The sequence below is a fragment of the Microbacterium sp. B35-04 genome, from assembly GCF_010634885.1.
Lineage (GTDB): Bacteria > Actinomycetota > Actinomycetes > Actinomycetales > Microbacteriaceae > Microbacterium.
Genome location: NZ_MWLP01000001.1, coordinates 1 through 57,671, shown reverse-complemented (window position 1 = coordinate 57,671; position 57,671 = coordinate 1). Strand labels below are relative to the sequence as shown.

Annotated in this window: 51 protein-coding genes, 1 tRNA gene and 1 pseudogene (1 of these 53 running past the window's edge); 41 read left to right on the top strand and 12 right to left on the bottom strand. The window is 70.4% G+C overall.

The window, feature by feature from the left end; all coding sequences use genetic code 11:
• From B1729_RS00265 to B1729_RS00255, 3 genes are all read left to right on the top strand, one after another.
• Positions 1–1,457, top strand: partial view of an alkyl sulfatase dimerization domain-containing protein gene (locus B1729_RS00265; protein WP_163630047.1) — the 3' portion only. The gene continues 415 nt to the left of window position 1, outside the view; only the last 1,457 of its 1,872 coding nucleotides appear in the window; the start codon falls outside the window, past its left edge; its stop codon occupies positions 1,455–1,457.
• Between the two features lie 151 nt (positions 1,458–1,608).
• On the top strand, positions 1,609–2,079 hold the full coding sequence (locus B1729_RS00260) for a hypothetical protein (protein WP_163630045.1): 471 nt from the start codon (positions 1,609–1,611) through the stop codon (positions 2,077–2,079).
• A gap of 5 nt (positions 2,080–2,084) precedes the next feature.
• Positions 2,085–3,065, top strand: a complete 981-nt coding sequence (locus tag B1729_RS00255; protein WP_163630087.1) for a cation diffusion facilitator family transporter — start codon at positions 2,085–2,087, stop codon at positions 3,063–3,065.
• 38 nt (positions 3,066–3,103) lie between these two features.
• On the opposite strand, the gene B1729_RS00250 is transcribed toward B1729_RS00255, so the two are convergent.
• Complete coding sequence (locus tag B1729_RS00250) at positions 3,104–3,367, bottom strand: hypothetical protein (RefSeq protein ID WP_204318823.1); 264 nt, start codon at positions 3,365–3,367, stop codon at positions 3,104–3,106.
• A gap of 88 nt (positions 3,368–3,455) precedes the next feature.
• Complete coding sequence (locus B1729_RS00245; protein ID WP_163616449.1) at positions 3,456–3,794, bottom strand: ATP-dependent DNA ligase; 339 nt, start codon at positions 3,792–3,794, stop codon at positions 3,456–3,458.
• Positions 3,795–4,046: 252 nt separating this feature from the next.
• On the opposite strand from B1729_RS00245, the gene B1729_RS00240 reads away from it, so the two are divergent.
• Positions 4,047–4,119: transfer RNA gene (locus B1729_RS00240), tRNA-Arg, on the top strand.
• Positions 4,120–4,183: 64 nt separating this feature from the next.
• Here B1729_RS00240 and B1729_RS00235 read toward each other — a convergent pair.
• Positions 4,184–5,065 carry an SGNH/GDSL hydrolase family protein gene (locus B1729_RS00235; RefSeq protein WP_239539263.1) on the bottom strand — a complete coding sequence of 294 codons (882 nt, stop codon included), beginning with the start codon at positions 5,063–5,065 and terminating at the stop codon, positions 4,184–4,186.
• A gap of 160 nt (positions 5,066–5,225) precedes the next feature.
• Between B1729_RS00235 and B1729_RS00230 the strand changes: the two genes are divergently transcribed.
• The 14 genes from B1729_RS00230 to B1729_RS00165 all read left to right on the top strand — a co-directional run bounded on the left by B1729_RS00230 (position 5,226) and on the right by B1729_RS00165 (position 23,181).
• Positions 5,226–6,089 carry a transglutaminase family protein gene (locus tag B1729_RS00230; RefSeq protein ID WP_163630041.1) on the top strand — a complete coding sequence of 288 codons (864 nt, stop codon included), beginning with the start codon at positions 5,226–5,228 and terminating at the stop codon, positions 6,087–6,089.
• Positions 6,090–6,148: 59 nt separating this feature from the next.
• Complete coding sequence (locus B1729_RS00225; RefSeq protein ID WP_163616455.1) at positions 6,149–6,475, top strand: metalloregulator ArsR/SmtB family transcription factor; 327 nt, start codon at positions 6,149–6,151, stop codon at positions 6,473–6,475.
• Positions 6,472–7,392 (top strand): SRPBCC family protein, encoded by a 921-nt coding sequence (locus B1729_RS00220; RefSeq protein WP_163630039.1) that lies wholly within the window; start codon positions 6,472–6,474, stop codon positions 7,390–7,392. Before B1729_RS00225 ends, B1729_RS00220 begins: the two co-directional genes overlap by 4 nt.
• A gap of 52 nt (positions 7,393–7,444) precedes the next feature.
• The gene (argS, locus tag B1729_RS00215) at positions 7,445–9,112 is read left to right on the top strand and encodes an arginine--tRNA ligase (RefSeq protein ID WP_163630037.1); all 1,668 of its coding nucleotides are present in this window, start codon (positions 7,445–7,447) and stop codon (positions 9,110–9,112) included.
• A 2-nt stretch (positions 9,113–9,114) separates the two neighbouring features.
• Positions 9,115–9,933: a DUF2993 domain-containing protein gene (locus B1729_RS00210; RefSeq protein WP_163630035.1), complete on the top strand. Its 819-nt coding sequence runs from the start codon at positions 9,115–9,117 to the stop codon at positions 9,931–9,933.
• 215 nt (positions 9,934–10,148) lie between these two features.
• On the top strand, positions 10,149–11,618 hold the full coding sequence (gene lysA, locus B1729_RS00205) for a diaminopimelate decarboxylase (protein WP_163616462.1): 1,470 nt from the start codon (positions 10,149–10,151) through the stop codon (positions 11,616–11,618).
• Positions 11,615–12,952, top strand: a complete 1,338-nt coding sequence (locus B1729_RS00200; protein ID WP_163630033.1) for a homoserine dehydrogenase — start codon at positions 11,615–11,617, stop codon at positions 12,950–12,952. The genes lysA and B1729_RS00200 overlap by 4 nt, the downstream gene beginning before the upstream one ends.
• A gap of 36 nt (positions 12,953–12,988) precedes the next feature.
• Entirely contained in the window at positions 12,989–14,098 is a 1,110-nt protein-coding gene (gene thrC, locus B1729_RS00195) for a threonine synthase (protein ID WP_163630031.1), read from the top strand.
• Positions 14,095–15,060: a homoserine kinase gene (thrB, locus tag B1729_RS00190; protein WP_163616491.1), complete on the top strand. Its 966-nt coding sequence runs from the start codon at positions 14,095–14,097 to the stop codon at positions 15,058–15,060. Before thrC ends, thrB begins: the two co-directional genes overlap by 4 nt.
• A 202-nt stretch (positions 15,061–15,262) precedes the next feature.
• On the top strand, positions 15,263–17,431 hold the full coding sequence (gene rho, locus B1729_RS00185) for a transcription termination factor Rho (protein ID WP_163630029.1): 2,169 nt from the start codon (positions 15,263–15,265) through the stop codon (positions 17,429–17,431).
• A 21-nt stretch (positions 17,432–17,452) separates the two neighbouring features.
• On the top strand, positions 17,453–18,532 hold the full coding sequence (gene prfA, locus B1729_RS00180) for a peptide chain release factor 1 (protein WP_163616526.1): 1,080 nt from the start codon (positions 17,453–17,455) through the stop codon (positions 18,530–18,532).
• A gap of 211 nt (positions 18,533–18,743) precedes the next feature.
• Positions 18,744–19,703 (top strand): hypothetical protein, encoded by a 960-nt coding sequence (locus B1729_RS00175; RefSeq protein ID WP_163630027.1) that lies wholly within the window; start codon positions 18,744–18,746, stop codon positions 19,701–19,703.
• 212 nt (positions 19,704–19,915) lie between these two features.
• Complete coding sequence (locus B1729_RS00170) at positions 19,916–20,314, top strand: phage holin family protein (protein ID WP_163616497.1); 399 nt, start codon at positions 19,916–19,918, stop codon at positions 20,312–20,314.
• Between the two features lie 74 nt (positions 20,315–20,388).
• On the top strand, positions 20,389–23,181 hold the full coding sequence (locus B1729_RS00165) for a helix-turn-helix transcriptional regulator (protein ID WP_163630025.1): 2,793 nt from the start codon (positions 20,389–20,391) through the stop codon (positions 23,179–23,181).
• Between the two features lie 83 nt (positions 23,182–23,264).
• Here the strand turns inward: B1729_RS00165 and epsC are convergent, their stop codons facing one another.
• From epsC to cysK (B1729_RS00150), 3 genes are all read right to left on the bottom strand, one after another.
• Positions 23,265–23,849, bottom strand: coding sequence for a serine O-acetyltransferase EpsC (gene epsC / locus B1729_RS00160; RefSeq protein WP_163616501.1), 585 nt, complete (start codon positions 23,847–23,849; stop codon positions 23,265–23,267).
• Positions 23,846–24,799, bottom strand: a complete 954-nt coding sequence (gene cysK / locus B1729_RS00155; RefSeq protein ID WP_163616502.1) for a cysteine synthase A — start codon at positions 24,797–24,799, stop codon at positions 23,846–23,848. The genes epsC and cysK (B1729_RS00155) overlap by 4 nt, the downstream gene beginning before the upstream one ends.
• Positions 24,800–24,890: 91 nt before the next feature.
• Positions 24,891–25,829: a cysteine synthase A gene (gene cysK, locus B1729_RS00150; RefSeq protein ID WP_163630023.1), complete on the bottom strand. Its 939-nt coding sequence runs from the start codon at positions 25,827–25,829 to the stop codon at positions 24,891–24,893.
• A 189-nt stretch (positions 25,830–26,018) separates the two neighbouring features.
• On the opposite strand from cysK (B1729_RS00150), the gene prmC reads away from it, so the two are divergent.
• From prmC to yaaA, 13 genes and pseudogenes are all read left to right on the top strand, one after another.
• Positions 26,019–26,891, top strand: coding sequence for a peptide chain release factor N(5)-glutamine methyltransferase (gene prmC, locus B1729_RS00145; protein ID WP_163630020.1), 873 nt, complete (start codon positions 26,019–26,021; stop codon positions 26,889–26,891).
• 53 nt (positions 26,892–26,944) lie between these two features.
• Positions 26,945–27,616, top strand: a pseudogene (locus B1729_RS00140) (L-threonylcarbamoyladenylate synthase); the annotation flags it as partial.
• A 287-nt stretch (positions 27,617–27,903) separates the two neighbouring features.
• A complete protein-coding gene (locus B1729_RS00135) occupies positions 27,904–29,106 on the top strand; it encodes an MraY family glycosyltransferase (RefSeq protein WP_163616509.1) in 1,203 nt (400 codons plus the stop codon).
• The gene (locus B1729_RS00130) at positions 29,103–29,591 is read left to right on the top strand and encodes a hypothetical protein (RefSeq protein WP_163630016.1); all 489 of its coding nucleotides are present in this window, start codon (positions 29,103–29,105) and stop codon (positions 29,589–29,591) included. The genes B1729_RS00135 and B1729_RS00130 overlap by 4 nt, the downstream gene beginning before the upstream one ends.
• Before the next feature lie 168 nt (positions 29,592–29,759).
• Positions 29,760–30,554, top strand: a complete 795-nt coding sequence (gene atpB, locus B1729_RS00125) for a F0F1 ATP synthase subunit A (protein ID WP_204259984.1) — start codon at positions 29,760–29,762, stop codon at positions 30,552–30,554.
• 46 nt (positions 30,555–30,600) lie between these two features.
• Positions 30,601–30,837 carry an ATP synthase F0 subunit C gene (atpE, locus tag B1729_RS00120; RefSeq protein WP_159845304.1) on the top strand — a complete coding sequence of 79 codons (237 nt, stop codon included), beginning with the start codon at positions 30,601–30,603 and terminating at the stop codon, positions 30,835–30,837.
• A 28-nt stretch (positions 30,838–30,865) separates the two neighbouring features.
• Positions 30,866–31,423: a F0F1 ATP synthase subunit B gene (locus B1729_RS00115; RefSeq protein ID WP_163616513.1), complete on the top strand. Its 558-nt coding sequence runs from the start codon at positions 30,866–30,868 to the stop codon at positions 31,421–31,423.
• Entirely contained in the window at positions 31,423–32,214 is a 792-nt protein-coding gene (locus B1729_RS00110) for a F0F1 ATP synthase subunit delta (RefSeq protein WP_163616515.1), read from the top strand. Before B1729_RS00115 ends, B1729_RS00110 begins: the two co-directional genes overlap by 1 nt.
• A gap of 78 nt (positions 32,215–32,292) precedes the next feature.
• Complete coding sequence (atpA, locus tag B1729_RS00105) at positions 32,293–33,930, top strand: F0F1 ATP synthase subunit alpha (RefSeq protein WP_163616516.1); 1,638 nt, start codon at positions 32,293–32,295, stop codon at positions 33,928–33,930.
• Between the two features lie 20 nt (positions 33,931–33,950).
• Positions 33,951–34,847, top strand: a complete 897-nt coding sequence (locus B1729_RS00100) for a F0F1 ATP synthase subunit gamma (RefSeq protein ID WP_163616518.1) — start codon at positions 33,951–33,953, stop codon at positions 34,845–34,847.
• 68 nt (positions 34,848–34,915) lie between these two features.
• On the top strand, positions 34,916–36,364 hold the full coding sequence (gene atpD / locus B1729_RS00095; RefSeq protein ID WP_163616520.1) for a F0F1 ATP synthase subunit beta: 1,449 nt from the start codon (positions 34,916–34,918) through the stop codon (positions 36,362–36,364).
• A gap of 1 nt (position 36,365) precedes the next feature.
• Positions 36,366–36,626, top strand: coding sequence for a F0F1 ATP synthase subunit epsilon (locus B1729_RS00090; RefSeq protein ID WP_163616522.1), 261 nt, complete (start codon positions 36,366–36,368; stop codon positions 36,624–36,626).
• Between the two features lie 100 nt (positions 36,627–36,726).
• Positions 36,727–37,476, top strand: coding sequence for a peroxide stress protein YaaA (gene yaaA, locus B1729_RS00085; RefSeq protein WP_163616524.1), 750 nt, complete (start codon positions 36,727–36,729; stop codon positions 37,474–37,476).
• A 46-nt stretch (positions 37,477–37,522) separates the two neighbouring features.
• On the opposite strand, the gene B1729_RS00080 is transcribed toward yaaA, so the two are convergent.
• Positions 37,523–37,975 carry a DUF4282 domain-containing protein gene (locus tag B1729_RS00080; RefSeq protein ID WP_163630014.1) on the bottom strand — a complete coding sequence of 151 codons (453 nt, stop codon included), beginning with the start codon at positions 37,973–37,975 and terminating at the stop codon, positions 37,523–37,525.
• 183 nt (positions 37,976–38,158) lie between these two features.
• Here B1729_RS00080 and B1729_RS00075 point away from each other — a divergent pair, with 183 nt between their 5' ends.
• The 7 genes from B1729_RS00075 (at position 38,159) to B1729_RS00045 (ending at position 49,438) form a co-directional block, all read left to right on the top strand.
• Positions 38,159–38,944: a DUF5684 domain-containing protein gene (locus tag B1729_RS00075; protein ID WP_239526064.1), complete on the top strand. Its 786-nt coding sequence runs from the start codon at positions 38,159–38,161 to the stop codon at positions 38,942–38,944.
• A 147-nt stretch (positions 38,945–39,091) separates the two neighbouring features.
• Complete coding sequence (locus B1729_RS00070) at positions 39,092–40,072, top strand: aldo/keto reductase (protein WP_163630012.1); 981 nt, start codon at positions 39,092–39,094, stop codon at positions 40,070–40,072.
• Between the two features lie 139 nt (positions 40,073–40,211).
• Complete coding sequence (locus B1729_RS00065) at positions 40,212–41,942, top strand: ABC transporter ATP-binding protein (RefSeq protein ID WP_163630010.1); 1,731 nt, start codon at positions 40,212–40,214, stop codon at positions 41,940–41,942.
• Positions 41,939–44,014 (top strand): ABC transporter ATP-binding protein, encoded by a 2,076-nt coding sequence (locus tag B1729_RS00060; RefSeq protein WP_163630008.1) that lies wholly within the window; start codon positions 41,939–41,941, stop codon positions 44,012–44,014. The genes B1729_RS00065 and B1729_RS00060 overlap by 4 nt, the downstream gene beginning before the upstream one ends.
• Before the next feature lie 63 nt (positions 44,015–44,077).
• The gene (locus B1729_RS00055; RefSeq protein ID WP_163630006.1) at positions 44,078–44,905 is read left to right on the top strand and encodes a protein phosphatase 2C domain-containing protein; all 828 of its coding nucleotides are present in this window, start codon (positions 44,078–44,080) and stop codon (positions 44,903–44,905) included.
• 66 nt (positions 44,906–44,971) lie between these two features.
• Complete coding sequence (locus tag B1729_RS00050) at positions 44,972–47,863, top strand: FtsK/SpoIIIE domain-containing protein (RefSeq protein ID WP_163630004.1); 2,892 nt, start codon at positions 44,972–44,974, stop codon at positions 47,861–47,863.
• Positions 47,864–47,872: 9 nt separating this feature from the next.
• Complete coding sequence (locus tag B1729_RS00045; RefSeq protein WP_163618922.1) at positions 47,873–49,438, top strand: APC family permease; 1,566 nt, start codon at positions 47,873–47,875, stop codon at positions 49,436–49,438.
• 74 nt (positions 49,439–49,512) lie between these two features.
• Here B1729_RS00045 and B1729_RS00040 read toward each other — a convergent pair whose 3' ends face one another.
• The 3 genes from B1729_RS00040 to B1729_RS00030 form a co-directional block, all read right to left on the bottom strand.
• Positions 49,513–49,893 (bottom strand): DUF5655 domain-containing protein, encoded by a 381-nt coding sequence (locus tag B1729_RS00040; RefSeq protein WP_163618920.1) that lies wholly within the window; start codon positions 49,891–49,893, stop codon positions 49,513–49,515.
• 136 nt (positions 49,894–50,029) lie between these two features.
• A complete protein-coding gene (gene ald / locus B1729_RS00035; RefSeq protein ID WP_163618918.1) occupies positions 50,030–51,145 on the bottom strand; it encodes an alanine dehydrogenase in 1,116 nt (371 codons plus the stop codon).
• 56 nt (positions 51,146–51,201) lie between these two features.
• Complete coding sequence (locus tag B1729_RS00030; protein ID WP_163618916.1) at positions 51,202–52,191, bottom strand: asparaginase; 990 nt, start codon at positions 52,189–52,191, stop codon at positions 51,202–51,204.
• 52 nt (positions 52,192–52,243) lie between these two features.
• Here B1729_RS00030 and B1729_RS00025 point away from each other — a divergent pair, with 52 nt between their 5' ends.
• A complete protein-coding gene (locus B1729_RS00025) occupies positions 52,244–52,720 on the top strand; it encodes an OsmC family protein (protein ID WP_163618914.1) in 477 nt (158 codons plus the stop codon).
• Positions 52,721–52,768: 48 nt separating this feature from the next.
• Here the strand turns inward: B1729_RS00025 and B1729_RS00020 are convergent, their stop codons facing one another.
• A complete protein-coding gene (locus tag B1729_RS00020) occupies positions 52,769–53,470 on the bottom strand; it encodes a lysophospholipid acyltransferase family protein (RefSeq protein WP_163630083.1) in 702 nt (233 codons plus the stop codon).
• A 200-nt stretch (positions 53,471–53,670) separates the two neighbouring features.
• Between B1729_RS00020 and B1729_RS00015 the strand changes: the two genes are divergently transcribed.
• Together B1729_RS00015 and dxr are read left to right on the top strand one after the other, a co-directional pair.
• Positions 53,671–54,642, top strand: coding sequence for an FKBP-type peptidyl-prolyl cis-trans isomerase (locus tag B1729_RS00015; protein ID WP_163630002.1), 972 nt, complete (start codon positions 53,671–53,673; stop codon positions 54,640–54,642).
• Between the two features lie 51 nt (positions 54,643–54,693).
• The gene (dxr, locus tag B1729_RS00010) at positions 54,694–55,779 is read left to right on the top strand and encodes a 1-deoxy-D-xylulose-5-phosphate reductoisomerase (protein ID WP_163630000.1); all 1,086 of its coding nucleotides are present in this window, start codon (positions 54,694–54,696) and stop codon (positions 55,777–55,779) included.
• Positions 55,780–55,909: 130 nt separating this feature from the next.
• Here the strand turns inward: dxr and B1729_RS00005 are convergent, their stop codons facing one another.
• Complete coding sequence (locus B1729_RS00005; RefSeq protein WP_163618908.1) at positions 55,910–57,574, bottom strand: UDP-N-acetylmuramoyl-L-alanyl-D-glutamate--2,6-diaminopimelate ligase; 1,665 nt, start codon at positions 57,572–57,574, stop codon at positions 55,910–55,912.
• Between the last annotated feature and the right edge of the window lie 97 nt (positions 57,575–57,671).

The window sequence follows — 57,671 nt, the reverse complement described above, 5'->3', positions numbered from 1 at the left end:
GGCCGGTGACCGCGGTCATCTTCACGCACAGCCACATCGATCACTTCGGCGGTGTGCTCGGTTTCGTGAGCGAGGACGACGTGACCTCGGGTCGGGTGCAGATCCTCGCGCCCGAGGGCTTCCTCGAGCACTCGGTGGCCGAGAACGTGTATGCGGGTGTCGCCATGGGCCGCCGCGCCGGCTACATGTTCGGCGCTGCGCTCGCGCGGGGCCCTCGGGGGGCGGTCGGCGCCGGCCTCGGCCAGACGACGTCGACCGGTGAGGCGACGATCCTGACGCCGTCGCTGGACGTGACGACGACCGGCGAGAAGCACACCATCGACGGCGTCGAGTTCGAGTTCCAGATGGCCCCGGGCACAGAGGCGCCGTCCGAGATGCACTTCTACATCCCGCGCTACCGTGCACTGTGCATGGCGGAGAACGCGACGCACACGCTGCACAACCTGCTGACCTTGCGCGGCGCCGTCGTCCGCGACCCGCACGTGTGGTCGCAGTACCTGACCGAGGCGATCGAGCGCTTCGGCGGTGAGACTGAGGTCGTCTTCGCGTCCCACCACTGGCCGACGTGGGGAAACGCCGAGATCAACCGGTTCCTCCGCATCCAGCGCGATCTGTACGGCTACCTGCACGATCAGACGCTGCGCCTGCTGAACCAGGGTTACAACGGCGCGGAGATCGCCGAGATGATCCAGCTGCCGCCGGCCCTGGAGGCGTCGTGGAGCACGCACGGCTATTACGGGTCGGTGAGCCACGACGTCAAGGCGATCTATCAGCGCTACATGGGCTGGTTCGACGGCAACCCGGCTCGCCTGTGGCCGCACCCGCCGAAGCCGCTCGCTGAGCGCTACGTCGCCGCGATCGGCGGACTGGACCGTGTCGTGGAGATCGCGCAGGAGGCGTTCGACGGCGGTGACTTCCGCTGGGCGGCGACCCTGCTCGATCACGCGGTGTTCACCGATGCCGACCACGCCGCGGCCCGTGCGCTGTATGCCGACACGCTCGAGCAGCTCGCCTACGGCGCCGAGAACGGCACGTGGCGCAACTTCTACCTGTCAGGCGCCACGGAGCTGCGAGAGGGCAACTTCGGCACGCCGACGGCGACGAACGCGCCGCTGATCGTCGCGCAGCTCACGCCCGAGCAGTTGTTCGACGCAGTCGCGATCCGCGTCGACGGACCCAAGGCATGGGACCTGTCGCTCGCGATCGACGTCACCGTCTCCGACCTCGGGCGCAGCTTCCACCTGTCGCTGGACAACGGCGTGCTGATCTACGTCGAGCGGGAGCCCGATGCGTCGACGCCGCTCGGACTCACGCTGACCAAGCCCCGCCTGATCCGGCTCGCGGGCGGCGACACCGAGTCCGAGGGCATCGAGGTGCGCGGCGACATCGGGGTGCTGGAGCAGCTCCTGGGCGTCCTCGACCAGGGCGATCCCGCGTTCGAGATCGTCCTTCCATAACCCGGCCTCCGATCGCCGGCATCGCCACCGCGATGCCGGCGATCGGCGTCTGCGGCGGCGGGAGCTTTCCGCCCATCCCGCCGTGGTACCAGGCCGGCGGGAGAGGGTCAAGGCGCTCCCCGCCTCCCGCGCCACCCGCAAGAATCGGAGCATGAACCGGTGGCGACGCGTGTGCGGCGTGCCCCTGCTGGTGATCGCATTGGGCGTCGCGGGATGCGGCGTCACGGTGCCGACAGACCCCCAGGGCACTCTCGAGCGCGTCAGGGAAGGAGTGCTCCACGCGGGGGCCTCGGCGTCGGGCGAACTCGTCACCATCGACGGGTCGGAGGTGGGCGGCACGCTCGCCGAGATCGTCGAGGAGTTCGCCGAGTCGGTCGATGCGAGGGTCGAGTGGACGGTCGGCAGTGAGGAGGACCTCGTCGACGGGCTCGAGAGCGGAGACCTCGATGTGGCGATCGGCGGGATGACCGACGCCACCCCGTGGTCGGACCGCGTGGCGGTGACGCGCGCCTATGACACCGTCCCGGGTGCCCGCGGACCTGTCGTTCTGCTCGTGCCGCTGGGCGAGAACGCCTGGCAGGCGCAGCTCGAGGGCTATCTCGACCGGGAGGTGGCCCGGTGAAGTCGATGGGACGGACGGATCTGCCGCCGGAACAGCAGAAGGCGCTGCGCAGCGCCATCCGCTGGGAGTGGTTCACGATCGGCTACACGGTGGTGACGATCGGCGTCATCGCCCTCGTCGTCGGCGGGTCGCAGGCCATGAAGACCGCGTGGATCGAAGACATGCTGTCGCTGATCCCGCAGATCTCGTTTCTGATCGCGCTGATCTTCATCCGTCGCCGCCCGAGCCGTGCGTTCCCGTTCGGCTTCCACCGCATGATGGGCGTCGGGCATCTGGTCGCCGGCGTCGCGCTGCTCGCGGTCGGCGGCAACCTCGCCTACGAGGCGATCAGCGGTCTCATCCGAGCCGAGCATCCCTCGATCGGCACGGTGTTCCTGTTCGGCCAGACGATCTGGCTCGGCTGGTTCATGGTGGGCGTGATGAGCGTCATCGTCATCGGCCCGTTCTTCTACGGGCACGCGAAGGCGAGACTTGCCCCGAAGCTGCACAACAACGTGCTGTACGCGGATGCCGACATGGCCAAGGCCGACTGGACCTCCACTGTCGCCTCGATCGTCGGCGTGCTCGGTGTCGGCATCGGCCTGTGGTGGCTCGACGGCGCCGCCGCGCTGTTCATCTCGCTCGGAATCGTGTGGGACGGCTGGCGCAACTCGCGCGCGGCGGTGCGCGATCTGATCGACCAGCGCGCGCGCACCGAGGACGACGCCCGCCCGCATCCCCTCATCGCGCGCATCGGGAACCGTGTGCAGGAGTTCGGATGGGTGCGTGAGAGCGGCGTGCGCATGCGCGACATGGGTCAGGTGTTCCACGTCGAGGTCTTCGTGGTGCCGACTCGCGACGAAGTCCGCCTCGAAGAGATCGAGGACGTGCGCGAGGCGGTGGCGCAGCTCGACTGGAAGGTGCAGGACGTCGTGGTCATCGTGACCGCCAGCGTGCCGGACGAAGCCGAGCCGGCCACGCGCCAGGAATCGCACAGCGACGCCTGAGCCCGGCGTCACCGGGGCGGCGGCATCCGGATCATCGTTCAGCCGGTCACCTGGGGAAGGCCGTCCGACCACTCTCCGTCCGGCGGAGGTGCGGGATCCTCGTCGGGCACCGGAACGACCGCCAGCGCGACGCCGGGCGACAGCAGCAGGAGAGCCCTGCGCATCTCGCCCTCGCCGTCGTTCACCTCGAGCCAGTACGTCCCCGCCTCGAGCCCCGCCTGGATCTCCTCGCGGAGGTCTTCGAGGCGGCGCCCGCCGACGCTGTAGTGCTCCCCGCCGTAATAGATGTCGATCCGTTTCATGATCGCTCCTGTCCGCGGCGTCCACCGTCGCACGGCGTTCGGCGCGACGGCCAATGCCTTGACACCGCCTCGGGGTCGGCGTATCCGGTCAGCCGAGCAGTTCCTGCTCCGGCTCGGCTACAGGCGCCGGCTGCGCGGGTTCGGGCACCAGGTACAGTCCGGACGGCGAGTTCGCCGTGTGGGCGAGCGCGTCGATCCAGGCGGGGTTGAGCTGGGGCGTGCGGCTCCCATAGAACTTGTAGACGAGGGCGCAGCGGGGGTGCACCCAGATGGTGGTGCGGCCGTCGCCGATGCTGACGTCGTCGCGCCACGTGAAGTGGAAGGGTTCCCCGCGTCGGAGCTTGGTGCCGATCACCAACTGCAGGTGTGCGAGGGTGCGATCGTCGAAATCGACCTTCACCGTCCCCTCGTAAGTGAGTTTGCCCATCGTGCGCCTCCGCTCTGGGAATGCCGGCGAACGTATTTCTGGGGTGCTCTGGGGCGGACGCCGATCAGGAACAGCTTCGATCCTCGCGTGTGATCGGCGTCGCGGGCCAGGCCTTGACAGCCGTCGCCGGATGCACCATGGGGCCCCCTGCGGATGCGCCGGCGATGGGGCGCTCGACCGGGTGGGGACGCTGTGCGCGGCGGAGACAGCCGTGAAGGAGTGCGCCGCCGGGATGATAGTCTCGATCGGCACGCCTCCGTAGCTCAGGGGATAGAGCGTTGGTTTCCGGTACCAAAGGTCGCAGGTTCGATTCCTGTCGGGGGCACGAAAAAGAATCCCAGGTTCGCCTGGGATTCTTCGTTTCCGGTCCAGAGCCCGAGCGGTGCAGGTCAGGGCGCGACGGCGTCCTCGTCGCGCGGGGCATCCGCCACGATGGCGGGCTGGAGCTCCATCGCCTCGATCGCGTCGGCGACCCGGGCGGCGAGGTAGGCGTGGCCGTCCGTCGAGGGGTGGTCGCGACCGATCGGGCCGGTGTCGATGACGTCGAGGTAGTTGGCCGTGGTGATCCACTCGTCGGCGATCGGTGAGATGTACCACCAGCCGCGCGCGGCGGCCAGCTCGCTCAGGTCCCTGTCGATGCTGCTGGTCGGATCCTCGACCGGCAGCACCTGCGGCGAAGGACCGAGGATGACGATCACGGCGTCGGGGTAGCGGGCTTCGAGCGCGTCCCACGCGGCGGTGACGGCATCCCGGTATCCCGCCGGGTACAGCCTGCGGTCGTTGATGGACCCCTCGACGATGACGAGGTCCGGGTCGAGCGCCGGGTCGAGGGCGGCGATGCGCTCGCCGTATGCCGGGCCGTCGAGCCCGGGCTTGAGATAGCCGCTGCCGCGAACCCCCGCCACGACGGTCTCGACGCCGAGCTCGTCGGCGAGCCGGTACGCGAAGCCGAGCGTCGGCACGGTCGCGGCGGAGCCGTAGACCCACGAGTCGCCGAACACCAGCACGCGCGCGCCCTCCTCGAGGACCAGGGGCGCGGGTGGAACGGATGCCGCCACCGCCGCATCGCCTTCCGCGACGGCGACCGGGACCACCGGTTCGGGTGCGCCCCAGGGGCGGAGGACGGCCACAGCGCACACCGCGGCCACGGCGAGCGCTGCACCCAGGAGGGAGAACCATCCCCACCCTGCCACCCGCCGCTGGCGCGGCGAGCGGGGCGGCAGGGCGTCTGGCCCCAGCCGCCGTGCGCGGAAGCGGCCGGGCGCGTGCATGAGAAGAGGGTAAGTCATCGATCGGCGAACACCGAACACGGGTCCTGAACTGGGCAATATGCGCGGCGGATCCCGAGGTTCGGACCCGCTTCGCGGTGCCCGCGGGCGACGCTGTGGACGTCCACACGGCGCAGTCATCGCGGCATGCGAGGATACTTCGGTGCAACGCATCGTGACCGCTGAGATGGACCTCGAGCTCGGGGCTTCCGTCGACCTCATCTTCCAGATCGCGGCCGCTCAGGCGGTGCCGATCTCGAACGAGCAGCTGACGTTCACGCAGGGCGATCGCGTGTACACCCCGACCGAGATCGTCGACCAGGCGGGAAGCCGGCTGCACCGCCTGACGGGCGAGCCCGGGCCGCTCGAGATCCGGTACGAGGCGACGGTGGACGGCCAGGCCGCCACCAGCCGTACGAGCGACCTGGAGGCGATCACGTACCTCCGCCCGAGCAGGTACGCGCAGTCCGACGAGGTGTTCCAGCAGGCGCGCCGCCAGTTCAAGGGGCTGTCAGGTCACGACCTCATCGCCGCGGTTTCGGAGTTCGTCTCGACGAGCACGACGTACACACCGGGGCTCAGCCAGGGCACGGACAGTGCCGTCACCACCCTCATGACCGGCCAGGGCGTCTGCCGCGATTACGCGCACGTCGTGATCGCGCTGCTGCGCGCGATGGACATGCCGGCCCGGTACGCCGCGTGCTTCGCGCCGGGGCTGCAGCCGATGGACTTCCACGCGGTCGCGGAGGCCTACCTCGACGGCTCGTGGTACGTCATCGACGCGACGCGTCTGGCGCACCGCCGCTCGCTGGTGCGCATCGCGACCGGACGGGATGCCGCCGACTGCGCGTTCCTCAGCTACCACGGCGGCTACGTCGGGCTGAACCGGCTGCGCGTGGACGCCTGGGTGGTTCCGGATGCCGCCACCGGCGAGGGGCTCGAAGCGGCCGCGGACGGCCCGTTTCCGAGTCAGGATCCCTTCGACCCGTCGCTCGACGACTTCACGGCATTGGTGCAGCTCGCCTGACGTCTCCGGCGAACATATCAGGCCTTGTTTATATCACCGGACACTGATATGCATGATGCATGCATGCACTCGATGTCCTGGGAGACCCGGTCCGGCGACGTCTCGTCGAGCTGCTCGCCCGGGGCGATCGCGCGTCGGGGGACCTCACCGAGGTGATCCGCGCCGAGTTCGGCATCAGCCAGCCGGCGGTGTCGAACCATCTGAGGGTGCTCAGGGAAGCGGGCTTCGCGCACAGCAGCGCCGAGGGATCGCGCCGCATCTACTCCCTCGACGGGGAGCGGATGACCGAAGTGCAGGACTGGGTCGCGGAGCACCTGGGCTTCTGGACGAATCGACTCGACGCGCTCGGCACCGAGCTGCGCCGCAACCGCACGGAGGAACGATGAACACCGCAGACCCCTTCATCCGAGCACTGACCGGCGACGAGGGCGAGCAGACCGTCACCCTGGTGCGCAGCTACCCCGCTGCCGCCGCCGAGGTCTGGAACGCGCTGACCACCCCGGAGCGGATCGCGAGGTGGTACGGCACGATCGTCGGCTCGCCCCCGCGCGTGGTCGGCGACGAGTTCGAGGTCGAAATCGGCGAGGGGATGGTCCGGAAGGCGCTCCTCGAGAGCTGCGCGGCGCCGTCCCGGCTCTCGTACACATGGTGGTCGGGCGACGGCGATCCGGGCCTCGTGACCATCCGGCTCGACGCGATCGCCGACGACGAGACGCGCCTGACGGTCCAGCACGACCGACTGCGACCGCACCGCATGACCCAGTACGGCGGCGGGTGGGAGCAGAACCTGGTCGCCCTCGCCGGCGTGCTCGGGGCGGCGGGCGAGAGCGAGGCCGGGGACGACGGCGACGGCGACGTGCGCGTCGGTCGGTGGGAGCTGCTCGGCGGTCGTCCGCTCGATGTCCGGCTGGCGATCGACGCGCCGGTGGAGCGGGTGTGGCGGGCCTGGTCGAGTGCGGATGCGCTGTCGTCCTGGTGGTGGGCGCACTGGGGCGACGTCGCCGTCGAGGCCGATGTCCGCGTCGGCGGCGCCTACCGCATCGAGGCGCCGGGGCACGGGGTCGCTGTGGCGGGGGAGTACCTCGTCGTCGAGCCCGAGCGCCGGCTCGCGTTCACCTGGACGTGGACGGACGACGAAGGTCAGACACGTGACGAAGCCGTCGAGGTGCGGTTCACCGCAGCCGATGCCGGCACCGTCGTCTCGGTGCGCCACACCGGTCCGTGGGAGGACGACGCGCCCGTGGAGGCGTACCGGCAGGGGTGGGAATTCGTGCTGGCCCAGCTCGCGAGCTCCGCGACCTGAGCGCAGGCCGCCGCCGCGGGCGTGCGACCCGGCCGTCTAGAATGAGGCGGTTATGAATCCCGAAGCCCTCTCCGCCGCCCTGCTCGCCGTCGTCGCCCCCCTCGCCGAGGCGCGACGCCCAGGTGCGACGGACGGGCTCAGCCCCGCGGACCTGCCGCTCGAGCGGCCCAAGAACCGCGATCACGGCGACTGGGCATCGAATGCGGCGCTCAAGCTCGCGAAGGCCGTCGGTGCGAACCCGCGCGAGTTCGCCGCCGAGATCGCCGCCGGGCTCGCCGAGGTGGACGGTGTCGCGGGTGTCGAGGTGGCCGGTCCCGGCTTCATCAACATCCGACTGGATGCCGCCGCCGCGGGTGTGCTGGCCAAGACGATCGTCGACGCCGGCGCCGCCTTCGGCACCAACGAGTCGCAGCGCGGCAACACGATCAACCTGGAGTTCGTCAGCGCGAACCCCACAGGTCCGATGCACATCGGCCACACTCGGTGGGCCGCGCTCGGCGACTCCATGGCGCGCCTGCTGCTGGCCAGTGGTGCGACGCTCGTCCGCGAGTTCTACGTCAACGACGCCGGCGCGCAGATGGATCGGTTCGGCCTTTCCGTGCTGGCCGCCGCCAAGGGCGAGCCCACCCCCGAGGACGGCTACCCGGGCTCCTACATCGACGACCTCGCTCAGCGCGTCCTCTCCGCGGTGCCGGAGCTGCTGTCGCTTCCGGCGGACGAGCAGCTCGTCGTCGCGCGTGACCGGGCCTACGAGTTGCAGCTGGGTGACCTGCAAGCGTCGCTGGAGAAGTTCAACGTCCACTTCGACGTCTTCTTCAGCGAGCGGACGCTCCACGCGAAGGGATCGGACGGCGAGCCGAGCCTCGTCGACGAGGCGGTCGACCGCCTGCGCGAGCAGGGCCACGTCTTCGACGAGGACGGCGCTGTCTGGGTGCGCACGACCGACTTCGGCGACGACAAGGATCGCGTCATCCGTCGTTCCAACGGCGAGTACACCTACTTCGCCGCCGACGCCGCGTACTACCTGAACAAGGGCGACCGCGGCTTCGCGCACAAGATCTATCTGCTCGGCGCCGACCACCACGGCTACGTGCACCGCCTCAAGGCGCTCGCCGGCGCGGCCGGGGACGACCCCGACAAGGACATCGAGGTGCTCATCGGGCAGCTCGTCTCGGTCAACGGCGCGCGCCTGTCGAAGCGCGCGGGCAACATCATCGAGCTCGATGACCTCCGCGAGTGGATCGGCACCGATGCGCTGCGGTACTCGCTCGCGCGGTATCCCGCCGACTCGCCGCTGACGCTCGACCCCGAGATCCTCCGCAAGCGCACGAACGACAACCCCGTCTTCTACGTGCAGTACGCGCACGCGCGCACGCACAACGTCGGGCGGAACGCCGCGGCATCCGGGGTCGACCGCTCGGCGTTCGCCCCCGAGCTGCTCACGCACGAGACGGAGTCGGCGCTCCTCGGCGCGCTCCAGGAGTTCCCGCGCATCGTCGGCTTCGCCGCCGAGGTGCGCGAGCCGCACCGCGTCGCCCGCTACCTCGAGGAACTCGCCGGGCTCTACCACCGCTGGTACGACAACTGCCGCGTCATCCCGCTGGGCGACGAGCCTGTCGAGCCCGTTCATCGCACCCGCCTGTGGCTGAACGACGCCACCGGGCAGGTGCTGCGCAACGGCCTCGATCTGCTCGGCGTCACCGCACCGGAACGGATGTAGACATGGCTCACGGCGACACGCAGGCGACTGAGCCGCTCCCCGACGACATGCTGCCTGCGGCGCCGCCGCCGCGTCGCCGCGCATGGCCCTGGATCGTGGCCTTCGCCATCGTCGCGGTGCTCGCGGTCGCCGCGTGGTTCGCCGGGGACGCGATCGCCCGTCAGGTGGTGACCGGCGTGGTGCGCGACCAGGTGCGCACTCAGCTCGCTCTGCCCGCCGACCAGCAGATCGACGTCGAGGTCGCCGGTGCCGTGATCCCGCAGCTCATCGGCGGCAGCCTCGACGAGCTCACCATCGCGTCCGATGACGTGACGTTCAGCGGCGTCACCGGCGACGTCAGCGTGACCGCCCAGGACGTGGCGGTGCGGGGGACCGGAGAGATGAGCGGCGCGACGGCGACGGTGTCGCTCGACCAGTCCCAGCTGCAGACGCTGCTGGCGACGGTCGAGGGCTTCCCCTCCGACACCGTCGGGCTCGCCGCGCCGAACGTCACGATGTCGATGGATCTGCAGCTCTTCGGCGTCGCGATCCCCGTCGGCGTCGCGCTCACGCCGACGGCGTCGGAGGGGCAGATCGTCCTCTCGCCCGCGTCGCTGCAGCTGGGCGGGACGGAGGTCACCGCCGATGCGCTGCGGGATCAGTTCGGGCGCCTCGCCGACGCCGTGCTGCGCGACTGGAATGTCTGCGTCGCGCAGTACCTCCCGGCCGGGGTCGCGCTCACCGGCGTCGAGGTCGAAGGCGACGTCCTCGTGGCCGACTTCGACGTCGACGGCGCGATCGCCACGGATCCTGCCCTCCAGCAGAACGGCAGCTGCGCCTGAGCCGGTGCTGTGTCACACGGCGATGGGCGTCCCATGGCACAGGGCGTCGCGCGGCACAGGGCGTCACACGGCACAGGGCGTCACACGGCACAGGGGCCGCGAGCGGCGTGCCCTAGACTTCTAGCACCGCCTGGCGCGTGACCCCTCCGGCCAGGCAGAGCCGTACCAGCCTTCCCGGACGGCCAAGCGTCGCAGCTCCCACCGATTGGTCCACCGTGTCCGCCGACCCGCATCTCCGTTCCGTCGCTCCCGCGTGGCTCGAACGACCCGCCGACGCGAACGGGCTCGCTCCTGCTGTCTGGCCGATCTCGGCGAGCCGTGACGACGCCGGGGTGCTCACGCTCGGCGGCATCCCGGCGACCGCGCTGCGCAGCCGGTTCGGCACGCCGCTCTATGTGGTCGACGAGGACGAGGTGCGCGCCACGGCACGGCGCACGCTCGACGCCTTCCGTGCGGCTGCCGCGCTGCACGGTGTGCAGGCGCGGGTGTATTACGCCGGCAAGGCCCTGCTGACCACCGAGATCGTGCGCTGGGTGACCGAGGAGGGTCTCGCGGTCGACGTCTGCACCGGCGGCGAGCTGGCCGTCGCGCTCGCGGCGGGCGCGGATCCCGCACGGCTCGGCTTCCACGGAAACAACAAGTCGGTGCCCGAGCTCGAACGCGCCGTCGACGCGGGCGTCGGGTCCATCGTCATCGACAGTCTCATCGAGATCGAGCGGCTCGCGGCCATCGTCGGGCGCCGTGGGGTATCGCAGGCGGTGCTGCTGCGGGTCAACAGCGGCGTGCACGCCGAGACGCACGACTTCCTCGCGACGGCCCACGAAGACCAGAAGTTCGGCTTCACCCTCACGGATGCCTCCGCCGCGGTCGCCCGCATCCGCGAGCTCGAGGGCCTCGAGCTCGTGGGTCTGCACTGCCACATCGGCTCGCAGATCTTCGGCACCGCCGGCTTCGAGGAGTCCGCGGCGCGGATCGTCGAGCTGCATGCAGAGCTCCGCCGGGGCGGCGAGCTGCCGGTGCTGAACCTCGGCGGCGGATTCGGCATCGCCTACACGTCGGTCGACGACCCCACCCCCATCGAGGAGTTGGCACAGGGCATCGCCGAGGCCGTGGCGCGCCAATGCGAGGTGCGCGGCATCCCGGTCCCGAATCTCGCCTTCGAGCCCGGCCGAGCCATCGTCGGCCGTGCGGGCGTGACCCTGTACGAGGTCGGAACGACCAAGCCGGTCGCGCTCGGCAGCGCCGACGACACCACAGGCGACACCCGCCTGTACGTCAGCGTGGACGGCGGCATGAGCGACAACGCCCGGCCCGCCCTGTACGGGGCGCAGTTCTCGGCGCGGATCGCGTCGCGCACGAGCGACGCCGAGCCGACGCTCGCGCGAGTCGTCGGCAAGCACTGCGAGTCGGGTGACATCGTGGTCGACGCCGAGTACCTGCCGGGCGATGTGTCGCCCGGCGATCTGCTCGCCGTCCCGGCGACGGGCGCCTACTGCTTCTCGCTCGCGAGCAACTACAACTACGTCCCCCGCCCGCCCGTCGTGGCGCTGCGTGGGGGAGAGGCGCGCGTCATCGTGCGCGGCGAGACGATCCACGATCTGCTCGCCCGCGATGCCGGCCTCGATACCGCTGTGTTCGAAGCTGGGCGCTCCTCCGGGGGCGCACCGATGGAAGGGACCGTATGACCGACTACCGCCGCCTCCGCGTCGCGCTGCTGGGAGCCGGAGCCGTGGGCTCGCAGGTCGCGGCGCTGCTGCGCCAGCACGCCGACGAGCTCGCCGACCGGGCGGGAGCGCGACTGGAGCTGGTCGGCATCGCGGTGCGCGACGTCGACGCCAAGCGCGACGTCGAACTGCCTCAGGAGCTCTTCACGACCGACGCCGACGCGCTCATCGTCGGCTCCGACATCGTCATCGAGCTGATGGGCGGCATCGAGCCGGCACGCACCTACCTCCTGCACGCGATCAACTCGGGCGCCGACGTCGTGACCGCCAACAAGGCGCTCCTGGCGACGCACGGCCCCGAGATCTTCGACGCGGCCGACCAGGTGGGCGCCGAGGTCTACTACGAGGCCGCCGCGGCAGGCGCCATCCCGATCATCCGCCCGCTGCGCGACTCGCTCGCCGGCGACCGCGTGCAGCGCATCATGGGCATCGTCAACGGCACCACCAACTACATCCTCGACCGCATGGACACCGAGGGCGCCGAGTTCGCGGACGTGCTCGCCGACGCGCAGCGCCTGGGGTACGCCGAAGCCGACCCCACGGCGGACGTCGAGGGCTACGACGCCGCCCAGAAGGCCGCGATCCTCGCGAGCCTCGCGTTCCACACGACGGTGCCCCTCGAGGCGGTGCACCGGGAGGGCATCACCGCGATCGACGCGTCGATGATGGATGCCGCGCGCCACGCCGGCTACGTCATCAAGCTGCTGGCCGTCTGCGAGCGACTGACCGAGGAATCCGGCGAGTCCATCTCGGTGCGGGTCTATCCGGCGCTCATCGACCGGGCGCATCCGCTCGCCAGCGTGCACGGCGCCAACAACGCGGTGTTCGTGCAGGCCGAGGCCGCCGGCAACCTGATGTTCTACGGCGCGGGCGCCGGCGGCGTGCAGACCGCATCCGCGGTGCTCGGTGACGTCGTGTCGGCGGCCCGCCGCCATATCGCGGGCGGTGTCGGCGTCGGCGAGTCGACGCTGGCCAACCTCCCCATCGTGCCCGTAGGCCGTGTCACGACGCGTTACCAGATCACGCTCGAGGTCGACGACCAGCCGGGCGTGCTCGCGACGGTCGCCGGCATCCTCAGCGACGGTCGCGTCTCGATCGCCACCGTCGAGCAGACCGTCGAGCAGACGGTGGAGCAGGCGGTCGGGGACGCGGGCGACAGCGAGGGCGGCGTCGCGCGACTGGTGATCGGCACGCACAAGGCGTTGGAGCAGGACCTCAGCGAGACGGTGGACCGACTGGCCGCCAGCGGCGTCGTGGAGCGCGTCGTCTCGGTCCTGCGGGTCGAAGGCAACTGAGTCGATGGAATTCATCGGGATCTGAAGGAGACTGACATGGCACATGTTTGGCGCGGAGTCCTCCGCGAGTACGCAGATCGTCTGGGCGTGACGGATGCCTCGACCGTGGTCACTCTGGGTGAGGGCGGTACGCCGCTCCTGCCCGCCCCGGCGCTGTCGCGTCGCACCGGCACGGACGTGTGGGTGAAGTTCGAGGGCATGAACCCCACCGGCTCGTTCAAGGACCGCGGCATGACCGTCGCGGTGTCGCGTGCGATCGACCACGGCGCCAAGGCGGTGATCTGCGCGTCGACCGGCAACACGTCGGCCTCGGCCGCCGCCTACGCGGCGCACGCCGGCATTACGGCGGCGGTCCTCGTTCCCGAGGGCAAGATCGCGATGGGCAAGCTCAGCCAGGCCGTCGCGCACAACGGCCGCCTCATCCAGATCCGCGGCAACTTCGACGACTGCCTCGAGATCGCGCGCGAGCTCGCCGACAACTACCCGGTGCACCTCGTGAACTCGGTCAACCCCGACCGCATCGACGGGCAGAAGACGGCGGCGTACGAGATCGTCGAGCAGCTGGGCGACGCGCCGGACTTCCACTTCATCCCCGTCGGCAACGCGGGCAACTACACCGCCTACACGCGCGGCTACACGGAAGAGGCCGCGGCGAACGTCTCGACCCGCGTGCCGCGCATGTTCGGCTTCCAGGCCGAGGGGTCCGCGCCGCTCGTGCGCGGCGAGGTCGTGAAGAACCCCGAGACGGTGGCCAGCGCCATCCGCATCGGCAACCCCGCATCGTGGGACCTCGCCCTCGAGGCGCGCGCGGCGACCGACGGCTACTTCGGCGCCATCGACGACGACCGCATCCTCGCGGCGCAGAAGCTCCTTGCCGGCGAGGTCGGGATCTTCGTGGAGCCCGCGTCGGCCATCAGCGTGGCGGGGCTCCTGGACCGTGTCGAGGCCGGCGTCGTGCCGCAGGGCGCGCGCGTCGTGCTGACGGTCACGGGTCACGGGCTCAAGGACCCGCACTGGGCGCTGCGCAACGCCGACGGCTCGGAGGTCGAGCCCACCGTCGTCGACGCGACCACGTCGGAAGTGGCATCCGTTCTCGAGCTCGTCCGCGCCGCCGAATCCGTCGACGCGCCGGGACCGCGCGCGTGAGCGCAGCCGTCGTGCCCGCGCCCACCCCGGACGCCCGCCAGGGGCGCCGGGTCGTGGTGCGGGTTCCGGCGACGAGCGCCAACCTCGGGCCCGGTTTCGACACGCTCGGCCTCGCGCTGAGCGTGTACGACGAGCTCGACGTCACGGCACTCCCCGAAGGCGAGCTCGAGATCGAGGTCGAGGGGGCCGGCGCGGCGGACGTTCCTCGCGACGCCTCGCACCTGGTGGTGCGGGCGATCGCATACGCATACGAATCGACCGGACGACGGATGCCGGGGCTGCGCCTCGTCGCCAGGAACGTCATCCCGCACGGGCGAGGACTCGGTTCGTCGGGCGCGGCGGTGGTGTCGGGCCTGCTGGCCGCGAGGGGCCTGCTCGAGGGCGACGTGGAGCTCGGCCCGGATGCCCTGCTGCGGCTGGCGACGGAGCTCGAGGGACACCCCGACAACGTCGCGCCGGCGCTCTTCGGCGGTCTCACGATCGCCTGGGTCGACGACGGCGGCCCGCAGCACAAGAAGCTGCTGGTGCACCGCGGCGTGTCGCCGCTCGTCCTCGTGCCGGAGTTCACGATGTCGACGCAGCTCGCCCGGAGCCTGCAGCCCACGCAGGTGCCCCGTGAGGACGCCGTCTTCAACGTGTCCCGGTCGGCGCTGCTCATCGCGGCGCTCACGCAGAGCCCTGAGCTGCTGCAGGCGGCCACCGAGGACAAGCTCCACCAGAGCTACCGTGCGAGCGCCATGCCCGAGACCGACGCGCTCGTGCGGGCGCTGCGTGCCCAGGGCTTCGCGGCGGTCGTTTCGGGGGCGGGTCCGAGCGTGCTCGTGCTCGCCGACGGACCCGGGCGACGCCTCGAAGCGGCGGCTCTCGCTACCGCCACGACCGACACCCCGTGGGAGGCGCTCATGCTCGCCGTCGACTTCAAGGGTGGTACAGTGAGGGAGTACGCGGAGGGTTCCACGTAATACGTGAATCTGGCCTCCGTCGCAAATCTGCGAAACCACCGCACGGCATTCTGACCTGCCGACGTCCGCTGAGTACCCTCGCGGTCCCTCACCCCGTCGGCGGGAGTTTCGACAGGCGTGACAACTGATCGAGACGGGCAGACGCCACCCGCAGTGCTGTGCGAGTCGTGCACATTCGTTCGTTTTTCACAAGGGAGAACTCGTGGAGTCCATCTCCGAGGTCCATGCCGACGTTCCGGCCGACGAGCGCGCGGAAGCGCCCGAGGCTGTCGAGAACGCCGAGACCATCGAAGCCGAGACCGCGGCCGAAGAAGCCGTGATCGAGGCTGTCGTGGCCGACGCCGTCGCCGATGAGGCCGTCGTCGAGGCCGTCGCCGCTGAGGCGGTCGCCGAAGAAGCGGTCGCCGAAGCGATCGTCGCCGAGGATGCCGGTGACCCGGCTGCCGCCGCGGCTGCCGAAGCCGTCGCCGAAGATGCCGTCGCCGAGACGCTCGTGGCCGACGCCGTCGCCGAGGAAGCGGTCGCCGAAGCGGTCGCCGCCGACGCCGTCGCGGCGGAAGTCGTCGCCGAAGAGGCTCCCGCGGCACCGGTCAAGGCGCCGCGCAAGCGCGCGCCGCGCCGTGCCAAGAGCACCGACGTCGCGCCGGCCGAGCCCGTCGAGGCACCGGCCGAGGCCGCAGCTGCCGAGACGCCGGCGGAGGCCGCACCTGCCGAGACGGCGGCGGAGACCGCACCGGCCGAGGGTGCACCCGCCGAGGCGGCACCTGCAGAGGGCGAAGCTCAGGCATCCGATGACGCCGCCGAGGCGGCATCCGCTCCCGCAGGCGACGCCGAGGCGCCCGCCGAGGCCGCCGAGCAGTCCGCCGAGGGCGAGGCCGAGGGCACCGACACGCCGGCTCGTGGTCGCAGCCGCAGCCGCAGCCGCAGCCGCAACCGGAACGCGCAGGGCGGTCAGAACACGAACGCCCAGAACGCGAACGCCCAGGGCGGCCAGGGCGCGCCGGCGCAGAACGCTGGGGGCGGTCAGAGCCAGAACGCGCAGCCCGCCGCGGCCGAGCCCGCCAAGGCAGAGACGCCCGAGGACGACCAGCAGTCGCAGGGGAACGGCCGTGGCCGCCAGCGCAACAAGCGCCGCGGTACGCAGGCCACCACTGGTGACGAGTTCGACACCGAGATCGGCGAGGACGACGTCCTCATCCCGATCGCCGGCATCCTCGACGTGCTCGACAATTACGCGTTCGTCCGCACCTCCGGCTACCTGCCCGGCCCGAGCGACGTCTACGTCTCGCTCGGACAGGTCAAGAAGTACAACCTCCGCAAGGGCGACGCCGTCGTCGGCGCCATCAAGCAGCCGCGCGAGGGCGAGCAGTCCAGCCGCCAGAAGTACAACGCGCTCGTCAAGGTCGACGCCGTCAACGGCCTCTCGGTCGACGACGCCGCGACCCGTGTCGAGTTCGGTAAGCTGACGCCGCTGTACCCGCAGGAGCGCCTGCGCCTCGAGACCGGTCCCGAGAAGCTGACCCAGCGCATCATCGACCTGGTCGCGCCGATCGGCAAGGGCCAGCGCGGACTCATCGTCGCGCCGCCCAAGGCCGGCAAGACGATCGTGCTGCAGCAGATCGCCAATGCCATCTCGATCAACAACCCCGAGGTCCACCTCATGGTCGTGCTGGTCGACGAGCGGCCCGAAGAGGTCACCGACATGCAGCGCACGGTGAAGGGCGAGGTCATCGCCTCGACCTTCGACCGTCCCGCCGAAGACCACACCACGGTCGCCGAGCTCGCCATCGAGCGCGCCAAGCGCCTCGTGGAGCTCGGTCGTGACGTCGTCGTGCTCCTGGACTCGATCACGCGTCTCGGCCGTGCGTACAACATCTCCGCACCGACCTCGGGTCGCGTGCTCACCGGTGGCGTCGACGCGTCGGCGCTGTACCCGCCCAAGCGCTTCTTCGGCGCCGCGCGCAACATCGAGAACGGCGGATCGCTCACGATCCTCGCGACCGCGCTCGTCGAGACCGGCTCCAAGATGGACGACGTCATCTTCGAGGAGTTCAAGGGCACCGGCAACAGCGAGCTGCGCCTGTCGCGCCAGCTCGCCGACAAGCGCATCTTCCCGGCGGTCGACGTGAACGCGTCGAGCACCCGCCGCGAGGAGATGCTGCTGTCGCCCGACGAGGTCAAGATCACGTGGAAGCTGCGTCGTGCGCTGGCGGGTCTCGACCCGCAGCAGGCCCTCGAGGTCGTGCTCGGCAAGCTCAAGGAGACGTCGTCCAACGTCGAGTTCCTCGTGCAGATGCAGAAGTCGATCCCGGCTCCGACCACCGGTCACAGCGGCGGACGCAGCCACGCGGACGACAACAGCATCCGCTGATCCCCGATGGGCGAACCCGCGATGTTCGATTCCGTCCGGGCGCTGATCGACGAGCACCGCGCGGTGCAGGAGGAGCTCTCCGACCCCGCGGTGCACGCCGATGCGGCGCGCGCGAAGCGGGTCAACCGGCGCTACGCCGAGCTGTCGCGCATCGTGAAGGCGCACGAGGACTGGCTGGCGGCATCCGATGATCTGGATGCCGCCCGCGAGCTCGCCCGCGAAGACGAGGCGTTCGCCGAAGAGGTGCCGGCACTCGAGGCGCGCCTCGGCGAGGCGCACGAGCGACTGCGGCGGCTCCTGATCCCGCGGGACCCGGACGACGCGCGCGACGTGATCATGGAGATCAAGCAGGGCGAGGGCGGCGCCGAGTCGGCGCTGTTCGCGGCCGACCTCCTGCGCATGTACCTGCAGTACGCCGCGTCGAAGGGCTGGAAGACCGAGCTGCTCGAGCGCAACGAGTCCGACCTCGGCGGCTACAAGGATGTCCAGGTCGCGATCAAGGGCTCCTCGTCCGACCCCGCGCAGGGGGTCTGGGCGCACCTGAAGTACGAGGGCGGCGTGCATCGCGTGCAGCGCGTGCCGGCGACCGAGTCGCAGGGGCGGATCCACACGTCGACTACCGGCGTGCTGGTGTTCCCCGAGGTGGACGAGCCCGAAGAGATCCACATCGACCCGAACGACCTCAAGATCGATGTGTTCCGGTCGTCGGGTCCCGGCGGGCAGTCGGTCAACACGACCGACTCCGCCGTGCGCATCACGCACGTGCCGACGGGGATCGTGGTGTCGATGCAGAACGAGAAGTCCCAGCTGCAGAACCGTGAGGCCGGCATGCGGGTGCTGCGTGCGCGTCTGCTCGCCAAGCAGCAGGAGGAGCTCGACGCGGCGGCATCCGACGCCCGCCGCTCGCAGATCCGCGGCATGGACCGGTCCGAGCGCATCCGCACCTACAACTTCCCCGAGAACCGCATCGCCGACCACCGCACCGGCTACAAGTCGTACAACCTCGACCAGGTCATGGACGGCGCGCTCGAGCCGATCATCGAGTCGGCGATCACCGCCGACGAAGAGGCGCGGCTCGCCGCCCTGGGCGGCGACGCCTGACCCCCGACGTCACGCACCCCCCGCCCGTCCGCCGCGCTTCGCCTTCCCCCCCGCGGGTCGTCGACTTGCCTCATATGCGCGCGACACGCCGTCGCCACCGTGCGTTCAAGGCAACTCAACTCGTCTCCGTACGAGTGGTGCCTGTGCGGCGGGGGAACAGGGGTGTGGATAGCTTTGGCGGCGGGTTTCGGTGGCGTGTCACTCTCGAGGGATGGCGCGCGAGTTCCATGTCGGACAGGCCTTCACCACGGGCCAGGCATTGCGCGCGGGGTTCTCGCGCCGCGACCTCGACGGTCCGCTTCTCGAACGACCCTTCCACGGACTTCGATCGACGCTTCCGACGGATGCCCTCGAGCCGGGAATCAGTGCCGACCATCAGCGGGTGCTGACGATCGAGCGAAACGCCCTGCGATTCGCCGCGTACATGAGCAGACATGAGTTCTTCTCCCACACGACCGCGGCTCTGCTCTGGCGCATCCCTCTTCCGCGGCTCGATGGCGAGTTGATTGAGGTGTCCGTGAACGCACCCCACCGGGCTCCGCGCGGCAGCGGTGTGCACGGGCACCAACTTGCCCGCGCTGCATCGGCCGTCGTCGTCCACCCGGAGCACGGTGCACGCCTCACCTCGCCCGCCGTCACGTGGTCGCTGCTGGGACACGTGCTCCGGCATCCTTACGATCTAGTTGCCACAGCCGACGCAATCGTCCGCGTCGACCGGATCCCGGGTCCGGGAGGTTGGGTTCGCGCGCCGGCGCTCGCCTCGCTGGCAGAGCTCGAGGCGGCCCTCGTGCTCAGACGAAAAGGCGTGGTGGCTCTCCGCGACGCCCTTCCACGAGTGCGACGCGGTGTCGCGTCCCGACCCGAGACGTGGATGCGGCTGACTCTCGTCGATGGCGGGCTGAGCGAGCCCGAGACCGACCTCGAGGTGTACGACGACGAGGGCCGATTCATTGGCTGCGTCGATCTGGCCTATTCGCGGCAGAAGATCGCCTTCGAATATGAGGGCGATCACCATCGCACCGACACAGCGCAGTGGAACCGGGACATCGAGAAGTACGACGCGCTGGTGCGTGCCGGGTGGCGCGTGATCCGCGTGACCGCGCGGATGCTCTTCGCCGAGCCGCACACGCTCCTCGCCGGCGCCCGCCATGCCTTGAGCGAGCGTCGCTGAGTCTTCGCCGGGCTTATCCCTCATCCTCGAGGCGCCCCTGTCGAAGGCGTGCCGAAGACTGCCTTGACTTGGCTCGGATGCACGCGACACGCCGCGCACACCGTGCGTTTGAGGCAAGTCAACGAGGAGGTCGGGGACGGACGCCGCGGGAGAAGGATGCCGCGGGGGACGGACGCCGCGGTGGACGGATGCCGCGGCGCTAGGCTTCGAGCGTGCTCACGTTCCTCATCCGCGCCCTGATCTTCCTCGTGTCGGCGGCACTCGGCCTCATCGTGGCGGACCTGATCCTGCCGGGGTTCTCCCTGCACTGGGACGACTGGTGGGGGATCCTCCTGGCCATCGTGATCTTCGCGGTGCTGCAGAGCATCCTGGCGCCGTGGCTGTTCAAGATCACGCGCCGGCACGCCAACGCCCTCATCGGCGGCATCGGCCTGCTCTCGACGTTCGTCGCACTGCTCATCGCGGTGCTCATCCCGGCGGCCGGGATCGGCATCGACGGGCCCGTGGCGTGGATCATCGGAACGCTGATCGTCTGGCTCGTCACCGCTCTCGCGACGTGGCTTCTGCCGCCTCTGTTCATCAAGAACAAGGTGCAGGACCGCCGCGGCTGACGACGCGAAGATAGGGATTCCTCCCGATCCGCCGGGAGCGCCTGGGACACCAGGCTGATGGGATGATGGGCGGTATGCAGATCGGCCGGGTTCCTCTCGTCGGCCGTCAGGCGGATCTCGACGCGCTGCGCGCGGAGATCGCCGCCGTGGATGCGCAGGGGCGAGCCGTCGTGGTGTCGGGCGACGCCGGAATGGGGAAGACGCGCCTGCTGCGCGACTTCACGGAGGGCCTCGACGAAGACGTCATCGTCGTCCGCGGCGCCTCAGTCGACTCCGGTTCGGGCCCCGCCCCGCTGACGGCCATCACCGACCTGCTGCGCGACCTCGTGGATCAGCTGGGCACGGAGGCGGTGCGCGAGGCGGCGGGTCCGGCGGTCGACGCGCTCGGCGTGCTCGTCCCCACCCTGGCGAAGGCGCCGGGTGACACCGAGCGGCTCGCGGATGTCGTGGTGGAGCTGTTCTCACAGCTCGCGCGCACGCACCGCCTGGTCGTCATCATCGAAGACCTCCACTGGTCCGACAGCACCACATCCGAGATCGCGGCGCGCCTGGTGCGCCGTGCCGCCGCCCTCCCGCTGTTCGTACTGCTGTCGTACCGCACCGACGACGTGGGCCGCGGGCATCCGCTTCGTCCTGTCCTGGCCGAGCTCGACCGCGCGCGACTGCTGACGCATCGCCCGCTCTCCCGCCTCAGCCCGGCCGAGGTCGGTGCGCTCGCCACGGCGGTGCACGGCGACGCGCTCGCCGCTGAGGTGCTGCACGACATCGCGGCCCGCAGTGACGGCATCCCGTTCTATGTGGAAGAGCTGGCGAGCTTCTCGGGCGAGCGGCTGCCGGTCTCGCTGCGCGACGTCCTGCTGCTGCGGTACGAGCGATTGGATGCCGAGGCCCGCCGTTTCAGCCGCGTGCTGGCGACCGGCGGGGTCGAGGTGCCCGACCCCGTGCTCCGTGCGGTGCTCGACGGCGACGAGTCCGCGCTGGAGTCTGCGGTGCGCTCCGCCGTCGATGCGCAGGTCGTCGTGATCAGGGGAGACGCGTACGCGTTCCGCCACGCGCTCATGCAGGAGGCGGTGTACGCCGAGCTGCTTCCGACCGAGCGCACGCGGCTGCACACCGCCTACGCCGTCGCGCTCGAGGCGTTGGCCCCCACCGCACGCGTGCTCGCCGACATCGCCCACCACTGGCGCGCCGCCCACGTCCCCGATCGGGCGCTGGCGGCCGCCGTAGCGGCGCAGCGTGCCGCGAGCGGAGCGTCGGCGTGGTCGACTGCCGCGGAGGCGGGGGAGCGGGCCCTGGAGCTGTGGGATGCCGTGGCCGATCCCGAGACGATCAGCGGGATGTCGCGTGTCGACGTGCTGCGGAGCACGTCCGCGGCGCTCCTCGCCGCCAACCGGAACGATCGTGCGCTGGCGTTCGCGCGGGAGGCCGTCGCGCTCTGGCCGGAGGAGGACGTCGTCGGGCGCGCGGAGATGATCGGAGATCTGGCCACGATCGAGTTCCAGGCGGGCGTGTCGGACGGGGTGGAGAGCCTCGACCAGGCGCTCGAGATCCTCGGCGACGACCCGCGTCATGACGTGCAGCGCGCCGGTCTCCTGCTCAGCTCGGCCCGCGCCCATATGCTGAACGGGCGCCACGGCGTCGGCACTGAGGTCGCGGCCCGCGCGGGCGCCACCGCGGAGGCTGCCGCGGCTGCCGGAGACCGGGTCGCCGCCGAGATCCTCGTGCAGGCGCTGCTCATCGCGGCGACCTGCCGGACCACCACCGGCGACGTCGGCGGTCTCGCGCTGTTCGACCAGGCCCGTGCGCGCGCGGACGGGTTCGTCCGCGCCATGATGCGGTACTTCATCAACTGCTCCAACGCCCTCATGCTGCTCGGCCGGTATGACGACGCGATCGCGGTGGCGCGGGAGGGTCAGGAGTACGGCCGCACCCACGTCGCGGACCTCGGCCCGCTCGTGATGATCGAGGCCAACATGATCGAGGCTCACATCTACGCCGGCCGGCTGCGCGAGGCGGAGGAGCTGGGAGGCCTGCTCCCGTTGGTCGAGCCGGGCCTGTACTCGGCGTTCCTGCGCGAGCGCCTGGTGTGCCTGGCGATCTGGCGGGGACGCATCGACGGCGCGCAGGCCGCCCTGGAGGCCGCCCGCCGGGAGCTCGACATGTTCGGCGCCTACGAGTTCCAGACGCGGTTCGGCATGGCGTACGACCTCGGAGAGCTTGCGCTGGCGCGCGGCGACGCCCATGAGGCGCTGTCACACGCGCGGGCCGCGTGGGAGACGCCCGCCGGCGGCGTGCTCGCGCTGCCGCTGACGGCGGTCGCGGCGCGTGCCGTCGCCATGCTCCGCGAGCGCGGCGAGGATGCCGACGTCGAGCCGTACCGCGCGGTGCTGGACGCTTTCGCCGACTGGCCGGTGACCCCGCTGTGGGCGGCCGTGTTCGCGGCCGAGCTCGGCGAAGGGTCCTGGGCGCCCGCCGTCGACGCCGTCGGCCCGGCGTACATCCGCGCCTATGCGCGGGTGCGGCACGGCGAGGAGCTGCTGGCCGAGGGCGACCGGACGGCGGCACGTGAGGCGCTCGCAGCGGCCGCGTCCTACGGCGAGGAACTCGGCGCCGACGGCCTCGCCGCACGTGCCCGCGCGGTGATGACGGATGCCGGACTCGCCGGCGAGGCGCCGCGCTCGGTGCTCACCTCGCGCGAGGAGCAGGTGCTCGAGCTCGTCGCCGAAGGGCTGACGAACGGCCAGATCGCAGAGCGCCTGTACATCAGCGTGAAGACCGTCTCAGTTCATGTGTCGGCGATCCTGCGCAAGCTCGAGGCACCGTCACGCACCGCAGCCGCGGCGATCTACCGCCGCACCGCCGCTTGACGCGGCGGGGTTCGCGCGTCTCGGCCGGCATCGTGCCGGCGGCGAGGGGAGCAGTGCCGGGACTGCCCGCCCGACCGACCGCGTCAGATGTGGTACTCGGGTGTCGTCAGCAGGGCGCGCGTGTCGTCGCCGCTGCGGCGGGCGCGCGGCTTCGCCGGCACGCCGACCAATACGGAGTCGGCGGGCGCGTCCTTGGTGACGACCGCGTTCGCGCCCACGACGGACCCCGCGCCGATCGTGATGGGCCCGAGGATCTTCGCGCCCGCGCCGACCGCGACGCCCTCTTCGATGGTGGGGTGCCGCTTGCCGCCCTCGCGCTGCCGGCCGCCGAGTGTGACGCCGTGGTAGAGCATGACGTCGTCACCGACCTCGGCGGTCTCGCCGATCACGACGCCCATGCCGTGGTCGATGAAGAAGCGGCGGCCGATGGTGGCGCCGGGGTGGATCTCGATGCCGGTGAGCCAGCGCGTGACCTGCGATCCTGCGCGGGCCACGAACCGCACGTCCCGCGTCCACAGCGCGTGCCAGACCCGGTGCGCCCAGATGGCGTGCAGGCCCGGGTACAGGACGGCGATCTCGAGGCCGCCCCGCGCCGCGGGGTCGCGCAGCTTCGCCGCGGCGACGTCCTCACGTACGCGCGCGACGAATCCGATGCGCTCGTCGGTCATTTCGACTCCTCCTCGGGGTCGCGCAGGTGCGCATACAGTGCCGTCGACAGGTAGCGCTCGCCCGAGTCGGGCACGATCACGACGATGCGCTGACCGGCCGTCTCCGGGCGCGCCGCGATCTGGAGGGCGGCCCACACGGCCGCGCCCGCCGACATCCCGGCGAGGATGCCCTCGCGGGTGGCGAGCTCACGGGCGACACGGATCGCGTCGTCGAACTCCACGTCGAAGATCTCGTCGACGACCGAGCGGTCGAGCACGTCGGGCACGAAGTTGGGTCCGATGCCCTGGATGCGGTGGCCGCCCGCGCGGCCCTCGGTGAGCACGGGGGAGTCCTTGGGCTCGACGAGGACGATCTTGGCGTCGGGGTTGCGCTCCTTGAGCACCTGGCCGACGCCGGTGATCGTCCCGCCGGTGCCCGAGCCTGCGACGAACCAGTCGACGCGGCCGTCGGTGTCGCGCCAGATCTCCTCGGCAGTGGTCTGGCGGTGGATCGCCGCGTTCGCCTCGTGCTCGAACTGGCGCGCGAGGATCGCCCCGGGCGTCTCGTCGACGATGCGCTTCGCGGCGTCGACCGCCTCGGTCATGCCCTTGTACGGGTCGGTCAGCACGAGCTCGGCACCGAAGGCCTTCAGGAGCGTGCGGCGCTCCTTCGACATCGAGGCGGGCATCGTGAGGATGACCTTGTAACCGCGGGCGGCGCCGATGAGGGCGAGCGAAATGCCGGTGTTGCCGCTGGTCGACTCGACGATCGTGCCCCCCGGCTGCAGTTCTCCCGCCGCCTCGGCGGCCTCGACCAGGGCGTAGCCGAGCCGATCCTTCACCGACGAGCCGGGGTTGTAGAACTCGAGCTTGGCGAGCACCTCCGCGCCGAGACCCTCCGTGAGCGCGTTGAGGCGCACGAGCGGGGTCTCACCGAACGCGGTGGTGATGTCGGGATGGATGCCGGGCACGTGGTGCTCCTCGGTTCGGGCGGCGCGGGAAGACGGCGACGACGCGCCGGCGCCCGAACGGGTCGGGGGGCCGGCGCGCCGTCGTGACGTGTCAATCTTCGCGCAGATCCTCGAACAGCGCGGTCGAGAGGTAGCGCTCGCCGAACGACGGGATGATGACGACGATGTTCTTGCCCTCGGCCTCGGGGCGGGCGGCGACCTGGAGGGCCGCCCAGATGGCGGCGCCGGACGAGATGCCGACGAGGATGCCGTCCTTCTCGCCCACCGCACGAGCGGTGGAGATGGCGTCGGGGAATTCGACGTCGATGACCTCGTCGATCACGCTCTGGTCGAGGATCTCGGGGATGAAGTTCGGACCGATGCCCTGGATCTTGTGGGGCCCTGGGGTGCCCTTGGTGAGCAGCGGCGAGTCGGCCGGCTCGACGGCGATGACCTTCGCCCCCGGCACGCGCTCCTTGAGCACCTGCCCGACGCCGGTGATCGTGCCGCCCGTGCCGATGCCGGCGACGAAGTAGTCGACCTGGCCATCGGTGTCGCGGAGGATCTCCTCGGCGGTGGTCTTGCGGTGGATCTCGGGGTTCGCCTCGTTCTCGAACTGACGCGCGAGCACGGCGCCGGGGATGTCGGCGACGAGCTCCTCGGCCTTCGCGACCGCGCCCTTCATGCCGCCGGCGGGATCGGTCAGCACGAGCTCCGCGCCGTAGCCCTTGAGGAGCAGCCGGCGCTCGATCGACATCGACGAGGGCATGGCGAGCACGACGCGGTAACCGCGGGCGGCGCCGACCATCGCCAGCGCGATGCCCGTGTTGCCGCTGGTGGCCTCGACGATCGTGCCTCCGGGCTGCAGCTGGCCCGACGCCTCGGCCGCGTCGACGATGGCGATGCCGAGGCGGTCCTTCACGCTGGAGGCCGGGTTGTAGAACTCGAGCTTCGCCAGGACGGTCCCGCCGACACCCTCCGCGATGCGGTTCAGGCGCACGAGCGGCGTGTTGCCGAAGGCGGAGGTGATATCGGGATGAATGCCGGTCATTTCGGGGCCTTTCGCGGGTTCACGGCTGGTCGAGCAACAGCCTAAGGCGCACGTTTTCCTGTGAGTCCTTCTGTGACGACGGGCTGGTCTCGCAGGGGTACCCTGCCCGGCCCGCGTGCGCCGGTGCCGTCGCCGCGAGATCGGTCACGGTGCGGGGGGTGCAGCATCCCGAAATAGAGTGGACCGGTCATGAACACCGCCGCACCGTCTGTCGCCGACGCGCTCCGCACCGCCGCCGATCGCCTCGCCGCGGCCGGCATCGCCGACCCGGTGGTCGACGCCGAGCTGCTCGCCGCGTTCGTGCTCGGTGGCGGACGCGGGGGAGTGCAGGCCGCTGCCATCCGCGGCGACACGCTGACGCAGGCCGACTCCGATCGCCTCGATGAGCTGGTCGCCCGGCGCGCCACCCGCGAGCCGCTGCAGCACATCACCGGGACGGCGCCCTTCCGACACCTCGAGCTGCGTGTCGGGCCGGGCGTGTTCGTGCCGCGCCCCGAGACCGAGATGGTCGCGCAGCTGGCGATCGACGCGCTGCGGGCCGCGGCATCCGCTTCTCCCGTCGCGGTGGATCTCGGCACCGGCAGCGGCGCGATCGCCCTCGCGATGGCGACCGAGGTGCCGCACGCGCGGGTGTTCGCCGCCGAGAACTCCGTCGACGCCTACGTCTGGACGAAGGAGAACTTCGTGCACGTCGGCGCCGACAACGCGACCCTGGCCTTCATCGACCTGGCCCACGCCTTCCCCGAGCTCGACGGAACGGTCTCGGTGGTGGCATCCAACCCGCCGTATGTTCCGGATGCCGCCATCCCGCGTGACCCGGAGGTGCGGTTCTTCGACCCCCCGGCGGCGCTCTACGGCGGTGAGGACGGCCTCGACGTCGTCCGCGTGCTGAGCCGGGTGGGCCTGCGCCTCGCGCACCCGGGCGGCACGCTCGTGATCGAGCACGGCGAGTGGCAGGCCGAGGCGATCCGCGGCATCCTGGCCGCGGACGGCTGGCGCGCGGCCGCGACCCACCCCGATCTCACGCAGCGCGACCGCGCCACGACGGCCCTGCGCCCCTGACCACGCCGTCTCGCATCGTTCCTGCCGGACGCCCAATTAGACTGTCGGGCGACATGTCCCCCATCTTCGACTGCCGTGACGAGGCGCAACTGCTCACCGGCATGCGCCAGGCGCGCCAGGCCATCGGCCGTGGCGAGCTGGTCGTCCTTCCCACCGACACCGTCTACGGCGTCGCCGCGGACGCCTTCGACCATCAGGCCGTCGCGCGCCTGCTCGCGGCGAAGGGGCGCGGGCGCCAGTCGCCGCCCCCGGTGCTGGTCGCCGGGATCACGACACTCCGTGCGCTCGTCGCCGAGGTGCCCGAGCCGGTCGAACGCCTCGTCCAGGAGTTCTGGCCGGGCGGGCTGACCATCGTGCTGCCGTCGCAGCCGTCGCTGTCCTGGGACCTGGGCGAGACGCGGGGAACCGTCGCCGTGCGCATGCCCGCCCACCGCATCGCCCTCGAACTCCTCGAAGAGACCGGGCCGCTCGCCGTCTCGAGCGCCAACCTCACCGGGATGGCCGCCGGCATCACCGCCGAGGACGCACAGGGGATGCTGCAGGACAGCGTCGCCGTCTACCTCGGCGACGGCCCCTCGAAGACCGGCGTCCCGTCGACGATCATCGACGCCACGAGCCTGGTCGGCGGTGCGGAACCCCGGGTGCATGTGCTGCGCGAGGGCGCAGTGAGTCGTGCACAGCTGCGGGATGTGCTGGGCGACCTGCTCGAGCCCGACCCCGGCAGTGAGACCGAGTCCGAGCCTGAGCTGGCCGGTGAGTCCGTCTCCGCGCCGGAATCCGAGCCGGAGCGCGCCGGTGAGTCCGTCTCCGAGCCGGAGGCCGAGCCGGAGCGGGCCGGCGAGTCCGTCTCGGAACCGAAGGATGCGACCGGCGCCGGACCCGGGACCGGCGACGCCACGGAAACGCCTGCCGTGCCCGGAGCGGCCCCCGCTCCCGACGCGGCCCCCGCGCCGGAAGCTGTCCCCGCGCCGGAAGCGGCCCCAGCGCCCGCGGCGCCGGAACCCGGTCGCTCGTGAAGCAATACGTCTTCACGATCCTGCTCACGGCGGCCGTCACCTTCGTCCTGTCGTGGGCGGTGTGGCGACTCAGCCTGAGATACAAGCTGTATCCCGGCATCCGTGAACGCGACGTCCACAAGACGCCGACGCCGCGCCTGGGCGGCATCGCCATGTTCCTCGGCGTGCTGGCGGCGTTCGCGATGTCGTCGGCACACCCGTACTTCTCCATCGTCTGGTCGAATCCCCAGCAGATGTACGCGCTGCTGGGTGCGACCGCGCTCATCGTGGTCGTCGGCGTGCTCGACGACCTGTGGGACCTCGACTGGATGATCAAGCTCGGTGCACAGTTCCTCGCCGCCGGCGTGATCGCGTGGTTCGGGCAGCTGCAGATCTACACGCTGCCGCTCGGCGGCATGACGATCTTCTCGAGCTGGGCGAGTTTCACCCTGACGGTGTTCTCGATCGTCGTGGTGATGAACGCCGTGAACTTCGTCGACGGGCTGGATGGACTCGTCGCCGGCGTGTGCCTGATCGCCAACGCGGTGTTCTTCGCGTACTCGTACATGGTCTTCCGCGACTTCGGCTCGAGCACCTACTTCACGTTGTCCTCCCTCATCGCCGCGGTGCTGATCGGCGCGTGCATCGGCTTCCTCCCGCTGAACTGGAGCCCCGCACGCCTTTTCATGGGGGATGCCGGCGCCCTGATGCTGGGACTCCTCATGGCGTGCTCGGCGATCTCGATCACCGGCAACTTCGACCCGGCGATGGTCGCCGACAACGACGCGTTCGGCCGCTCGCAGCTGCTCGGTGCTTTCATCCCGATCCTGCTGCCCGTCGTCGTCGTGCTGCTGCCGCTGCTGGACTTCGGCCTCGCCGTGGTGCGGCGCATGAGCCGGGGCAAGTCGCCCTTCTCGCCCGACCGCAAGCATCTGCACCACCGGATGCTCGACATGGGGCACACCGACCGCGATGCCGTGCTCATCTTCTACGCCTGGACCGCGCTGGTCAGCCTGTCGGTGCTGCTCATGTACATCGGCACGACCCTCGAGTGGCCGGGGGACTACCTCTTCGGCGTGCTCTACGGCGCGGTCGGCATCGCCGCCTGCCTCGTCGTGACATTCCTTCCCTCGCACCGCCGTGCCGCGCGCCCGCCGGCCGCGCTCGAACCACCCGAAACGCAGCCCGATCCTGCGCCCGCACAGGAGGACGCCCGATGAGCGCCAGCCCCGTATCCAGCACCCCGATCCTGCGCACCGTCCTGGTGTGGTCGGCGAGCGTGACGGCGGTCCTCGCCGTCGTCGGCGCCATCGTCGGGTTCCTCGTGGCCGGAACGACGGGTCTATGGAGCGCTCTCGCGGGCGTGCTCGTCGCGGCGGTCTTCCTCGGGATCACCGGCGCGAGCATCCTCATCGCCAACCGCTGGTACGGCAATGAGCTCTACGTGCCGATCTTCTTCGGGATCGTGATGGGCGGATGGATCCTGAAGTTCGTGGTCTTCATCGCGATCCTCTTCATCCTCCGCGGGCAGCCCTGGATCGAGCCCGGCGTATTCTTCGTCGCGCTGGTGGTCAGCGTGCTCGCCTCGCTCGCCATCGACGTCGTGGTCATGCTGCGCATGCGCGTGCCGCACGTGAGCGACGTGGACCTGCCGACGGATCCGGATGCGGGGGACCGCACGGACGAAGCGTCCGGGGCTTCCTGAATGCGCCCGCCCGCGGATTCAGCGACCTCACAAGTTTGATAGGCTGAACGAGCGCCCGCCCACTCGCTCTGCGAGGACTTGCGGAGTGACGCTCACCGACCATCGTCGCAACGGTTTTATGCCGGTGCCCCGAAGCTGGAGCCAGCGCTGTTTACTCATGCTGCGACCCTGATCGCCCCCATTGCCGCGGACGCTCCGCCGGAGTTCCACGGACCTTCGATCGATGAGTTCTTCCCGGAGATCCTCTTCGAAGCGTTCGGTGTCATCCCGATCCACCGTATCCATCTGATCCAGTTCCTCGCGACGGTCGCCGTCGTGGTGATCTTCTGGCTCGGTACCCGCCGAATGCGCGTGGTGCCCGGACGATTCCAGAGCCTGGTGGAGATGGGCCTGGACTTCGTCCGGGTCAACATCGGCGAAGACCTGCTCGGCAAGAAGGATGCCCAGCGGTTCCTCCCGATCCTCACGACGATGTTCTTCATGATCCTGTTCATGAACATCACGGGCATCATCCCGTTCTTGAACATCGCGGGTACGAGCATCATCGCGGTGCCGCTGACGCTCGCCATCGTGAGCTACGTCACGTTCATCTACGCCGGCATCAAGAAGAGCCCGAAGAACTTCTTCAAGAACTCGCTCTTCCCCTCCGGCGTCCCGTGGCCGATCTACATCATCGTGACGCCGATCGAGCTCATCTCGACGTTCGTCATCCGGCCCGTCACGCTGACGCTCCGACTCCTGATGAACATGATGGTCGGCCACCTCCTGCTCGTCCTCTTCTTCGCCGCGACGCAGTTCTTCATCGTCGACATGGGCGGCTGGTGGACGGTGCTCGGCGCGGGCAGCCTCGCGTTCGGCTTCGTCTTCACCCTGTTCGAAATCCTGGTGGCCGTCCTCCAGGCGTACGTCTTCGCCCTTCTCACCGCGGTCTACATCCAGCTCGCGGTCGCCGAAGAGCACTGATACGGGACGGCCGGAAGGCCGCCCACAACCGAAAGGAAACACCCCCGTGGACGCAACTACGGTTCTCGCAGAGGTCTCCGGCTCGATCGCGACCGTCGGATACGGTCTCGCCGCAATCGGCCCGGCCATCGGCGTGGGCATCGTCGTCGGCAAGACCATCGAGGGCGTCGCCCGTCAGCCCGAGCTGGCAGGTCGCCTGCAGGTGCTGATGTGGATCGGTATCGCCTTCACCGAAGCGCTCGCCTTCATCGGTATCGCAACCGGCTTCATCTTCGGCTTCTGATCCCGATAACCAGTCTTAAGGAGACAGGATGCTGAACGCTCTTGTCACGTACGCCGCGGAAGAGGGTGCCGAAGCGCACAACCCTCTGCTTCCCGCCTGGTACGACATCATCTGGTCGTCGGTGTGCTTCATCGTCATCCTCTTCATCTTCTGGAAGGTCGCCCTTCCCCGCATGAAGAAGCTGCTCGACGAGCGCTCAACGGCGATCGAGGGCAACATCGCCAAGGCCGACGAGGCTCAGCGCAAGGCCGAGGCGGCGCTCGAGGAGTACACCGCCCAGCTCGCCGACGCGCGCAAGGAGGCCGGTGAGATCCGCGACGCCGCCCGTGAGGACGGCAAGAAGATCGTCGCCGAGGCCAAGGAGACCGCTGCGGCGGAAGCCACGCGTCTGACGACGACCGCGCACGCTCAGATCGAAGCCGAGCGCCAGACCGCACTCGTGTCGCTGCGCAGCGAGGTGGGCACGCTCGCCCTCGACCTCGCCGGCGGTGTCATCGGCGAGTCGCTGTCCGACGACAAGAAGGCTCAGGCCGTCGTCGACCGCTTCCTCGCCGAGCTCGAAGAGTCCGAAGGGGCGAAGGCGTAATGGGTAGCGCGTCCACTCAGGCCCTGGCGACGACGACGGCGGCGCTGCGCGCCGCGTCGGGCGTCGACCTCGACGTGGCAGGCGAACTGTTCGCCGTGGCGCGCGCCGTGGGCGACTCGTCGCAGCTGAGCGGCGCGCTCGCCGACTCCGCCGCGCCCGCCGAGGCCCGCCGCCAGGTCGTCTCCGACGTGTTCGGTGCGGCGGTGAGCCCTACGACGGCGTCGCTGCTGACGACCGCCGTCACACAGCGCTGGTCGTCGGCCGACGACCTCGTCGACGCCATCGAAGAGCTCGCGGTGCGGGCAGCGGCGGTGGCCGATGGGCGGGCCGACGTCGAAGCCGAGCTGTTCGCGTTCACGCGCACCGTGGCCGACAACCCCGAGCTCGAGTTGGCGCTGGGAAGCCGGCTGGGCGACCCGGCAGCGAAGGGCGCGCTCGTCGAGACCCTGCTGCGGGGCCGCGCGAGCGCGGGGGCGACGCTGATCGCATCATCCCTCGTCCGCGAGCCGCGCGAGCGGCGCGTCCGTCAGCTGCTGACGCGCGCGACGCGAGTGGTGGCCGATCAGCGCAACCGCGCGGTGGCGACGGTCGTCGCTGCTGCGCCCCTGAGCGCCGCGCAGAGCGAGCGGCTCACGGCGGCGCTGTCCAAGCGCTACGGCACCCCGGTGTCGCTGAACACCATCGTCGACCCGACCGTCGTGGGCGGCGTGCGCGTGCAGATCGCGGACGACGTGATCGACGCGAGCGTGTCGGCGCGACTGGCCGACCTCCGTCAGCGGCTCGCCGGCTGACACAGACTTCCCGCACGGGGCCGAGACCGGAACCGCGCGGAGCTTTCGGGGCCGAGGCCCCATGAACGAAGGAAAACAATGGCAGATCTCTCTATCAGCCCCGACGTCATCCGTGACGCGCTGAAGGACTTCGTCGCCGCTTACGAGCCCACCGGGGCTGCGGCCACCGAGGTCGGCACCGTCGTCGACGCCGCGGACGGCATCGCCCACGTCGAGGGCCTGCCCGGTGTCATGGCGAACGAACTCGTGACGTTCGCCGACGGCACGAGCGGCCTCGCGCTGAACCTCGACGAGCACGAGATCGGCGTCGTCGTCCTCGGCGAGTTCTCGGGCGTCGAGGCCGGCCAGCAGGTCACCCGCACGGGTGAGGTGCTCTCGGTCGCCGTCGGCGACGGCTACCTGGGCCGCGTCGTCGACCCGCTCGGCAACCCGATCGACGGACTCGGCGAGGTCGCCACCGTCGGCCGTCGCGCCCTCGAGCTGCAGGCGCCCGGCGTCATGCAGCGCAAGAGCGTGCACGAGCCGCTCCAGACCGGCATCAAGGCGATCGACGCGATGATCCCGGTCGGCCGCGGCCAGCGTCAGCTCATCATCGGCGACCGCCAGACCGGCAAGACGGCCATCGCGATCGACACGATCATCAACCAGAAGGCCAACTGGGAGTCGGGCGACGTCAGCAAGCAGGTCCGCTGCATCTACGTCGCGATCGGCCAGAAGGGCTCCACGATCGCGGCCGTCAAGGGCGCCCTCGAGGACGCCGGTGCGATGGAGTACACCACCATCGTCGCCGCCCCCGCGTCGGACCCCGCCGGCTTCAAGTACCTGGCGCCGTACACCGGCTCGGCCATCGGCCAGCACTGGATGTACGAGGGCAAGCACGTCCTCGTCATCTTCGACGACCTGACCAAGCAGGCCGAGGCCTACCGTGCCGTCTCGCTGCTGCTGCGCCGCCCGCCGGGCCGCGAGGCCTACCCGGGCGACGTCTTCTACCTGCACTCGCGCCTGCTCGAGCGCTGCGCGAAGCTGTCGGATGAGCTGGGTGCGGGTTCGATGACGGGCCTGCCGATCATCGAGACGAAGGCCAACGACGTCTCGGCGTACATCCCGACCAACGTGATCTCGATCACCGACGGCCAGATCTTCCTGCAGTCCGACCTCTTCAACGCCAACCAGCGTCCCGCGGTCGACGTCGGCATCTCGGTGTCCCGCGTCGGCGGCGACGCACAGGTGAAGTCGATCAAGAAGGTCTCGGGCACGCTCAAGCTCGAGCTCGCCCAGTACCGCTCGCTCGAGGCGTTCGCGATGTTCGCGAGCGACCTGGATGCGGCATCCCGTCGCCAGCTCGCCCGCGGCGCGCGTCTGACCGAGCTGCTCAAGCAGCCGCAGTACTCGCCGTACCCGGTGGAGGAGCAGGTCGTCTCGATCTGGGCCGGCACCAACGGCAAGCTGGACTCGATCGAGGTCGAGGACGTCCTGTCGTTCGAGCGCGAACTGCTGGACTACCTCCGCCGCAACACCACGATCCTCGACACGCTCCGCGACACCAATGTGCTGGACGACGACACCGTCGCCGAGCTCACCAAGCGGACCGACGACTTCATCCTCGAGTTCCAGGCCGGCAAGGGCCAGGCGATCGGCAAGCCGGGGCACGAAGAGGTCGCGGCAGCCGAGGCCCAGGACGTCAACCAGGAGAAGATCGTCAAGGGCCGCCGCTAAGGCGATACCGGACTACCACAATGGGCGCACAACTCCGGGTCTACAAGCAGAAGATCAGCACTGCTCAGACGACCAAGAAGATCACGAAGGCGATGGAACTCATCGCGGCTTCGCGCATCCAGAAGGCGATGGCGCGCGTGCGCGCGTCGTCGCCCTTCGCGCGGGCTGTGACGCGTGCCGTCGCCGCCGTGGCGACGCACTCCAACGTCGACCATCCGCTCACCGTCGAACGCGAGACGATCCGCCGCTCCGCGGTCGTGATCTTCTCGTCCGACCGCGGCCTCGCCGGCGCATTCAACTCGCAGATCCTCCGCGAGGGTCTCGAGCTGGCTGAGCTGATCCGCCGGCAGGGCAAGGAGCCGGTGTTCTACCTCGTCGGGCGCAAGGCCGTCGGCTTCTTCCAGTTCCGTCGCATGGAAAGCGCGGCGGAGTGGACGGGCGACACCGACACGCCGCACTTCACGACGGCCGAGGAGATCGCCGCCACCTTGCTGGACGCGTACGACCGCGGCGGCGACGAGAACGGCGTCGACGAGATCCACCTCGTCTACAACCGCTTCGTCAGCATGATGACGCAGTCGCCCGAGACGGTCCGCCTGCTTCCGCTCGAGGTCGTCGAGGCCGAGGAGCAGTCGTCGGCGCAGGTGTACCCGCTGTACGAGTTCGAGCCGGACGCCGAGACCGTGCTCGATGCGCTGCTCCCGGTGTACATCCAGAGCCGCGTGTTCAACGCCCTCCTGCAGTCGTCGGCCGCGAAGCACGCCGCGACGCAGAAGGCGATGAAGTCGGCCAGCGACAACGCCGACAAGCTCATCACCGACTACACCCGCCTGCGCAACAACGCGCGTCAGGCCGAGATCACGCAGCAGATCGCCGAGATCGTCGGCGGCGCCGACGCCCTTTCCTCGGGCAAGTAGGCGGAAAGCCGCCGGGCGTCCGGCCCGATACGCACTGCGACATCAGACCACACGAAAGAGAAGAAGCCATGAGCCTCACCGCTGACAAGACCGAGACGGCGGTCGTCGGGCGCGTCGCCCGCGTCACCGGCCCCGTCGTCGACATCGAGTTCCCGCACGACTCGATCCCCGACATCTACAACGCGCTGAAGACGACGATCGCGATCGGCGACGAGCGCACCGAGATCACGCTCGAGGTCGCGCAGCACCTCGGCGACGACCTCGTGCGCGCCATCTCGCTGAAGCCGACCGACGGCATGGTCCGAGGCCAGGAGGTGCGCGACACCGGCGGCCCCATCACGGTCCCCGTCGGCGACGTCACCAAGGGCAAGGTGTTCAACGTCACGGGTGACGTGCTGAACGGCGCGCCGGGCGAGACGATCGAGGTCACCGAGCGATGGGGCATCCACCGCAAGGCCCCCGCGTTCGACCAGCTCGAGTCGAAGACCGAGATGTTCGAGACCGGCATCAAGAGCATCGACCTGCTCACCCCGTACGTGCAGGGTGGAAAGATCGGCCTGTTCGGCGGTGCCGGCGTCGGCAAGACCGTCCTCATCCAGGAGATGATCCAGCGCGTCGCGCAGGACCACGGTGGTGTGTCGGTGTTCGCCGGTGTCGGCGAGCGCACCCGTGAGGGCAACGACCTGATCGGTGAGATGGAGGAGGCGGGCGTCTTCGACAAGACCGCGCTCGTTTTCGGCCAGATGGACGAGCCGCCGGGCACGCGTCTGCGCGTGGCCCTCTCGGCCCTCACGATGGCGGAGTACTTCCGCGACGTGCAGAAGCAGGACGTGCTGCTCTTCATCGACAACATCTTCCGCTTCACGCAGGCCGGTTCCGAGGTCTCGACGCTGCTAGGCCGCATGCCGTCCGCGGTGGGCTACCAGCCGAACCTCGCCGACGAGATGGGCGTGCTCCAGGAGCGCATCACGTCGACGCGCGGTCACTCGATCACCTCGCTGCAGGCGATCTACGTGCCCGCCGACGACTACACCGACCCGGCGCCGGCCACCACGTTCGCGCACCTCGACGCGACCACCGAGCTGTCGCGCGAGATCGCGTCGAAGGGCCTGTACCCGGCCATCGACCCGCTCACCTCGACGAGCCGCATCCTCGACCCCCGCTACATCGGCGACGACCACTACCGCGTCGCCACCGCCGTGAAGCAGATCCTCCAGAAGAACAAGGAACTGCAGGAGATCATCGCGATCCTCGGTGTCGACGAGCTGTCCGAAGAGGACAAGATCGTCGTCTCGCGTGCGCGGCGCATCCAGCAGTTCCTGTCGCAGAACACCTACATGGCGAAGAAGTTCACCGGTGTCGAGGGTTCGACGGTTCCGATCAAGGAGACCATCGAGTCGTTCGACGCGATCGTCAAGGGCGACTTCGACCACGTCGCCGAGCAGGCGTTCTTCAACGTCGGCGGCATCTCGGACGTCGAAGAGCAGTGGGCGCGCATCCAGAAGGAGAACGGCTGACATGCCCCTCAAGGTGAGCCTCGTCTCCGCGGACGCGGAGGTCTGGTCGGGTGAGGCGTCGCTCGTCGTCGCCAAGACCGTCGAGGGCGAGATCGGCTTCATGTCCGGTCACGAGCCGGTGCTCGCGATCCTCGCCGAGGGTCAGGTGCGCATCACCGAGACCTCAGGTACCAAGATCATCGCCAACGCGCAGGACGGCTTCCTGTCGATGTCCGGCGACGACCTCACCATCGTCGCCGGAAACGCCGCGCTGATCTCCTGACACACCAGCGTAGAACTCGGCCGGTCCCCGCGGGGGCCGGCCGAGTCGTTTCCCCGCATCGCCGTCGGTCTCGCGACGGCCCCGCATCCCACGGAGAGTCATGCTGATCCTTCTCCCGCCGTCCGAGACCAAGCGGGCGGGTGGCTCGGGGCGACCCCTGGGCGTGGCGGGCCTGGCGCTTCCGCAGCTGACGGCGCAGCGCGAAGCGGTGATCGATGCGCTCGTCGGCCTGTCCGCCGACGCCGACGAAGCCGCCCGCGTGCTGAAGCTCGGGCCGACCCAACGCGGCGAGATCGCTGTAAACGCCGCCCTGCGCGCGGCGCCGACGATGCCCGCTATGGATCGTTACACCGGTGTGCTCTACGACGCGCTGGACGCGGCATCCGTCTCCGCCGCCGGCCGTCGCTGGCTGGGGGTCCACGTGCTCGTGCACTCGGCACCGTTCGGCCCGGTGGGTGCCCTCGACGCCATCCCGGCCTACCGCCTCGGCGCCGCCACTTCGGTTCCGGGCGTCGCGCCGCTGCGGCGGCTGTGGGCGCAGGCGGTCACCGCCGCCATCGCGGATCTCGATCCCCGGTTCGTCCTGGACCTCCGTTCCGAGGCGTACGTCGGCCTCGGGCCCGTGCCGGCCGGCACCGCGTCGCGCTACATCCGTGTGGTGAGCGAAGGCTCCGACGGCGCAGTGCGCGCGCTGAACCATTTCAACAAGCACGCCAAGGGCGCACTCGTGCGCCGGCTCGCCGAGGATCGCCCGCGCATCGGCTCGGCGGCGGCTTTCGTACGGTGGGCGGATGCGGCGGGCCTGGGTGTGCGCGACATCGGCGGCGGTGAGCTCGAGCTCTTCGCCTGACCTTCGACAGGCTCAGGGAACGGCCACTGAGCTTGTCGAAGCGCGCTCAGCGCCGGGTGTGCTGTGCGGTGCGCTCGGTGTTCTCGGCGATCGCGATCAGGGCGACCACTGCCTCGATGATGAACCGCAGCATGATGATCGCGAGGAACGTCAGCACCGGTACGACGATGATCGTCGCAACGAGTCCGCTGATGCCGGCGCCGACGTCGAACCACATGATGGAGACGGCGCCCATGATGCCGCCGACGAAGTAGACGATGAAGCCGATGCCGATGGCGATCAGGCCCACGAAGTAGAACACGCTGGCGAGGCGCCGCGTGATGAACGTGCGGAACGAGAGGTCGAACAGGGCGGCGAAGAAGCCCTTGCCGACATCGGCCGCCTCACCGCGGACGGTCGGGACGCCGGTGTCGTCGGGGTCGGCGCCGCGTGCAGCCGCTGCGGCGGACTGCGGCGGCAGCGGCGGGGGAGTGGGAGCGGAAGGAGTCTGGTCGGTCATGGCGGCCCTTCGATCGGGTTGTGTGCTCAGGCTATCCACCGGCACGCGAGGGGGTCATCCCCCGATATGACCTCAATGCTGACAGGAAGCTGTGAGCCTCGCTAGCATGTGTCGAGCGGAGCAGGGGCTCCGCGGGCGCGTCCCGATGCGTCGCGAATCGACTCTCTCGGAGGTCGCTCCACCATGACCATGGACTACAACGACGGCAGCGGGGCAGGGGCGCTCATCGCCTGGCTTGTCCTCGCACCATTCTTCTTCCTGCTCGCGATCGCCGGCTATGTCATCGGCTCGTGGTTCCTGATGAAGATCTTCGACAAGGCGGGAGTGCAGGGCCGCTGGCGCGCGTGGGTGCCGGTCTACAACACCCTGATCTTCGTCAAGCTCGGCGACCTCAACCCGTGGTGGCTGCTGGTGCTGTGGGGCGGCGGAATCGTGCTCGGCTGGGTGCCGGTGCTCGGCTCGCTCATCGGCCTCGCCGCCTTCCTCTACACGCTCCTGGCCGCCTGGCGGGTGGGGCTCAAGCTGCAGAAGGAAGCCGTCTGGCTGATCCTCTACTTCTTCCTGGCCATCGTCTGGCTCGGCATCAACGCGTTCGACCGCTCGCGGTGGAACACCGCCATCCCGGCGGCTCCGTGGGCGGGCAACTTCCTGGCCGACACCACCGTGTGGTCGGGTGTCCCGTCCCAGGCGCCGTCCGGGGGCTACCCCGCCAACCCGGCGACCGCGCCCGGCTATGGCGCTCCCGCGGGCTACCAGCCGCCGGCCGGATACACCCCGCCGCCGGCACCTCCGGCCGGCTACACCGCGCCGCCGGCACCTCCCGCCGGCTACACGCCGCCGCCCGCCGCGCCCGCTGCGCCGCCCGCGGCTGCGCAGCCGCCCGTGTCTCCGCCGCCTGCGCCGGGAACCCCGCCGGCTCCCGAGCCGCCGGTCACCGGGCCTCCCGCGCCGGAGGCACCGAAGCCGTAGCACTCCTCGACAGCCCCTCGCCGCCCGGCGGGGGGCTGTCGTGCTGCGCGCTGCCTGCGGCAGACGAGCCAGGGGAGCGGCGGGTCGAGGCGGTGCCGCTCGCGCAACCCGGGCGGCGGCATCCGTCCGCGGGGATAACGTGGACGCATGACCTCGACTGTTCCGCTGCGCCGGGTCGGCGCGTCCGGCCTCCTCGTCTCCGCCGTCGGCCTCGGCTGCAACAACTTCGGACGTGAGGGCACGCACACCGAGACGCTCGAGGGCACCCGTGCCGTGCTGGACGCCGCGATCGACGCCGGCGTGACGTTCCTCGACACGGCCGACATGTACGGCGGCGAGCCCGGTCAGTCCGAGACGCTCATGGGCGAGGCGCTCCGCGGCCGCCGCGATCAGGTCACCCTGGCGACGAAGTTCGGGCATCCCGGTCGCGACATGGGCTACCCGCCGTCGGGTGCGAAGGGCTCGCGGTCGTACGTGCGGCGCGCGGTCGAGGCATCCCTCACACGCCTGCAGACCGACTGGATCGATCTGTACCAGCTGCACGTGCCCGACGACGACACCCCGCTCGAAGAGACCCTCGATGTGCTCGGCGACCTGGTGCGGGAGGGCAAGGTGCGCTACATCGGCCACTCGAACTTCGCGGGGTGGCAGATCGCCGAGGGACACTTCGCCGCGCTCATGCGCCACGGCGTGCCGTTCGTCTCGTCGCAGAACCAGTACAGCCTGCTGTCGCGCGGCGCGGAGCGGGACGTGCTGCGCGCCGTCGAGCGGTACCGCCTGGGGTTCTTCCCCTACTTCCCGCTGCACAACGGACTGCTGACCGGCAAGTTCACACGGGAAACCGCACCCGCCGACACGCGCATCATCCGGCAGCGCCGGCACATCTACGACGACGCGCCCTGGGACGCGCTCGAGGCCTTCCAGGCGTTGTGCGACGACCGTGGCATCACGATGCTCGAGGCCACCTTCGGATGGCTGCTGTCGCACCCGGCGCTCTCGAGCGTCATCGCCGGCGCGACGACGCCCGAACAGGTGCGGTCCAACGCGGCAGCGGCCTCGGCGTGGACGCCGTCGCAGGCCGATCTCGACGCGATCGACACGCTGTTCCCCGTCCCCGAGAGCGCCTGACCGCGCCCGGGCCGGCGCCGGGAGTGAGTTCGCCGACGGCGTAGGCGACGGCTTGTCGGCGGCGCGCGCGCAGGCGTAGCGTCACATCTCGTGCGTGGTCCGCGAGGGCGGACGGGTTCCGCGCTTCGAAAGGACCGTCGTGCTCGGAAAGCTCCTGGTGCGCTACCTCAGCCCGGCCTGGCCGCTCATCGTGGCCGTCGTCGTCTTCCAGCTGGCCCAGTCGATCGCATCGCTCTGGTTGCCGACGCTCAACGCCGACATCATCGACAACGGCGTCGTGACCGGCGACATCCCGTACATCTGGTCCACCGGCAGCGTCATGCTGATCGTCAGCCTGGTGCAGGTCGTGTGCGCGATCGTCGCCGTGTACTTCGGCTCGCGGCTCGCCATGGGGATGGGCCGCGACCTGCGCGGCGACCTCTTCCATCGCGTGGTCGCGTTCTCGCAGCGCGAGGTGGGGCAGTTCGGCGCGCCGTCGCTCATCACGCGGAACACCAACGACGTGCAGCAGGTGCAGATGCTGGTGCAGGTGTCGGCGACGCTGATGATCTCGGCGCCGATGCTGGCGATCGGGGGCGTCATCATGGCGGTGAGCCAGGACGTCGGCCTCTCGTGGCTGATGGCGGTGGCGATCCCGGTGCTGCTGGTCATCGTGGGACTGATCGTCTGGCGCATGGTGCCGGCGTTCACGCTGATGCAGACGCGGATCGACCGCGTCAACCAGATCATGCGCGAGCAGCTGACCGGCATCCGCGTCGTACGCGCCTTCGTGCGAGAGAGGCAGGAGCGGGCACGGTTCGCGCGCGCCAGCGACGACGTCAAAGATACCGCGCTGCGCGCCGGCAATCTGATGGCGCTGATGTTCCCCGCCGTCATGCTCGTCATGAACCTCTCGAGCGTCGCCGTCATCTGGTTCGGAGCCTTCCAGGTGCAGAACAGCGGTGTGCAGATCGGCACGCTGTTCGCCTTCCTCACCTACCTCATGCAGATCCTCATGGGCGTCATGATGGCGACGTTCATGTTCGTCATGATCCCGCGCGCGGCGGTCTGCGCGAATCGCATCGGCGAGGTGCTCGAAGCGGAGCCGTCGGTCTCGGCGCCGGCGGTCCCCGCATCCGCTCCCGCCCCTGTGGGCCGCATCGAGTTCGACCACGTCGACTTCGCCTATCCGGGCGCCGAAGAGGCCGTGCTGCACGATCTGACCTTCACCGTCGAGCCGGGTACGACGACGGCCGTCATCGGATCGACCGGTTCGGGCAAGACCACCCTGATCAGCCTCGTGCCGCGCCTATTCGATGTGACGGCAGGCAGCGTCCGCATCGACGGCGTCGACGTCCGCGAGTACGACCCCGACGAGCTGTGGACCCGCGTGGGGCTCGTGCCGCAGCGTGCCTTCCTGTTCTCGGGCACGATCGCGTCGAACCTGCGCTACGGCGACCGCGACGCCACCGACGAACAGCTCTGGGAGGCGTTGGAGCTGGCACAGGGGGCCGAATTCGTGCGCGCCATGCCCGACGGCCTCGAAGCGCAGATCGCACAGGGCGGCACCAACGTCTCGGGTGGACAGCGGCAGCGGCTCGCGATCGCGCGGGCCCTCGTGAAACGGCCGGAGGTATACATCTTCGACGACTCGTTCTCGGCTCTGGATCTGCGGACGGATGCCGAGCTGCGGCGCGCGCTGGACAGGCACCTGCCCGATGCGACGAGGCTCGTCGTCGCGCAGCGCGTGTCGACGATCCAGCACGCCGATCAGATCGTCGTGCTCGATCACGGACGCGTCGTGGGCATCGGCGCGCACGACGACCTCGTCGAGACATGCCAGACGTACCGCGAGATCGTGGAGTCCCAGCTCGCGGCGGAGGCGGCATGAGCAGCGCCCAGAACTCCCGTCCCGCCCCGGTCGGTCCTCGCGGCGGCCCGTTCGGCGGTGCCGGCGTGCCGGCTGCCAAGGCGAACAACTTCGGCCCCAGCGCGAAGCGGCTGCTCGGCACCCTGCGCTCCGAGATGCCGCAGCTGATCGTCGTGCTCGTGTTCAGCATTCTGTCGGTCACCCTCTCGGTGATCGGCCCCAAGCTGCTCGGCGAAGGCACGAACGTGGTGTTCGCCGGCTTCATCTCGCTGCAGGTGCCCGAAGGTGCGACCCAGCAGCAGGTCGTCGACCAGCTGGTCGCCTCCGGCAACCAGGACCAGGCGAACATGATCGCCGCGATGGACTTCGTTCCCGGCGCGGGCATCGACTTCGACCAGCTCGCTCGCATCCTCGCGCTGGTGCTTGCCGTCTACGTGTTCTCGAGCCTCTTCGGCTGGCTGCAGGCGCGCATCCTCAACGGCGTGGTGCAACGGTCGATGCATCGTCTGCGCCTGCAGGTCGAGGACAAGGTGCACCGGCTCCCTCTGTCGTACTTCGACCGCGTGCAGCGCGGCGAGCTGCTCAGCCGCGTCACGAACGACGTCGACAACATCGGCCAGACGATGCAGCAGACGCTGTCCCAGGTCATCATCTCGCTGCTGACAGTGATCGGCGTGCTCACGATGATGTTCATCATCTCGCCGCTCCTGGCCGTCATCGCCCTCGTCACGATCCCGCTCACCATCCTCATCACGGTGCTGGTGGCGCGGCGCTCGCAGAAGCTGTTCGTGCAGCAGTGGAAGACGACAGGCGTCCTCAACGCCCGCGTCGAGGAGACGTTCTCGGGCCACTCGGTCGTGAAGGTCTTCGGCCACCAGAACGAGGTCGAGGCCGACTTCCGCGCCGAGAACGAGGAGCTGTACCGCACGAGCTTCGGCGCCCAGTTCCTGTCGGGCGTGATCATGCCCGCCATGATGTTCGTCGGCAACCTCGTGTACGTCGCGATCGCCGTCGTCGGCGGCCTGCAGGTGGCGGCGGGGCTCATGTCGATCGGCGACGTGCAGGCGTTCATCCAGTACTCACGCCAGTTCACGCAGCCGCTGAGCCAGCTCGGCTCCATGGCGAACCTGCTGCAGTCCGGTGTGGCGAGCGCCGAGCGGGTGTTCGAGCTGCTCGACGAGGACGAGCAGACGCCCGACGACGACCCGGCCGAGACCGCCCCGGACTCCGCCAGCCGCCTCGAGTTCGAGGACGTCTCGTTCCGCTACGTCCCCGACAAGCCGCTCATCCACGGGTTGACCCTGGCCGCTCAGCCGGGGAGCACGGTCGCGATCGTGGGCCCCACCGGCGCCGGCAAGACGACGCTCGTGAACCTGATCATGCGGTTCTACGACGTGGACTCCGGCCGGATCACCCTCGGCACCGCTTCGGATTCGGCCGCGGGCGCTGTCGACACGCGCAGGATGACGCGCGACGACCTCCGCGCGCGCACCGGCATGGTGCTGCAGGACACCTGGCTCTTCTCGGGAACGATCCGCGAGAACATCGCCTACGGCCGCCCGGAGGCGACCGAGGAGGAGATCGTCGCGGCCGCGACGGCCGCCTACGTCGACCGCTTCGTGCACGCGCTGCCCGAGGGCTACGACACAGTGCTCGACGACGAGGCGACGAACCTCAGCGTCGGGGAACGGCAGCTCATCACGATCGCGCGCGCGTTCCTGGCGGATCCGCGGATCCTCATCCTCGACGAGGCGACCTCGTCGGTCGACACCCGCACCGAGCTGCTGATCCAGCGGGCGATGTCGCGCCTGCGCGAGGACCGGACCGCCTTCGTGATCGCCCACCGCCTGTCGACGATCCGGGATGCCGACCTCATCCTCGTGATGGAGAGCGGTTCGATCGTGGAGCAGGGCTCCCACGACGAGCTGCTCGCGGTGAAGGGTGCCTACTGGCGGCTCTACAACGCGCAGTTCGAGGGTGCGGCGGAGTCCGATGACCTCGTGTCTGTGCCGGCAGTGCCGCTCGCGCCCCCGCCGACGACGGCGCAGATCGTCGTGGAAGGGCTCGCCGAGTCCGAGGACGCCGTGGAGTAACCCACTAGTATGTGATGACGCGGGGGCGAAGGGCCACCGTGCACCGGACGGGGAGGACACCGCGTGCCCGAGGTTTCCACCGAGTCTCTCGCCGTCCCGGTACCCGGTGGTGTGTTGGAGCTCTCGTGGGCCGCCGTGACCGACACCGGTCGCCGACGCGAGGTGAACCAGGACGCGATGTTCGCCTCGTATCCGCTCTTCGTCGTTGCAGACGGCATGGGCGGACACGTCGGCGGTGAGATCGCGAGCGCGAGCGCCATCGAACGCCTCCGCGCCGTCGCCGACAGCGGCCATGTGTCGCCGAAGACGATCGAGAAGGCGCTGGCGCGGGCTGTCAAAGACATCGCGTCGCATCCCGAGGCCACCGACGACGGCACCGGCACCACCGTGACGGGGGTCTTCCTCGACACCACGGGGGAGGCCGCGCACTGGGTGACCCTCAACATCGGCGACTCGCGCGTGTACCTCGTGCGCGACGGCGCGATCGTCCAGATCACGACCGACCACTCCGTCGTGCAGGAGCTCGTCGCGGCCGGCCGGCTCAGTCCGGAAGAGGCCGAGAACCACCCGTACGGCAACGTCATCACGCGCGCCGTGGGCCCGAGCGAGGGTGTCACGCCGGACTACGTCCGCCTCGACGTGACCGAAGGCGACCGGTTCGTGATCTGCTCGGACGGGCTGACGAAAGAGCTCACCGACTACGGCATCCGTCACTTCCTCGACGAGAACCCCGATCCCGCCGACGCGGCGTCCGCCATGCTGGAGGCGGCACTCGAGAACGGCGGGCGCGACAACATCACGATCATCGTGCTCGACGTCGGTCGTCCGGCGGATGCTGACGCCGACGAGGGATCGCCGGCGGACGACGGCTCCTCCCCAGAAGGGGAATGAGCCGGGGGATCCACAGATCCCCGTCATCGTCGTTCACGGAAGCCGTGGCAGGGATGGACTGAGCGCATGCGCTCGACCGCTCTCCCGACCCTCGAGGCCGCCACCGGCCCCGCTGCCGTCTCTGTCGCCGACGACGAGCCGCTGACGCTCCCGGCAGCGTGGCGTCCGCCCGCGCGTCCGCCGCTGCCCATCGTGGCGGCCGTCGTCCCCGTGGTCGGCGCGGTGGCCCTCTGGCTCGTCACCGGCTCGGTGTTCTCGCTGTGGTTCGCATTGCTGGGGCCGGTGATCGCGGCGGCGACGGTGCTCGACGCACGCCGAGCGGCAAGGAAGGACGGCAGGCGCGCCGCGGCAGAGGCCGCCCACGCCCGCGCCGCGGTCGCATCGGCGGTCTCCGCGCGCCATACCGGCGAGCGCGCGCAGCTGTGGACCCTGCATCCCGATGTCGCCCGCCTCGTCGCGGGCGGCGGCGACATCTGGCGCGGCGGTCGTGCCGCGTCGATCGTGGTCGGCGAGGGGGAGCGGCCGAGCATCGTGCGGGTGACCGGTGGCGACGGAGACCCGGATGCCGCCGACCTGCGTCGGCGGGCCGCCCGGTTGGCGGGCGCCCCAGTCACGGTGCCGCTCTCGGCCGGGATCGTCGTGGTCGGCGGCGAAACGCTCGCCGCCGCGGTGCAGCGGGCGCTGGTGCTGCAGTTGTGCTTGGCGCTCGCGCCCGGCGATCTGCGCATCGTGGGAGCGCTCGGACCGGCGCTCGAGTGGATCCAGGCGCTGCCGCATCGCGGCGCAGGCGGCGGGTCGGCGCTCGCGGTGATCGGTCCCGGCGAGCTCGCGCCCGCGGACGCCGACATCGTCATCGCTCGGTGCCGTCCGGGCGAACCGCTGCCGCCGCGGTGTCAGGCGGTCCTGACGGTGGCCTCGCCGGGTGTCGCGCGGATGGAGCACGCCGGCGAGGTGGTGCCGCTCCGGGTCGAGGCCGTCGCTCTGGCACAGGCCGAAGACGTCGCCGCTGACCTCACCGCCCGGGCGGAGCGCAGCCTCGGTCTCGTCGGCGACGGGGGCGAGCCCGTCGCGCTGGCGCCGCTTCTCGACGGCGTTCCCGAGACGACGCGGGGCCTTCCCGCGCCGATCGGCGTCGCCGGCGGGCGGACGGCCGTCGTCGATCTCGTGGGGGACGGGCCGCACGCCGTGGTCGCAGGCGTCACCGGCGCGGGCAAGAGCGAGCTGCTCATCACCTGGATCCTCTCGCTCTGCGCGACCCGCACCACCGACGAGGTGACGTTCCTGCTCGCGGACTTCAAGGGCGGCACCGCCTTCGACGGCCTCGCCGGCGTTCCGCACGTCACCGGCGTCATCACCGATCTCGACGGCTCGGGAGCACGACGCGCGATCGACAGCCTGCGGGCCGAGCTGCGCCGCCGCGAGGCGACCATCGCGGCCGCCGGCGCCCGCGACATCCTGGATCCCCGGGTGCGGCTCGCGCGGTTGGTCGTGGTGGTCGACGAATTCGCCGCGCTGCTGGCAGACCATCCCGAACTGCACGGGCTCTTCGTCGACATTGCGGCTCGCGGCCGCGCGCTCGGCATCCATCTCATCCTCGGCACACAACGGGCGGCCGGCGTGATCCGCGACAATCTGCTCGCGAACTGCCCCCTGCGGATCAGCCTCCGTGTGACGGATCCCGCCGACAGCCGTGCACTGCTGGGCACCGACGACGCTGCTCGGCTGCCCGGCGGGGCGGCCGGGCGGGGAACCGCATTCGTGCGTCGCGCCGGAGACACCGCACCCCAGCAGGTGCGGATCGCCCTGTCGGACGCCCGGGACGTCGCGGCCGCGGCCCTCCGGACCGGGCATCGCGCCCCCACGCGTCCGTGGCTGCCCGCGCTGCCCGCGCTGGTGACGGTCGATGAGCTCGCCGCACGCGCCGCGGCGGGCCGGGAGCCTCCGCCACCGGGAGGCGTGCTCCTCGGCCTGGCGGACGAGCCTGAGCGTCAGCGGCAGCCGGTCGCCGTCGTGGGTGCGGCCGATCGGGCACTGCTCGTGCTCGGCGGGCCGGGGTCCGGCGTCTCCAACGTGCTCGAGGTCATCGCGGCGCAGACCCGGGGGCACGCCGTTCGGGTGCCGGCGCACCCCGAGCGCCTGTGGGACGCCGTCTCCGCCCTGCACGATGAGCTGCCCCCGGCCGGGTCCGTCGTGCTCATCGACGATCTCGACGCCCTCCAGCTGCGCCTGCCCCCGGAATACGCGCACGTCGCGCTCGAGCGCGTCGAGGGTCTCGTCCGCCGCGCCGGGGACGCGGGGGTGCTCGTCGTTGCCGGCGCCCACCGCATGACGGGCGCGGTGTCGCGGGTTGCCGAACTCTTCGCACGACGGCTCGTCCTGCCGTACCCCACGCGAGTCGACCACGCCGCAGCAGGCGGCGATCCCTCGGCGTTCGACCCCGCAGCGCCGGCGGGCCGCGGGCGTCTCGACGGGCGTGCGGTGCAGATCGCCGCGGCCCCGGCCGTGCCACCTCTGCGTGCGCCGGTTGATGAGCAGTGGATGCCGGCGGCCCGGCTCACCGGTGTGGTCGCCCGCCGGTCGCCGGCGGGCAGGCGGGCGCTCGCCGTCTGGCGCGAGCAGGGCGTGCGGGTGCTCGAGGTCGACGATTACGTGACGGATCCGGCATCCACGGCGGACGCGTGCGTCGTCATCGTCGGCGAGCCCGACGACTGGCAGCGTCACTGGCGCCTGCTCGCCGACGTGCGGGGCGACCACGACCTGGTCGTCGACACGACCTGCGCCGCAGAACTTCGCGTCGTGGCCGGGTACCGCGGCGTGCCGCCGTACTGCGAGCCCGGCGCGGGGCGCGCCTGGCTCATCTCGGCCGGAGCGGAGCCCGTGCGCATTGTCCTTCCCTCCGGCGATGTCCGGCCGAACCGTCGGGACAGTATGTTGACCAGCTCTTCGCCCACCGCTTAGCGTCACTCTGTGGCTACAACCCCGATCGATCTGCAACGGCCTGAGGGCAAGGGACTCGCCGCCGGCACGCTGGGCCTCTGGGGCTCCACCGTCATCGGCCTCGCGTCCACCGCTCCGGTCTACTCCCTGGTGGCGACCCTCGGGTTCGTCGTCCTCGCCGTCGGGGCTCAGGCGCCCATCGCATTCGTCATCGCGTTCATCCCGATGCTGTTCATCGCGTTCGCCTACCGTGAGCTCAACAACGCCGTGCCGGACTGCGGCACCACGTTCACGTGGGGCACGAAGGCGTTCGGTCCGTGGGTGGGCTGGATGGGCGGATGGGGCGTTGCCGTCGCCGGAATGGTCGTGCTCGCGAACCTCGCCCAGATCGCCGGCATCTACTTGTGGGCACTGATCGACGGAATCGTCGGCAACGCCGAGGACGCACTCCTCTCGGAGAACGTCCCCCTCGTCACGGCGACCGGTGTGGCGTTCATCGCGGCGATGACGTGGGTCAGCTGGCGCGGGGTCGAGATCGGCGAACGGATCCAGAACGTCCTGCTCGGCATCCAGTACCTCGCGCTGGCCATCTTCGTCGTCGCCGCGCTGTGGCACTTCTTCGCGGGCACCGCGCCGGACCCGACCCCGTTCGACTGGTCGTGGTTCAACCCCTTCGCGTTCACGGAGTGGGGCGGCTTCGTCGAGTCGATCCTGCTCGCGCTCTTCATCTACTGGGGTTGGGACACCTGCCTCGCTCTCAACGAGGAGACGAAGGACCCCAAGCGCATCCCCGGTCGGGCCGCGCTGCTGACCACGGTCATCCTGCTGGTGACCTACGTCGGCGTCACCGTCGCGGCGATGATGTACGCCGGTCTCGGCAGCGAAGGCACGGGCCTGGGCAACGAGGCGAACGCCGACGACTTCTTCCTCGCCATCAAGGATGGCCTGCTCGGTCCGCTCGGCTGGGTGCTGGTGGTCGCTGTCATGATCTCGGCGATCTCGTCGACGCAGACCACGATCCTGCCCACGGCGCGAGGCACACTGTCGATGGCGGCCTACAAGGCGCTTCCCCGGCGCTTCGCGTCGGTCCACCCGCGCTACAAGACCCCGTCGTTCTCCACGCTCGTCATGGGCATCGTCGCATCGCTCTACTACATCGGGATGACCCTGATCAGCGACAACATCCTGCAGGACTCCATCCTCTCGCTCGGACTCGCCATCGCGTTCTACTACGCGATCACCGGCTACGCCTGCGTCTGGTACTTCCGCCGCGAGCTGTTCACGTCGGCGAGGAACTTCTTCTACCGGTTCCTGTTCCCTCTCCTGGGCGCGCTCATGCTGACCTACGCGTTCGTGCAGTCGGCGATCGACATGTACGACGTCGACTACGGCTACACAGTCCTGCTCGGAATCGGCGGCACCTTCGTCCTCGGCATCGGCGCACTCGCGTTCGGCGTGCTGCTGATGTTCCTGTGGTTCGCGTTCCCGCGCGCCAAGCCGTTCTTCCGCGGTGAGAGCCTGAACCGCGACACCGAAGTGCTCGTGCCGGAGGATCCTGCCGATTTCTCCCGGTCCATCGACGGCGGGCTGGCCTGAGCTGAGCCGGACCTCGCCGGGTCGCGGCTCAGCGAGCCGGCGCGTCATGGGCCGGGGCGTCAGGGGCCGGGGCGTCAGGGGCCGAGGTGCGCTCCGCAGCCCACCTCGTACGCCTCCCGCAGCCAGGAGGCGACGGTCTCGTCGAACTCGCTCTCGTCGGCGAGTCGGAACTGGTGCACGAAGAGTCGCCGCCCGTAGGGGGAGACACCGAGGATCCGGGGGTCGGGGGGCAGTTCGCGCATCAGGTCGAAGTACCCGCGCACACCCTGGCGGATCGGCCGGGCGCCTGCGAACCCGCGCCGAGGACCGCGGAAGGTGATCGTGGTCTTGGCCACCGCGTGCGTCACCGGGCCGAAAGTGCCGATCAACTCGTCGATGTGGTGCCATAGGCGCACGGCGTCGGGATCGGCGCCTCGAAGATGGTCTTCCACCGTCCATTCGCGGTCATCCGTCATGACACCAGTGTCGCGCGGGGCAGCGACACGCGCAGCCGGCCACGCACCTCGGAGCAGCCGTCGGCAGAGCTCAGCGCACCAGGCCCGACAGTGCAGAAGCCCCGGACGCGAGGCATCCGGGGCTTCTGCTGCGCGTTCAGACGAGCGCGACGTCCAACGGTGCGAGCTCGAGATCGTGCGCCATCGCTACGCCCGCGTTCGCGACCTGGCCGCCGACGGTGTTGAGGCCCGTCGCGAGGGCGGCGTCCGACCGGAGTGCCGCCTGCCACCCATGCCGGGCGATCTGGCGGATATAGGGGAGGGTCGCGTTCGTGAGGGCCGAGGTCGACGTGTTCGGGACGGCGCCGGGCATGTTGGCCACGCAGTAGAAGATGCTCCCGTGCACCGGGAACGTCGGGTCGGCGTGCGTCGTCGGGTGGGTGTCTTCGAAGCAGCCGCCCTGGTCCACCGCGATGTCGACGAGCACCGATCCCGGCCGCATGCGTGCGACCATGCCGTTGGTGACGAGTTTCGGGGCTTTGGCCCCGGGGATGAGCACGGATCCGATGACGAGGTCCGAAGCGACGACCGCGCGGTCGAGATCCAGCGGGTTGGAGGCCGCGGTCTTCACCCGGCCTTGGAAGTGGTCGTCGAGGTAGCGGAGCCGCTGGACGTTGGTGTCGAACACGGTGACGTCGGCGCCCAGCCCGACCGCGATGACGGCCGCGTTCGCGCCCGCCACACCGCCTCCGATGACGGTCACCGTCGCCGGCCGTGTGCCGGGCACTCCCGACATCAGCAGGCCGAGCCCGCCCGCGGAGCGCATCAGCGTGGCGGCGCCGACGGTCGGCGCGAGCCGCCCGGCGACCTCGCTCATCGGCGCGAGGAGCGGCAGCCCGCCGCCGGGGAGCTGCACCGTCTCGTACGCGATGGCGGTGACGCGGTCGGCGACCAGGCGCTCGGTGAGCGGGCGGTCGGCGGCGAGATGCAGGTACGTGAACAGCACGAGGTCGTCGCGGAAGTAGCCGTACTCGCTCGCGATCGGCTCCTTGACCTTGAGCAGCAGCTCCGCCCGCTCCCACACCTCCGCGGCGTCGTCCAGCAGGACTGCTCCGGCCGCCTCGTACTCGGCGTCCGGCATGGACGACCCCTCGCCGGCGCCGCGCTGCACGAACACCTCGTGGCCGGACGCCACCAGATCATGCACTCCCGCAGGCGTGAGGGCGACCCGGTACTCGTTGTTCTTGACCTCGGTGGGGACGCTGATCCGCATCGTGTGATCCTTTCCGCTCCGCCGTTGGAGCGCTCGGGCTCCTCGTGGGAGCGCCTCTAGAAGGCGGGGCGGATGGCCCCGACGTCCTGCCCGCCGCCCGTGATGGTCAGCGGAAGCTTCGACAGCGTGTCGGCGACGTCGGCCGACGCGAGCGCGCCGTGGCGTTCCAGCAGCCGCAGAGCGACGGCGGTGGCGGCGCGGCCGCTCCCGTCCAGCATCTTGAGCGTCACGGTGGTGCCGTCGGGGGCCACCATCACCATGACGCCCTCCGCGCCGCCCTTGGCGAAGACGCCGAGCCGCTCGATCGCGATCGTGTCGGCGCGTCCCGGCCCGTCGATCGTCCACGGGTTCGCCCGAACGGCGTCGACCAGCGCGCCGGCGCTGCGATGCAGCGCGAACGGCGAGGTGGTCGAGGAGTTGCCGATGCGGTGGATGGCGCGGGCCAGTCCGAAGAGGGTCATGGCGTAGACGGGCGCGCCGCAGCCGTCGACCGCGGTGGCGGCGATCTTCTCGCCGATGAGACGCTCGATCGTCTCGCGGATGAGGATCTGCACCGGATGCCCCGGCGCGAGGTAGCCCTTAGGGTCCCAGCCGTTGACGACGCTGGTGAGGAGCATGGTGGCGTGCTTCCCCGAGCAGTTCATGCGGATGCGTGACGGCTGACCGAGCTCGCGCACCAGCTCATCGCGGGTGACGGTGTCGCCCGGCCATGCGGGCGGACACCCGAGATCCTCCTCGCCGAGCTGGGCGAGGGAGAGGATGTCGCGCACGACCGCGACGTGACGTTCGGTGCCCGAGTGGCTCGCCGTGGAGAGTCCGAGCTGCTCGCCCTCCAGGGGCGCGCCGGCCGAGAGGCACGCGAGCGCCTGGAGCGGCTTGAGGCTCGAGCGGGGGAGGATCAGTGCCGACGGATCGCCGAGCTTCTCGGCGATGGTGCCGTCGGCGGCCAGCACGATGGCGATGCCCGCGTGTCGCGACTCGACGAAACCGCTGCGTTCGACAACGGCGAGTTCGACGGCGTCGGCTGCGGCGAAGGTCTGCGGCACCTCGTCAGCCTACCGCCGGAGGCGACGTCGGCCTGCATGACAGACTGTGCTCATGTGGGGCGAGCATCGATACTCCGTCCGGACGACCTGGACGGGTGACCGCGGCACCGGCACCTCCGGCTACCGGGACTACGACCGGGCCGTGACGATCGAGATCGACGGCAAGCCCGCGCTGCCGGCCTCGGCGGACAAGCCGTTCCGCGGCGATCCGTCCCGCTGGAACCCCGAGGACATGCTGCTCGCCGCCCTCAGCGAGTGCCATCTGCTGTCGTATCTCCACGCCTGCGTGCAGGCGGGCGTGGTGGTCCTCGGCTACGAGGACGAGGCATCCGGTCTGATGGTCGAAGACGGGCGCGGCGGCGGCGCCTTCCGTGAGGTCGTGCTGCGGCCGCGCGTGACCGTCGCGGACGCATCGATGACGGATGCCGCGACCGCCGCGCACGCGCAGGCGAACGAGTGGTGCTTCATCGCCAACTCGGTGAACTTCCCGGTGCGCCACGAGCCCACGGTGGTTGTCGCCGGCGCCTGACTGCCCCACGCTCGACGACCGGTGCGGTCGACCGCGGAGAACCGCGCCTCAGCGGCGCTCGTGCGGGAGCACCTGCTTGATGCGGTCGATCGTGTTCTGCGCCGGGACCTCGTTGTAGGCGTTGGCGAGCTCCTGACCCGACAGGGCGTGGATCGCGGCCATGATCTCGTCGGTGGCGAGCCGGCGGGCCTTGCCGGACGAGGCCGGACCGTGGTGCGCGAGGTCGAGCGGCTCGCCGAACCTGACCGTGATGCGGTGGCTGAGCGAGGGCATCTTCGCGCCGACCGGCATCACGTCGTCGGTGCCGATGAGACCGACGGGAACGACCGGTGCGCCGGTCTGCAGAGCGAGGAAGGCGACGCCCGTCCGCCCCTTGTAGAGACGGCCGTCGAGCGAGCGCGTGCCCTCCGGGTAAAGTGCGACGGCGCTGCCCTCTTCGAGCAGCGTGCGCTGCTGGTCGAGCGCGTCGAGGGCCGCCTGCCCGGCGCCGCGCTGGACTGGGATCGCTCCGATGGCCGTGAAGAACCAGCGGGAGAGGCCGCTCTCGAAATAGCTCGCCTTCGCAAGGAAGTGCACGGGGCGAGGCGAGGCCACGGGGATCGCGATCGAGTCGATGAACGACAGGTGATTGCTGGCGAAGATGACCGGCCCGGACTTCGGGACGTTCGCCTTCCCGTCCACGCGAGGGCGGTACACGATGCGCGCGAGAGGCCGGATGATCTGGCGTCCCATGGCGTAGGTGAAGCTCATCCGGCGAGCCGGAGCGGCGGAGGATTCGGGCGCTTCCGGCGATTCGCCGGCGTTGTCATCGGCGCCGGGTACGAGGTCGGAAGTCACCCGTCGAGGGTACCCCCGATTGCATTCCGGTATCGGCATAGCCGTTTCCCAGCACGAACGGAGCAAAGATGCGAAAAGATGGACACTTCCCTTCCACGTCTCGAGGTTGTTCCGTGCGCATTCGCCCGCTCGCCGCCCTGTCCGTCGCCGCGATGTCGGCCCTCCTGCTCGCCGGCTGCGCCGGCTCCGCCGAGCCGGACGCCACTCCCAGCCCGTCGTCGAGTGCGGCCAGCTCGGATTGCGGACTCGATCCGCAGCCCGGCGCCGACTCCGACGCGATCACCGTCTCCGGCACCGCCCCCGAGCTGACGGCGGAGGTGCCGGCCGATCTCGAGTTCGCGGAGCTTCAGCGGACCATCGCCGAGGATGCCGACGGTGACGACCTCGCTGTCGGCGAGCTCGTCTCCGGCCAGTACCTCATCATCGACCCGACCACGGGCGAGGTGCTGCTCGATTCGGCCACCACCACGCCCGACGACTCGGGCCTCGTCCCGATCATCGTCGACGGCAGCGGCATCTTCGGCAGCAGCGTGCTCTGCACGCCGCTCGGCTCCGCCACCGCGTTCACCATCCCCGGCTCCATGCTGGGCGAGGGCGCCGCCAACGCCGTCGTCGTCGCGCAGTCCATCGACCAGCTTCCGACGGTCGCCACCGGTGCCGAGCAGGACCCGGTGGAAGGCATGCCGGAAGTCGAGCTGGAGGATGACGGCGCGCCGACCATCACGGTTCCCGAGGAGGAGCCGCCGGCCGAGGTGCAGATCGCCGATCTCAAGCTCGGCGACGGCGCGACCGTCGAATCGGGTGACACCGTGTTCGTGCAGTACCGCGGCGTCAAGTGGTCGGACGGCACCGAGTTCGACTCCAGCTGGAGCCGCGGAACGCCCGCGCAGTTCCAGACGACCGGCGTCGTCGCGGGCTTCCAGCAGGCGCTCGAGGGTCAGACGGTCGGCTCGCAGGTGCTCGTGGTGATCCCGCCGGCGGCCGGCTACGGCGAGGGCGAGATCAATGACCAGGACCTGAAGGGCGAGACGCTCGTCTTCGTCATCGACATCCTGGGCGTGCAGCGGGCCGCCGCCGCCGAGTAGTCGACCCCGGAGAGACTTCGACCGCATCCGGCCCGGCGATAGGCTGGCCGGATGCGGCGCGTCCTGATCCTCGGCTCGACCGGTTCCATCGGCACTCAGGCGCTCGACGTCGTGCGGGCCAATCCCCGGCGGTTCGAGATCGTCGGCCTCGCTGCGGGCTCCGATCGCGCCGGCCTCGACGCGCAGGCCGCCGAGTTCGGAGTCGAGAGCACCGCCCTCGGCGCGGTGGAGGCCGAGCAGCTGGTCCGCGACGTCGAAGCCGATGTCGTGCTCAACGGCATCACCGGCTCCGTCGGCCTCGGACCGACTCTCGCGGCCCTCGAGACCGGCCGCACGCTCGCGCTCGCCAACAAGGAGTCGCTGATCGTCGGCGGAGACCTCGTCACCGCACTCGCGCGTCCCGGACAGATCGTGCCGGTCGACTCCGAGCACTCGGCGATCGCGCAGGCGCTGCGGTCGGGGGAGCGCAGCGAGGTGCGCCGGCTCGTGCTGACGGCGTCCGGCGGTCCGTTCCGGGGGCGCAGCCGCGCCTCGCTCGATGCCGTCACGCCCGCCGAGGCCCTCGCCCATCCCACCTGGGACATGGGGCGCGTCGTCACGACGAACTCGGCGACCCTCGTGAACAAGGGGCTCGAGGTGATCGAGGCGCACCTCCTCTTCGGCGTGTCCTACTCGGACATCGACGTCGTGGTGCACCCGCAGTCGATCGTGCACTCGATGGTCGAGTTCGTCGACGGATCCACGATCGCGCAGGCGTCGCCGCCTGATATGCGCCTGCCGATCTCGCTCGGGCTCGACTGGCCGAACCGCATCGCAGGAGTGGGCCGGCCGCTGGACTGGACGACGGCGACCGCGTGGACGTTCGAGCCGCTCGACGACGCCGCGTTTCCCGCGGTGCGCCTGGCGAAGCAGGTCGGTCGCGCGGGCGGAACCTACCCCGCCGTGTTCAACGCCGCGAACGAGCAGGCTGTGGATGCCTTCCACGAGGGCCGGCTGAGCTTCCCCGGGATCATCGATGTCATCGCCCGCGTCGTCGATGCGCACGACGCTCCCGACGCGCTGACGCGGGCCGCGCTCGCCGACGCCGAGGAGTGGGCCCGCCGCGCCGCCGACAAGGCGATCGCCGCGGCATCCTGATCCCGCCCCGCCGTCTCCGCGCCGCCCGCCTGCCGCGGCCCGGCGGTGAACGATCCGGCCTCGCGCGACCGGCGAGCGCCGCGCGCGGGAGCGGGGCGCGGGCGCGCGAAACGCGCGGGGAGCAGACGCGTCAGGTCGTGGGATATACCGGGCGGAGGGGATCGGATGCCGGGGTCTCGTGCTCCGGGTACGGCACCGGCCAGTGCGGTTCGGGCACGGGCCAGCCGGCCTCGCGCAGGGCGCGACGGGCGAGCTCTCGTGCCGAGTAGGGCGTGCGGACGCCGCGGATGTCGCGATAGTCCTGATGTCCAGGCCCGGCCCACAGGATCGCATCGCCGTCGCCGACCAGCGCGACGGCCTCGATGATGGCGCGCTCGGGCGGGGAGAACTCGTGGATCTCGGCATCCGGCTGCGCCCGGCGTGCGCCTTCGACGAGAGTGGCGCGGATCGAATCGGGATCCTCGTGGCGCGGGTGGTGGTCGGTGACGACGAGGATGTCGCTGCCCTCGACCCCGGTGCGCCCCATGTCGTGCCGCTTGGTGGCGTCGCGGTCCCCGTCGGCGCCGAACAGCATGATGACCTTGCCGGGTGTCACACGGCGCACCGCGGCGAGCGTCTTCTCGAACGCGTCGGGCGAGTGCCCGAAGTCGACGTAGACGGCAGGGCCGGTCTCTCCCGAGACGAGCTCGGTGCGCCCCGGCAGGTAGGCCTCGATGCGGTCGCCGTCGAGCGCCGCCACGAGCCGCTCCCACGCGTAGCCGCCCTCCAGGATCATCACGATCGCGAGGCCGGCGTTGGCGGCCATGTGGCGTCCGATCACGGGGACGAGGGTCGTCAGGGTGCGGCCGTCGCGGGCGGTGAGGCGGAACTCGGTGCCGACCGGTCGCTCGTCGAGGATGTCGACGACCCAGTCTGCGGCGGCTGCGGCATCCGGATCCGAGGCGAGGGCGGGTGTGCCCACCGTGACAGTCTGCACCTCGCTGCGCGCCACGACCTCCGCACCGGGTTCGGAGTCGATGCAGACGACGGCGCGGCGCGCGCGGTCGGGTCGGAACAGGGGCAGCTTCGCCTCGAAGTACTCGCGCATGTCGGCGTAGTCGTCGAGGTGGTCGTGGGTGAGGTTGGTGAAGCCGGCGACGTCGAACACGATGCCGTCGACGCGACGGCGGCTGAGCGCCTGCGCGCTCACCTCGACCGCGACGGCCTCGACGCCGCGCTCGCGCATGAGAGCGAGGAGGGCGTGCATCTCGTACGCCTCGGGCGTCGTCAGCCGGGACACGACGATCTGGCCGGCGATGTGGCGCTCGGCGGTGGAGGAGAGTCCGGTCGTCGCCCCGAGCTGGCCGAGGATTCCCTCGAGCAGGTGCGACACGCTGGTCTTGCCGTTGGTGCCGGTCGTGCCGAACAGGAGGGGCAGGTCGTCGTCGCGGCCCGTGCTGTACACCCACGCCGACAGCTCGCCGAGCAGAGCGCGGGGGTTGTCGACCAGCACCACCGGCAGCCCGCTCGCGGCGGCGACGTCGGCACCGGCGGCGTCGGTCACGACCGCGACGGCACCCTTCTCCGCCGCCGTCGCGGTGAACTCCGCGCCGTGGCGGTAGACGCCCTGGACGGCGACGAACACGTCGCCGGGGCGGAGATCGGCGGTCGCGAGGGTGATGCCGGTCAGCGCGACGTCGGCGACGTCGCCGCGGACGTCGACGGCGAAGCGCGCCGCGAGATCCGCGAGGGAATGGGTCGGCGGCGCGTCGGGGCGGAGTACCGGGGGCAGGTTGGAAGGCGCGTCGGTCGGCATGGCGCATCCATCTTCGCACGGCGCCCGGGCCATGATCGGAGACCCCCTCTCCGGTCGTTGAGCGAGGGAGCGCCAGCGACCGAGACGAAACACCTCG

Coding starts and splice junctions, on each gene's coding strand:
- B1729_RS00260 (WP_163630045.1), top strand. CDS start 1,609: ATGAACCGGTGGCGACGCGTGTGCGGCGTGCCCCTGCTGGTGATCGCA.
- B1729_RS00255 (WP_163630087.1), top strand. CDS start 2,085: ATGGGACGGACGGATCTGCCGCCGGAACAGCAGAAGGCGCTGCGCAGC.
- B1729_RS00250 (WP_204318823.1), bottom strand. CDS start 3,367: ATGAAACGGATCGACATCTATTACGGCGGGGAGCACTACAGCGTCGGC.
- B1729_RS00245 (WP_163616449.1), bottom strand. CDS start 3,794: ATGGGCAAACTCACTTACGAGGGGACGGTGAAGGTCGATTTCGACGAT.
- B1729_RS00235 (WP_239539263.1), bottom strand. CDS start 5,065: ATGCACGCGCCCGGCCGCTTCCGCGCACGGCGGCTGGGGCCAGACGCC.
- B1729_RS00225 (WP_163616455.1), top strand. CDS start 6,149: ATGCATGCACTCGATGTCCTGGGAGACCCGGTCCGGCGACGTCTCGTC.
- B1729_RS00220 (WP_163630039.1), top strand. CDS start 6,472: ATGAACACCGCAGACCCCTTCATCCGAGCACTGACCGGCGACGAGGGC.
- argS (WP_163630037.1), top strand. CDS start 7,445: ATGAATCCCGAAGCCCTCTCCGCCGCCCTGCTCGCCGTCGTCGCCCCC.
- B1729_RS00210 (WP_163630035.1), top strand. CDS start 9,115: ATGGCTCACGGCGACACGCAGGCGACTGAGCCGCTCCCCGACGACATG.
- B1729_RS00200 (WP_163630033.1), top strand. CDS start 11,615: ATGACCGACTACCGCCGCCTCCGCGTCGCGCTGCTGGGAGCCGGAGCC.
- thrC (WP_163630031.1), top strand. CDS start 12,989: ATGGCACATGTTTGGCGCGGAGTCCTCCGCGAGTACGCAGATCGTCTG.
- prfA (WP_163616526.1), top strand. CDS start 17,453: ATGTTCGATTCCGTCCGGGCGCTGATCGACGAGCACCGCGCGGTGCAG.
- B1729_RS00175 (WP_163630027.1), top strand. CDS start 18,744: ATGGCGCGCGAGTTCCATGTCGGACAGGCCTTCACCACGGGCCAGGCA.
- B1729_RS00165 (WP_163630025.1), top strand. CDS start 20,389: ATGCAGATCGGCCGGGTTCCTCTCGTCGGCCGTCAGGCGGATCTCGAC.
- epsC (WP_163616501.1), bottom strand. CDS start 23,849: ATGACCGACGAGCGCATCGGATTCGTCGCGCGCGTACGTGAGGACGTC.
- cysK (WP_163630023.1), bottom strand. CDS start 25,829: ATGACCGGCATTCATCCCGATATCACCTCCGCCTTCGGCAACACGCCG.
- prmC (WP_163630020.1), top strand. CDS start 26,019: ATGAACACCGCCGCACCGTCTGTCGCCGACGCGCTCCGCACCGCCGCC.
- B1729_RS00130 (WP_163630016.1), top strand. CDS start 29,103: ATGAGCGCCAGCCCCGTATCCAGCACCCCGATCCTGCGCACCGTCCTG.
- B1729_RS00115 (WP_163616513.1), top strand. CDS start 30,866: ATGCTGAACGCTCTTGTCACGTACGCCGCGGAAGAGGGTGCCGAAGCG.
- B1729_RS00110 (WP_163616515.1), top strand. CDS start 31,423: ATGGGTAGCGCGTCCACTCAGGCCCTGGCGACGACGACGGCGGCGCTG.
- atpA (WP_163616516.1), top strand. CDS start 32,293: ATGGCAGATCTCTCTATCAGCCCCGACGTCATCCGTGACGCGCTGAAG.
- B1729_RS00100 (WP_163616518.1), top strand. CDS start 33,951: ATGGGCGCACAACTCCGGGTCTACAAGCAGAAGATCAGCACTGCTCAG.
- atpD (WP_163616520.1), top strand. CDS start 34,916: ATGAGCCTCACCGCTGACAAGACCGAGACGGCGGTCGTCGGGCGCGTC.
- B1729_RS00090 (WP_163616522.1), top strand. CDS start 36,366: ATGCCCCTCAAGGTGAGCCTCGTCTCCGCGGACGCGGAGGTCTGGTCG.
- yaaA (WP_163616524.1), top strand. CDS start 36,727: ATGCTGATCCTTCTCCCGCCGTCCGAGACCAAGCGGGCGGGTGGCTCG.
- B1729_RS00080 (WP_163630014.1), bottom strand. CDS start 37,975: ATGACCGACCAGACTCCTTCCGCTCCCACTCCCCCGCCGCTGCCGCCG.
- B1729_RS00075 (WP_239526064.1), top strand. CDS start 38,159: ATGACCATGGACTACAACGACGGCAGCGGGGCAGGGGCGCTCATCGCC.
- B1729_RS00070 (WP_163630012.1), top strand. CDS start 39,092: ATGACCTCGACTGTTCCGCTGCGCCGGGTCGGCGCGTCCGGCCTCCTC.
- B1729_RS00060 (WP_163630008.1), top strand. CDS start 41,939: ATGAGCAGCGCCCAGAACTCCCGTCCCGCCCCGGTCGGTCCTCGCGGC.
- B1729_RS00050 (WP_163630004.1), top strand. CDS start 44,972: ATGCGCTCGACCGCTCTCCCGACCCTCGAGGCCGCCACCGGCCCCGCT.
- B1729_RS00040 (WP_163618920.1), bottom strand. CDS start 49,893: ATGACGGATGACCGCGAATGGACGGTGGAAGACCATCTTCGAGGCGCC.
- ald (WP_163618918.1), bottom strand. CDS start 51,145: ATGCGGATCAGCGTCCCCACCGAGGTCAAGAACAACGAGTACCGGGTC.
- B1729_RS00025 (WP_163618914.1), top strand. CDS start 52,244: ATGTGGGGCGAGCATCGATACTCCGTCCGGACGACCTGGACGGGTGAC.
- B1729_RS00020 (WP_163630083.1), bottom strand. CDS start 53,470: ATGAGCTTCACCTACGCCATGGGACGCCAGATCATCCGGCCTCTCGCG.
- dxr (WP_163630000.1), top strand. CDS start 54,694: ATGCGGCGCGTCCTGATCCTCGGCTCGACCGGTTCCATCGGCACTCAG.
- B1729_RS00005 (WP_163618908.1), bottom strand. CDS start 57,574: ATGCCGACCGACGCGCCTTCCAACCTGCCCCCGGTACTCCGCCCCGAC.